The sequence below is a fragment of the Nonomuraea sp. NPDC003214 genome (assembly GCF_053590035.1).
Genome location: NZ_JBSFSX010000025.1, coordinates 1 through 53913 on the forward strand (window position 1 = coordinate 1; position 53913 = coordinate 53913).

61 protein-coding genes (1 of these 61 only partly in view) are annotated in these 53913 nt (G+C 71.3%); 41 read left to right on the forward strand and 20 right to left on the reverse strand.

The genetic code is table 11. The features are described 5' to 3' along the window. Nucleotides 1-141 precede the first annotated feature (141 nt). The 4 genes from ACWDXC_RS42120 to ACWDXC_RS42135 all read left to right on the forward strand — a co-directional run bounded on the left by ACWDXC_RS42120 (nt 142) and on the right by ACWDXC_RS42135 (nt 3855). Nucleotides 142-501 carry a hypothetical protein gene (locus tag ACWDXC_RS42120; protein WP_449992191.1) on the forward strand — a complete coding sequence of 120 codons (360 nt, stop codon included), beginning with the start codon at nt 142-144 and terminating at the stop codon, nt 499-501. An 857-nt stretch (nt 502-1358) separates the two neighbouring features. Continuing rightward, nucleotides 1359-3023, forward strand: a complete 1665-nt coding sequence (locus ACWDXC_RS42125; RefSeq protein WP_449992195.1) for a hypothetical protein — start codon at nt 1359-1361, stop codon at nt 3021-3023. Nucleotides 3024-3029: 6 nt separating this feature from the next. Beyond that, a complete protein-coding gene (locus ACWDXC_RS42130; protein ID WP_449992198.1) occupies nt 3030-3479 on the forward strand; it encodes an Imm8 family immunity protein in 450 nt (149 codons plus the stop codon). 238 nt (nt 3480-3717) lie between these two features. Then, nucleotides 3718-3855 carry a hypothetical protein gene (locus ACWDXC_RS42135; RefSeq protein WP_449992200.1) on the forward strand — a complete coding sequence of 46 codons (138 nt, stop codon included), beginning with the start codon at nt 3718-3720 and terminating at the stop codon, nt 3853-3855. 49 nt (nt 3856-3904) lie between these two features. On the opposite strand, the gene ACWDXC_RS42140 is transcribed toward ACWDXC_RS42135, so the two are convergent. Together ACWDXC_RS42140 and ACWDXC_RS42145 are read right to left on the reverse strand one after the other, a co-directional pair. Beyond that, nucleotides 3905-4348: a YxiG-like protein gene (locus ACWDXC_RS42140; protein ID WP_449992202.1), complete on the reverse strand. Its 444-nt coding sequence runs from the start codon at nt 4346-4348 to the stop codon at nt 3905-3907. Between the two features lie 2 nt (nt 4349-4350). Next, a complete protein-coding gene (locus ACWDXC_RS42145) occupies nt 4351-5049 on the reverse strand; it encodes a hypothetical protein (RefSeq protein WP_449992204.1) in 699 nt (232 codons plus the stop codon). Between the two features lie 107 nt (nt 5050-5156). Between ACWDXC_RS42145 and ACWDXC_RS42150 the strand changes: the two genes are divergently transcribed. Together ACWDXC_RS42150 and ACWDXC_RS42155 are read left to right on the forward strand one after the other, a co-directional pair. Next, the gene (locus ACWDXC_RS42150) at nt 5157-7307 is read left to right on the forward strand and encodes a P-loop NTPase fold protein (protein ID WP_449992207.1); all 2151 of its coding nucleotides are present in this window, start codon (nt 5157-5159) and stop codon (nt 7305-7307) included. A gap of 50 nt (nt 7308-7357) precedes the next feature. Further along, on the forward strand, nt 7358-7627 hold the full coding sequence (locus tag ACWDXC_RS42155) for a hypothetical protein (protein ID WP_219508839.1): 270 nt from the start codon (nt 7358-7360) through the stop codon (nt 7625-7627). A 49-nt stretch (nt 7628-7676) separates the two neighbouring features. Here ACWDXC_RS42155 and ACWDXC_RS42160 read toward each other — a convergent pair whose 3' ends face one another. Next, nucleotides 7677-8162 (reverse strand): flavodoxin family protein, encoded by a 486-nt coding sequence (locus ACWDXC_RS42160; RefSeq protein ID WP_449992210.1) that lies wholly within the window; start codon nt 8160-8162, stop codon nt 7677-7679. 59 nt (nt 8163-8221) lie between these two features. Here ACWDXC_RS42160 and ACWDXC_RS42165 point away from each other — a divergent pair, with 59 nt between their 5' ends. The 8 genes from ACWDXC_RS42165 to ACWDXC_RS42200 all read left to right on the forward strand — a co-directional run bounded on the left by ACWDXC_RS42165 (nt 8222) and on the right by ACWDXC_RS42200 (nt 13899). Continuing rightward, the gene (locus ACWDXC_RS42165; protein ID WP_364182836.1) at nt 8222-8899 is read left to right on the forward strand and encodes a hypothetical protein; all 678 of its coding nucleotides are present in this window, start codon (nt 8222-8224) and stop codon (nt 8897-8899) included. 134 nt (nt 8900-9033) lie between these two features. Then, nucleotides 9034-9912 carry a class A beta-lactamase gene (bla, locus tag ACWDXC_RS42170; protein WP_449992214.1) on the forward strand — a complete coding sequence of 293 codons (879 nt, stop codon included), beginning with the start codon at nt 9034-9036 and terminating at the stop codon, nt 9910-9912. A 47-nt stretch (nt 9913-9959) separates the two neighbouring features. Next, nucleotides 9960-11066 (forward strand): sensor histidine kinase, encoded by a 1107-nt coding sequence (locus tag ACWDXC_RS42175; protein WP_449992217.1) that lies wholly within the window; start codon nt 9960-9962, stop codon nt 11064-11066. Continuing rightward, nucleotides 11063-11722 (forward strand): response regulator, encoded by a 660-nt coding sequence (locus ACWDXC_RS42180; RefSeq protein ID WP_219508835.1) that lies wholly within the window; start codon nt 11063-11065, stop codon nt 11720-11722. Before ACWDXC_RS42175 ends, ACWDXC_RS42180 begins: the two co-directional genes overlap by 4 nt. Nucleotides 11723-11782: 60 nt before the next feature. Continuing rightward, a complete protein-coding gene (locus ACWDXC_RS42185) occupies nt 11783-12775 on the forward strand; it encodes an NAD(P)-dependent alcohol dehydrogenase (RefSeq protein WP_219508834.1) in 993 nt (330 codons plus the stop codon). Nucleotides 12776-12796: 21 nt separating this feature from the next. Continuing rightward, the gene (locus tag ACWDXC_RS42190; RefSeq protein ID WP_364182827.1) at nt 12797-13348 is read left to right on the forward strand and encodes a dienelactone hydrolase family protein; all 552 of its coding nucleotides are present in this window, start codon (nt 12797-12799) and stop codon (nt 13346-13348) included. A gap of 90 nt (nt 13349-13438) precedes the next feature. Beyond that, nucleotides 13439-13624, forward strand: a complete 186-nt coding sequence (locus ACWDXC_RS42195) for a DUF5708 family protein (protein WP_219508832.1) — start codon at nt 13439-13441, stop codon at nt 13622-13624. Nucleotides 13625-13728: 104 nt separating this feature from the next. Further along, a complete protein-coding gene (locus ACWDXC_RS42200) occupies nt 13729-13899 on the forward strand; it encodes a hypothetical protein (RefSeq protein ID WP_449992222.1) in 171 nt (56 codons plus the stop codon). Here ACWDXC_RS42200 and ACWDXC_RS42205 read toward each other — a convergent pair. From ACWDXC_RS42205 to ACWDXC_RS42215, 3 genes are all read right to left on the reverse strand, one after another. After that, a complete protein-coding gene (locus ACWDXC_RS42205) occupies nt 13896-14948 on the reverse strand; it encodes a serine/threonine-protein kinase (protein ID WP_449992225.1) in 1053 nt (350 codons plus the stop codon). The genes ACWDXC_RS42200 and ACWDXC_RS42205 overlap by 4 nt on opposite strands. 105 nt (nt 14949-15053) lie before the next feature. Then, nucleotides 15054-15266 carry a PLDc N-terminal domain-containing protein gene (locus tag ACWDXC_RS42210; protein WP_357592698.1) on the reverse strand — a complete coding sequence of 71 codons (213 nt, stop codon included), beginning with the start codon at nt 15264-15266 and terminating at the stop codon, nt 15054-15056. A 20-nt stretch (nt 15267-15286) separates the two neighbouring features. Beyond that, a complete protein-coding gene (locus ACWDXC_RS42215) occupies nt 15287-16039 on the reverse strand; it encodes a class I SAM-dependent methyltransferase (protein WP_357592696.1) in 753 nt (250 codons plus the stop codon). Nucleotides 16040-16112: 73 nt separating this feature from the next. Between ACWDXC_RS42215 and ACWDXC_RS42220 the strand changes: the two genes are divergently transcribed. Together ACWDXC_RS42220 and ACWDXC_RS42225 are read left to right on the forward strand one after the other, a co-directional pair. Continuing rightward, complete coding sequence (locus tag ACWDXC_RS42220) at nt 16113-16682, forward strand: CGNR zinc finger domain-containing protein (RefSeq protein WP_449992229.1); 570 nt, start codon at nt 16113-16115, stop codon at nt 16680-16682. Nucleotides 16683-16808: 126 nt separating this feature from the next. Continuing rightward, on the forward strand, nt 16809-16949 hold the full coding sequence (locus ACWDXC_RS42225; RefSeq protein WP_219508823.1) for a hypothetical protein: 141 nt from the start codon (nt 16809-16811) through the stop codon (nt 16947-16949). A 125-nt stretch (nt 16950-17074) separates the two neighbouring features. On the opposite strand, the gene ACWDXC_RS42230 is transcribed toward ACWDXC_RS42225, so the two are convergent. After that, on the reverse strand, nt 17075-17434 hold the full coding sequence (locus ACWDXC_RS42230; RefSeq protein ID WP_449992232.1) for a hypothetical protein: 360 nt from the start codon (nt 17432-17434) through the stop codon (nt 17075-17077). Between the two features lie 334 nt (nt 17435-17768). Between ACWDXC_RS42230 and ACWDXC_RS42235 the strand changes: the two genes are divergently transcribed. From ACWDXC_RS42235 to ACWDXC_RS42250, 4 genes are all read left to right on the forward strand, one after another. Further along, nucleotides 17769-19595: a glycosyltransferase family 2 protein gene (locus ACWDXC_RS42235; RefSeq protein ID WP_449992235.1), complete on the forward strand. Its 1827-nt coding sequence runs from the start codon at nt 17769-17771 to the stop codon at nt 19593-19595. Between the two features lie 73 nt (nt 19596-19668). Beyond that, nucleotides 19669-20685, forward strand: coding sequence for an energy-coupling factor ABC transporter permease (locus tag ACWDXC_RS42240; protein ID WP_449992238.1), 1017 nt, complete (start codon nt 19669-19671; stop codon nt 20683-20685). Between the two features lie 20 nt (nt 20686-20705). After that, on the forward strand, nt 20706-21461 hold the full coding sequence (gene cbiQ / locus ACWDXC_RS42245; protein WP_449992240.1) for a cobalt ECF transporter T component CbiQ: 756 nt from the start codon (nt 20706-20708) through the stop codon (nt 21459-21461). Further along, nucleotides 21458-22204, forward strand: coding sequence for an energy-coupling factor ABC transporter ATP-binding protein (locus ACWDXC_RS42250; RefSeq protein ID WP_449992242.1), 747 nt, complete (start codon nt 21458-21460; stop codon nt 22202-22204). Before cbiQ ends, ACWDXC_RS42250 begins: the two co-directional genes overlap by 4 nt. Here the strand turns inward: ACWDXC_RS42250 and ACWDXC_RS42255 are convergent. After that, complete coding sequence (locus tag ACWDXC_RS42255) at nt 22180-23214, reverse strand: potassium channel family protein (protein ID WP_219508816.1); 1035 nt, start codon at nt 23212-23214, stop codon at nt 22180-22182. The genes ACWDXC_RS42250 and ACWDXC_RS42255 overlap by 25 nt on opposite strands. Nucleotides 23215-23288: 74 nt before the next feature. Between ACWDXC_RS42255 and ACWDXC_RS42260 the strand changes: the two genes are divergently transcribed. From ACWDXC_RS42260 to ACWDXC_RS42275, 4 genes are all read left to right on the forward strand, one after another. Next, nucleotides 23289-23627: an STAS domain-containing protein gene (locus ACWDXC_RS42260; protein WP_049563214.1), complete on the forward strand. Its 339-nt coding sequence runs from the start codon at nt 23289-23291 to the stop codon at nt 23625-23627. 48 nt (nt 23628-23675) lie between these two features. Then, nucleotides 23676-24449, forward strand: coding sequence for an SDR family NAD(P)-dependent oxidoreductase (locus ACWDXC_RS42265; protein ID WP_364182799.1), 774 nt, complete (start codon nt 23676-23678; stop codon nt 24447-24449). 8 nt (nt 24450-24457) lie between these two features. Beyond that, nucleotides 24458-25222, forward strand: coding sequence for a crotonase/enoyl-CoA hydratase family protein (locus ACWDXC_RS42270; protein ID WP_219508813.1), 765 nt, complete (start codon nt 24458-24460; stop codon nt 25220-25222). Nucleotides 25223-25325: 103 nt separating this feature from the next. Then, complete coding sequence (locus ACWDXC_RS42275) at nt 25326-25943, forward strand: rhomboid family intramembrane serine protease (RefSeq protein ID WP_364182796.1); 618 nt, start codon at nt 25326-25328, stop codon at nt 25941-25943. Between the two features lie 9 nt (nt 25944-25952). On the opposite strand, the gene serC is transcribed toward ACWDXC_RS42275, so the two are convergent. Then, a complete protein-coding gene (gene serC / locus ACWDXC_RS42280; RefSeq protein ID WP_449992248.1) occupies nt 25953-27062 on the reverse strand; it encodes a phosphoserine transaminase in 1110 nt (369 codons plus the stop codon). Between the two features lie 133 nt (nt 27063-27195). On the opposite strand from serC, the gene ACWDXC_RS42285 reads away from it, so the two are divergent. Both ACWDXC_RS42285 and ACWDXC_RS42290 read left to right on the forward strand, forming a co-directional pair. After that, nucleotides 27196-29808: a hypothetical protein gene (locus ACWDXC_RS42285; RefSeq protein WP_449992251.1), complete on the forward strand. Its 2613-nt coding sequence runs from the start codon at nt 27196-27198 to the stop codon at nt 29806-29808. Nucleotides 29809-29871: 63 nt separating this feature from the next. Then, nucleotides 29872-32520, forward strand: coding sequence for a hypothetical protein (locus ACWDXC_RS42290; RefSeq protein WP_449992254.1), 2649 nt, complete (start codon nt 29872-29874; stop codon nt 32518-32520). On the opposite strand, the gene ACWDXC_RS42295 is transcribed toward ACWDXC_RS42290, so the two are convergent. Next, nucleotides 32451-33557: a citrate synthase 2 gene (locus ACWDXC_RS42295; protein ID WP_219508806.1), complete on the reverse strand. Its 1107-nt coding sequence runs from the start codon at nt 33555-33557 to the stop codon at nt 32451-32453. The two genes, ACWDXC_RS42290 and ACWDXC_RS42295, sit on opposite strands and share 70 nt — an antisense overlap. Nucleotides 33558-33733: 176 nt before the next feature. Between ACWDXC_RS42295 and pdxH the strand changes: the two genes are divergently transcribed. Both pdxH and ACWDXC_RS42305 read left to right on the forward strand, forming a co-directional pair. Next, nucleotides 33734-34387 carry a pyridoxamine 5'-phosphate oxidase gene (pdxH, locus tag ACWDXC_RS42300; protein WP_219508804.1) on the forward strand — a complete coding sequence of 218 codons (654 nt, stop codon included), beginning with the start codon at nt 33734-33736 and terminating at the stop codon, nt 34385-34387. A 10-nt stretch (nt 34388-34397) separates the two neighbouring features. Continuing rightward, nucleotides 34398-35633 (forward strand): MFS transporter, encoded by a 1236-nt coding sequence (locus ACWDXC_RS42305; protein ID WP_219508802.1) that lies wholly within the window; start codon nt 34398-34400, stop codon nt 35631-35633. Between the two features lie 38 nt (nt 35634-35671). Here ACWDXC_RS42305 and ACWDXC_RS42310 read toward each other — a convergent pair whose 3' ends face one another. Then, on the reverse strand, nt 35672-36295 hold the full coding sequence (locus ACWDXC_RS42310) for a UdgX family uracil-DNA binding protein (RefSeq protein ID WP_449992259.1): 624 nt from the start codon (nt 36293-36295) through the stop codon (nt 35672-35674). A gap of 104 nt (nt 36296-36399) precedes the next feature. On the opposite strand from ACWDXC_RS42310, the gene ACWDXC_RS42315 reads away from it, so the two are divergent. From ACWDXC_RS42315 to ACWDXC_RS42325, 3 genes are all read left to right on the forward strand, one after another. After that, nucleotides 36400-37104, forward strand: coding sequence for a metal-dependent transcriptional regulator (locus ACWDXC_RS42315; protein ID WP_281427172.1), 705 nt, complete (start codon nt 36400-36402; stop codon nt 37102-37104). A 123-nt stretch (nt 37105-37227) separates the two neighbouring features. Beyond that, nucleotides 37228-39444 carry an ATP-binding SpoIIE family protein phosphatase gene (locus ACWDXC_RS42320; protein WP_219508800.1) on the forward strand — a complete coding sequence of 739 codons (2217 nt, stop codon included), beginning with the start codon at nt 37228-37230 and terminating at the stop codon, nt 39442-39444. Between the two features lie 16 nt (nt 39445-39460). Beyond that, entirely contained in the window at nt 39461-40258 is a 798-nt protein-coding gene (locus tag ACWDXC_RS42325) for an alpha/beta fold hydrolase (RefSeq protein ID WP_449992262.1), read from the forward strand. On the opposite strand, the gene ACWDXC_RS42330 is transcribed toward ACWDXC_RS42325, so the two are convergent. Beyond that, nucleotides 40224-40385: a hypothetical protein gene (locus tag ACWDXC_RS42330; RefSeq protein WP_219508798.1), complete on the reverse strand. Its 162-nt coding sequence runs from the start codon at nt 40383-40385 to the stop codon at nt 40224-40226. The two genes, ACWDXC_RS42325 and ACWDXC_RS42330, sit on opposite strands and share 35 nt — an antisense overlap. Nucleotides 40386-40411: 26 nt before the next feature. After that, the gene (locus ACWDXC_RS42335) at nt 40412-41557 is read right to left on the reverse strand and encodes an acyl-CoA dehydrogenase family protein (protein WP_219508797.1); all 1146 of its coding nucleotides are present in this window, start codon (nt 41555-41557) and stop codon (nt 40412-40414) included. Nucleotides 41558-41747: 190 nt separating this feature from the next. Here ACWDXC_RS42335 and ACWDXC_RS42340 point away from each other — a divergent pair, with 190 nt between their 5' ends. The 6 genes from ACWDXC_RS42340 (at nt 41748) to ACWDXC_RS42365 (ending at nt 47961) form a co-directional block, all read left to right on the forward strand. Next, nucleotides 41748-43079 carry a hypothetical protein gene (locus ACWDXC_RS42340; RefSeq protein ID WP_449992266.1) on the forward strand — a complete coding sequence of 444 codons (1332 nt, stop codon included), beginning with the start codon at nt 41748-41750 and terminating at the stop codon, nt 43077-43079. Next, nucleotides 43079-43858 carry a class F sortase gene (locus ACWDXC_RS42345; protein ID WP_357592686.1) on the forward strand — a complete coding sequence of 260 codons (780 nt, stop codon included), beginning with the start codon at nt 43079-43081 and terminating at the stop codon, nt 43856-43858. Before ACWDXC_RS42340 ends, ACWDXC_RS42345 begins: the two co-directional genes overlap by 1 nt. Nucleotides 43859-43982: 124 nt before the next feature. After that, nucleotides 43983-45287: a hypothetical protein gene (locus tag ACWDXC_RS42350; protein ID WP_449992269.1), complete on the forward strand. Its 1305-nt coding sequence runs from the start codon at nt 43983-43985 to the stop codon at nt 45285-45287. Nucleotides 45288-45294: 7 nt separating this feature from the next. Then, nucleotides 45295-46056 (forward strand): class F sortase, encoded by a 762-nt coding sequence (locus ACWDXC_RS42355; protein ID WP_449992272.1) that lies wholly within the window; start codon nt 45295-45297, stop codon nt 46054-46056. 24 nt (nt 46057-46080) lie between these two features. Continuing rightward, entirely contained in the window at nt 46081-46758 is a 678-nt protein-coding gene (locus ACWDXC_RS42360; protein ID WP_219508790.1) for a hypothetical protein, read from the forward strand. Nucleotides 46759-46815: 57 nt separating this feature from the next. After that, nucleotides 46816-47961: an acetyl-CoA C-acetyltransferase gene (locus tag ACWDXC_RS42365; RefSeq protein ID WP_219508789.1), complete on the forward strand. Its 1146-nt coding sequence runs from the start codon at nt 46816-46818 to the stop codon at nt 47959-47961. Nucleotides 47962-47986: 25 nt separating this feature from the next. Here ACWDXC_RS42365 and ACWDXC_RS42370 read toward each other — a convergent pair whose 3' ends face one another. The 6 genes from ACWDXC_RS42370 to ACWDXC_RS42395 all read right to left on the reverse strand — a co-directional run bounded on the left by ACWDXC_RS42370 (nt 47987) and on the right by ACWDXC_RS42395 (nt 50420). Next, on the reverse strand, nt 47987-48199 hold the full coding sequence (locus ACWDXC_RS42370) for a hypothetical protein (RefSeq protein ID WP_449992274.1): 213 nt from the start codon (nt 48197-48199) through the stop codon (nt 47987-47989). 2 nt (nt 48200-48201) lie between these two features. After that, nucleotides 48202-49047 (reverse strand): hypothetical protein, encoded by an 846-nt coding sequence (locus tag ACWDXC_RS42375; protein ID WP_449992276.1) that lies wholly within the window; start codon nt 49045-49047, stop codon nt 48202-48204. Beyond that, complete coding sequence (locus ACWDXC_RS42380) at nt 49038-49331, reverse strand: hypothetical protein (protein WP_449992279.1); 294 nt, start codon at nt 49329-49331, stop codon at nt 49038-49040. The genes ACWDXC_RS42375 and ACWDXC_RS42380 overlap by 10 nt, the downstream gene beginning before the upstream one ends. A gap of 71 nt (nt 49332-49402) precedes the next feature. After that, nucleotides 49403-49789 (reverse strand): YbaB/EbfC family nucleoid-associated protein, encoded by a 387-nt coding sequence (locus tag ACWDXC_RS42385; protein WP_449992281.1) that lies wholly within the window; start codon nt 49787-49789, stop codon nt 49403-49405. Beyond that, nucleotides 49789-50184, reverse strand: a complete 396-nt coding sequence (locus tag ACWDXC_RS42390) for a YbaB/EbfC family nucleoid-associated protein (RefSeq protein WP_219508782.1) — start codon at nt 50182-50184, stop codon at nt 49789-49791. The genes ACWDXC_RS42385 and ACWDXC_RS42390 overlap by 1 nt, the downstream gene beginning before the upstream one ends. Before the next feature lie 101 nt (nt 50185-50285). Then, nucleotides 50286-50420, reverse strand: coding sequence for a hypothetical protein (locus ACWDXC_RS42395; RefSeq protein ID WP_281427171.1), 135 nt, complete (start codon nt 50418-50420; stop codon nt 50286-50288). Between the two features lie 219 nt (nt 50421-50639). Between ACWDXC_RS42395 and ACWDXC_RS42400 the strand changes: the two genes are divergently transcribed. After that, nucleotides 50640-51083 (forward strand): hypothetical protein, encoded by a 444-nt coding sequence (locus tag ACWDXC_RS42400; protein WP_449992285.1) that lies wholly within the window; start codon nt 50640-50642, stop codon nt 51081-51083. Continuing rightward, nucleotides 51064-51363: a transcriptional regulator gene (locus tag ACWDXC_RS42405; protein WP_449992288.1), complete on the forward strand. Its 300-nt coding sequence runs from the start codon at nt 51064-51066 to the stop codon at nt 51361-51363. Before ACWDXC_RS42400 ends, ACWDXC_RS42405 begins: the two co-directional genes overlap by 20 nt. Nucleotide 51364: 1 nt before the next feature. Here the strand turns inward: ACWDXC_RS42405 and ACWDXC_RS42410 are convergent, their stop codons facing one another. Continuing rightward, nucleotides 51365-51829 (reverse strand): Lrp/AsnC family transcriptional regulator, encoded by a 465-nt coding sequence (locus ACWDXC_RS42410; protein ID WP_219508779.1) that lies wholly within the window; start codon nt 51827-51829, stop codon nt 51365-51367. A gap of 80 nt (nt 51830-51909) precedes the next feature. On the opposite strand from ACWDXC_RS42410, the gene ACWDXC_RS42415 reads away from it, so the two are divergent. Both ACWDXC_RS42415 and ACWDXC_RS42420 read left to right on the forward strand, forming a co-directional pair. Beyond that, nucleotides 51910-53130: an APC family permease gene (locus ACWDXC_RS42415; protein WP_449992292.1), complete on the forward strand. Its 1221-nt coding sequence runs from the start codon at nt 51910-51912 to the stop codon at nt 53128-53130. 84 nt (nt 53131-53214) lie between these two features. Next, a protein-coding gene (locus tag ACWDXC_RS42420; protein ID WP_449992295.1) for an acyl-CoA dehydrogenase family protein crosses the window boundary here: on the forward strand, nt 53215-53913 show its start. It continues 1164 nt past the right edge of the window; the window shows 699 of its 1863 coding nt (coding positions 1-699); its start codon is at nt 53215-53217; its stop codon lies beyond the right edge, outside the window.

Here is a 53913-nt window from a genome sequence, read left to right on the forward strand (position 1 = left end):
CCGACGAGTTCGAGGCCATCTACTACGCTCACCACCATCCCCACGAAGCCCTAGCAATCAACCGCTGAGGTCTCCACCAAAGCCGGGGCGATTCAAAGCAACGGTACGGCACAGCCTCGATTAATGCGCTGGTTGGTACCCGTGTTCATCGTCGCGGGTGTCGCGGTTGCCTTGGTGACGGATGCCTCGTTATGGCCCCGGTTCACGATTTCGAAGCCGAGCTTGGAAGCGTACGCCAGAACGGCGACGGCCGAAACGTCACGCGATTCCACTTGCCAGTGGGTGGGGCTGTATCAGATCTGCGACGCCTTTCCCTACCTCAGGCTGGAGGATTCAAAATACGTCCCCGGCAGTGCCTGTCTCATCGGTGAGGCGTGGGCCATCGACAGCAACACCAACTTCGTCCTCCTGCCCGTGGGGGAGCCTGAGGAGACGGCCGACGACTCCTACCGGCATCTCATGGGGAACTGGTACGGCTGGCATGGGTGGGATCACTGGTGACCCGCCTGAAGCGCCGGCCAGTGACGGCGGAATCGGCACCCTCCACGTAGCCTCCCGGAGGGCGGTGCCCATGGGTCGTCCTTGAGTATGGTCCCGACGTGGAGAACCCTGAGCTGGCGGAACTGGTCTGGCTTTTCGAGGATGAGCCGCAGGGCGCGTACGAGGACGTCCAGTAGCCAGTCGGCATCCACTCCTTTCAACTCACCCGAGGCGCGATATCGGTGCTCTCCTCCATCGATCCCATGGCGGGTGAGGCGTACATCAGCCGGCTGCGGCCTCTCGGCGGCTGTCGGTTGAGTGCCTGCGGTCCGGCTACGAAGGGCTGAAGCTGTGGTCCGGGAGGATCGTAAGGAGCCGGTCGTGCTGCAGACCAAGCCTGCGATCCGGCTGCGACCCCTCGCGGCGAGTGGTAGCCGGGAGCGCCGCTGGACGATCGTGCTGACCGTTTGACGGCGGGCAGGGGCGTGGTCACCCGTGCGAGCGTGCTGTGACGTACGCCATTGCAGTTGGATACAAGAGGCTTTCAAGAATGCTCGTGTTGCATGAGCTCCATGAGAAAGTTCGTTGCTGTCGCACTGATGACTGTCACCACCGTCCTTACGATCGGAATGGCGAGCGCCCCCGCTCAGGCCATGCAGCATGACGGGTACTACCGCTGCTGGATCTCGGACCACGGCTGGATGTGGTGCCAGGACGCGTAGGGATGACCCCTGTGTTCCTGCCCTGACCTTCACCGATGCCCGCCTCTGGAAAAGAGGCGGGCATTGTGCTTTTCGAATGGGCCGTCAATGGCAGGATATTCGCCTGCGGGGGTCGGGCTTTCGGGCTGATGAAGTGCACTACGATCATCGTTTATTATGCGCTTATACCGCTGGGCAGCTTCTGTCTCCCTGGTCATCACGCTCGGTGCGATCGTCGTCAGTTTGGTGGTCGGCACTGCGACGCCGGCCTGGCTGGTCACCATGTGGTCTCCGCCCAGTTCGAGCGTCGGGGCGTCTCCTCTGGTGCCGGTGCTCGGCGGGCTGCTGCTGGTCGGGCTGGTGAACGCGTGGTTGTTCTGGCAGGTTCTGCGGGGGCCTGGGCCGGCGGGTGCGCCGTTGGGGCGGGCGGGTGTGTGGCTGCGGACGCTGCTGTACGCCAACGTCGCTTGGCTGATGATTCCCTCGTTTCTGCCTGACACGGTCGAGGTGATCATCGGGCTGGTGCTCTGGGTGCCGGCGCTCGTGCTGTTGGCGGTGGTGTTCGCCGGGTCGGGGCGGCTGTTTCGGCTGGCTCTGCTTGTGTTCGGGGTGGCGGAGTCGGTGTTGCCGCTGGTGGCCCGGCTGGCGGATGATTCGGTCCTACGGCGGTTCGTGAGCCCGGCCTACGGCGCGACTCTCTTGGTTGCGGGGGTGGCCGGGTTCGTCGTGATGGTGATGCTTCTGCTCGCTCAGAGGCGTGACGGGCGTTGGTCTCGGGCGACGCAGTACATCGGCTGGGGCACGTTCGGGAGTGCGTTCCTCGTCGTGCTGGTGGATTCCCTTACGCGCGGGAGCACGATCGAGTCGATCGCCGAGGCCATGAATGTGCTTTACGTCGTCTGGCTGGCGCGTACCGCACATGAATTGGACCGTGAGGTGGGGCGGGAGACGCCTTTCCGGGTGCCGACGGGGGTATGGGCTGCGGCCATGGTTCCCCTGCTGATGGTCGTCGGGTCCGAGACCGAGCCGCGGCTCACCTATTCCTGGCAGAGCATCGACTTCACGGAGTGCTTGGCGCGGCCGGGGCCGCCGCGAGTTGCGGACCTCCCTGTTCATGAGCGTGAACGGGCCTATCTGTGCAACGTGAGAAAGCCTGATCGGGATGTCTCGGACCAGGAACTGCTCAGCAGGGGCCGAGGGGCGTGCATCAGGTTCGCGGCTGGGGAGCCGGTCAGGGCACGGCCTGCGTTGCTCGCGCTGCTCTGTCCGGACGTCATCGGGCGAAAGCATCCGGAGTTGTTGCTGTCCACCGCTCAGATAAACCAGCAGGAGGCGGAGAAGGACCGGGCCGTACGCGACCAGTTGAAGCGCGAGGCGCGTAAAGAGGACGCCCTGTGCCGAGACCCTTGGCCCGCGCTGCGTACTCGATTCCAGGCGACCGCGTCCTACTACGACTGGGACGGCCAGCCCTACGGCATTTACGACGCGGAAGCGGACACCGGGAGCGATGCGGAGGTGATCTGGGAGGCGGACCCGCCCGGCGCCATGGAGGTCAGCGGGCAGCTGGCGCTGTTCTTCACGCCCAGCCAGGATTGGTCGGTCTGCGTCACGGCGAAGGCATTGCGTTCGGCCCCGCCGCCTCTTCGGCGCAAGGGCTGGGACAAGGTGGTCGAGGCGGAAATCGTCAGCGAATCGGGTCGCCTGGTGATGCAGAGGTTGTCGGCCAGCAACGTGCGATTTCCCAATCTCGCGCGTAATGGGGCGGGCCGCTATCAGTTGCGGTTGTATACGCGGCCGGGGGTGGATCTCATTCTTGTTTATCCGGTTAGGAGGGTGGGGTAGTGCGCGATGTCCTTCGTCGAGATGGAAGGCGGCGCGTACTTGGATCTGGAATGGTCCGCGTTCAGTCCCGTGGTGCCCGGACGACGGCTTGTCTTGAGGGATCATGGGGCTGTGAGAGCGCGAGTGGGAGAGTTTCGTTGGGTCGATCTCGGGGCGGGTGGCGATCCGGCTCACGGCTGCATGCTTCTGGAAATGTATGTCGGTCCTCAGGGAGAGCGAGGGGAGGAACGATTCCAGCTCACCGTCTGCACTCCGTCGGCCTTGGCTGAGCAGCTCAAGGATCATCCGTTTCTGATTGGCCGGCACTGGCTCTTCGTTGGCGAGCTTCATCCCGACAAGGTGACCGAGTGGCTGAGCGATCGGATTGCCGTGCTGGAGGCGCCTACGTGGAGTGAACTGGCCTTGAAGATCGGCCGGATCGGAGAGTGGGAGTTCGAGGATGATGCCGGGTGGTGAGGAGGCGTTACGTGGCGAGGGGGGTGCCTGGCGGCTATCGGATCTGGGACAACAAGGTGCGCCGGTGGTGGGGCGATCTCTATGAGCTGTGCCCTGATGACCTGCTCGACGAGCTGAACGGCGCCCGTGACCCTGACAGGGTGACGGCTCTGCTCAAGCGTTATAGGGCTGTGCGGCGGTAGATCCGGTTGCTGGTGTGGGCCGTGACACCGGGTCTCTCCTTCGATACCGTCGCCGGGTGGAAGACGATGACGCCTTCATCTCCTCGCCGATGGGCGACGGCGCCCTTGATCTCGCGGTGGGCGTCATGGTGGTGCTGCTTCTTCTGCCTACCGCTATTTGGCTGACCGTCGTGTTGCTGCGCAGCCGTAAATAGCGCGTCCAGCTCCTCGATCTGGCTGCGCGCGGGCGCCTGCCGCACGGCGTCAGTTGTCGTGGTGGGCGATGTGGCTGATCTGGAGGTCGGAGAAGATCAGGGTGAGGTCGTGCACGTTGGTCTCGATCCGTACCTCGTGGAAGTCGATGCCGACGGCTTCCGTCCAGTGTCGCGCGGCCGGTGAGTCGGTGATGAGGGTGGCGCCGGGATAGAGCATCTGCCAGTTCACGCCCCAGTAGTGTCCGTCGAGCTCGCCGGGCTCGTCCGTGGTGAGCCGGTCGTCGAGGGAGACTGCCCAGGTGTGGGGCGGCAGGGCGGTCACGCAGGTGGCCTGGACGCAGTGCCGGAACACGTAGCGCAGGTTGACGGTCTCGGCTCGGGGCGTCACCAGCGGCTGGATCACGAGCTGGTAGTCGCGGTTGTGGTGCATGAAGCCGTGGCAGAGCAGGGCGTGATCGAAGGTGTCGTCCAGGGCCTGTCTCAGCTCAGCCATGTTCACGGGTTCAGCGGCTTCGGCAGGTAGGGGGCGAAGTGGTCGGCCACCGTCCGGGCGGTGGTGGCGGCGTCGTGGGAGCCGTCGATTTCCAGTACGCGGATGCCCAGGTCGCGGGCGGTGCGTACGGCGTCCTCGGCGACGAGGCGGTCACGGGCGAGGCGGTTGGCCTGGGCGCGGGCCGGGTCGGTGACGAGGTGCCCGAGTGAGGCGGCTCGGGGGAGCGTCCGGGCCTGGTGCCGGCGGAACTCGGGGGTGGGCACCATGACGATCATCCGGCGCGGTGAGTCGACGATGGGGGCGACGAGTTCCGGGCGCAGGCCCCAGCCTTCGGCGATGATCGGGTGGCCGGAGACGAGGGCGCGCAGGTCGTCCAGGGCCCATGTGAAGCGGACGGGGAAGCCGGCCAGGGTCTCGGCGGCCATCTCCTCGGGGGTGGGGTGGACCCACGTCCGGTCCGGGTCGGGGGCGCGGCCGGGGTCGGGGTCGCCGTGGGCGACTCGGCGGGCGATCCGGCGGTCGTTGTGGGCGCGTGCGTCGTGGTAGTCGTAGTGGTAGGCGGTGACGCCGTGGCGCTCGGCCAGGAGGCGGGCCACCGTCGATTTTCCGGCCCACTGGCCGCCGCCGATCCACAGGGCGCGGCGCAGGGTGCCGAAGGGGTCGAGGAGTTCGCCGGCCGCTGGAGAGTGGGGGGTGGTCATCTGAAGGCTCCTCCTGGGGAACGGGCGAACGGGTGTCTCGTACGGAACACCGTAGACATGCGGTCGTATCCCTTCCCCGGAGTCCGCGTTCTGGGACGATTCTGAGCGTGAGCGCACCTGGAGAGGCCGGGATGGAGCGGGCTGTCGTGCGCGTCGCCAACGGCCGGAGCAGGGGCGCGGGCGTGCTGGTCGCATCCGACCTCGTGGTGACGTGCGCGCATCTGTTCGGGGGCTGGGACGAGGGGCCGCCGACGGCGGTGGAGGTGGACTTCCCGTTCCTGGGGAGCGGGCCGGTGGGCGCGGAGGTCGTGTTCTGGTCGTCGACCCAGGAGGGGGATCTCGCGGTCCTGCGGCTGGACGCGGCCGCCGCGGTGCCGGGGGCCAGGCCGGTGCCTCTCGCGTCGGGGGTGCTGCCGGACCAGCAGGTGGCGGTGTACGGGTTCCCCAGCGATCACGAGGCAGGCGTCTGGACGTTCGGGCAGGTCGTGGGGCCGCTGCCGAGCGGGTTCGTGCAGGTGCAGGCGTCCACCGGTTCGGGGTTCACGGCGGGATATTCCGGGGCGCCGGTCTGGAGCCACGAACGCCAGGCGGTGCTCGGCATCATGGTCGCGTCGGATGCCAAGCGCCAGATCGGCCTGATGCGCTCGGTCGACTCGCTCAGGAGCATGCTGCCGCCGGAGCTCGATCTGCTCATCAGCGCCCAGGAAGCCCCACCGGCCGGCGGCTCGCGGGGGGAGCCCGAGGACGAGGGCGTCCGGGGGCGGGAGCGTACGGAATGGGTGAACGACGCCCCGGCGGACCACGACCTGCTCAAACGGGCCGCCCTGGCCGGGGTGCTCGCCCGGCAGTTACGCCAGGCCAGGACCGACACCCCGGGCTCGTCGTTCCTCGTGCACGTGGACGGGTCCTGGGGCACGGGCAAGAGCACGCTGCTCAAGCTGCTCGCCGCCGATCTGCGGAGCGACTCGCTCGTGGTGTTCTTCGACACCTGGCGGCACGTGCGCATCGAGCCGCCGTGGTGGGCGCTGCTGACCGCGATACGGAAGGCGGTCGTCGCCGCCCGGCCGCGCCGGAGGCGTCCGGCGTTCCTCGTACGGGAGCTGGTCGCGCGGGTGCGGCGCGACGGCGCCCCGCAGGTGGTGTCCGGCCTGCTGCTGGTCGGCGCGGCGCTGCTTCTCGTGTCGCTGTTCGGGTCGGGCGCCGTGGGCGGGATCGAGCCCACGCTCAAGACCGCCACCACGCTGCTGGGCACCCTGGGCGGGCTGTGGACGGCCGGAGTGCTGGTCAGCAGGTACGCGATGTGGGCGTCGGCGCGACGCGCCCGTTCCTTCGAGGAGTCGCACCACGATCCCATGAACGACGTCGCCGAGCACCTCTCCTGGCTGGTCCGGCACGCCGGGCGGCCGATCGTCGTGCTCATCGAGGACCTCGACCGGTGCAACGCGGACTACGTGGTCAACTTCCTCGACTCCGTGCAGACGCTGCTGCGGGACGTGCCGGAACGCTGGAAGCACTCCAAGCACCACGCGCCCAGCTTCGTCGTCGCGATGGACGGCGCCTGGCTGCGCTGCGCCTACGAGAACGCGTACGAGACGTTCAAGCCCGCCGTGTCGGCGCCCGGGCGTCCGCTCGGCTACCTGTTCCTGGACAAGCTGTTCCAGCTCAGCGTCCCGATGCCGAGGCTGGGCGCGACCAGCCGCGACCAGTACTTCGGCCGGCTGCTCGGCACCGCCGCGGTGCCGTCGCCGGCCGGGGCCGCGCGGGTCAGGGCGGAGCTCGACCGGAGCGGCGACGAGACCCAGGTGCTGAAGGTGCTGGAGAAGGCCGACCCGGAGGTGCGGCAGGCGGTGGCGTCGCAGGCGGTCGAGCGCATCCTCGACGCCGACGTCCAGGACCTGGCGCATCACGCCCTGTCCAGGTTCGCCCGGTTGTTCCACAGCAATCCGAGGGCGATGAAGCGGTTCGTCAACACCTACACCGTGCTGCGGGCCGTACGCGTGCTGGAAGGCAGCGTGGTGCCGACGGACACCCTGGCCCTGTGGACCCTGCTCCGCATCCGCTGGCCGGAGCTGGCCGATCACCTCGAAGCGCACCCCGACGACATCACGCGGCTCATGGACCGGTCGGGCGGCGACGACCTCCCGGAGGCGCTGCGGGAGCTGGCCGCCTCGGCCGACCTGCACGACGTGCTGCACGCCGTGCCCGGCGCCGAGCTGACTCCCGAGCAGATCCGCGCATGTTCCGGAGCCGGCGACTGACCGCTGCGGGGCCGGGCGTTGTACGGTGCGGTGGAGGAGGGCGACGCTCCATGGCTGACGAGCAGATCACGACCATCGGCAGATGCCATATGTGCAAGCGCACCTTCGGCTACACGCCCGCGACCGTCATGACGGTCATGATGGACCCCGACACCAACCTTCCGCTGGGCATGACGATCTCCGGCGCCCTGCGCGAGCCGTCGCCGGAGGCCGCGGCCCGGGCGGTGGCGCGCCACGTCTGCCCCGCCTGCGTCGACAAGGTCAAGCAGCTCAAGACCTTCATGGACGCCCAATCCACCCCACCGTGGGGCGACTCCTGACGGCAGACCCGAGGAGACGGCTGGAGAGCTATGGGTGGCGGGTTGAGGGTTAGCTGATGGTGGCGGCGAGGGTTGCGCCGAGGGTCCAGCAGGCTTCGAGGTCGGCCTTGGCCGGGGCGCCGACGACGGTGACCGGGTGGTGGGCGCGTTCCCAGCCGAGCCCGGTGGCGATCGACTCCACCGCGCGGACCGCGCCCGTCGGGTCGTTGTTGCCATGCACGTACAGGCCGTACGGCAGGCGGCGGGTCTCCTCCAGACACGGGTAGTAGACGGTGTCGAAGAAGTGCTTGAGCGCTCCGCTCATGTAGCCGATGTTGACCGGGGTGCCGAGCAGGATCCCGTCGGCCTGGAGCACGTCGACGGCGGTGGCGTGCAGGGCGGCGCGGGTGACGACCTCGACGCCGTCGATCTCGTCGGTGGTGGCGCCGCGCCGCACGGCCTCGAAGAGCTCGTGCAGCGCGGGCGAGGCGGTGTGGTGGACGATCAGCAGCCGGCGGGCTTCTTGCGACACGCTGCCGATACTTTCACGCCGCATGCCGTGGTCAGCGGGAGGCCGGGGGGTTCCGGAGGGGAGTGCGGGGTAGCAGGGGGTGCATGGTGACATCGCTCGTGCGGTCAGGGTTCGGCGCCGCGGCGCGCCTGCGACGGGGACGTCCGCTGCATCCGGCCGGGCTCGTCCTCGACGCGCGGCTGCGCGTGCACGGGACGGGCCGGGTGTGGGGGGCGGAGTTCCTCGACCGGCGGATGGATCTGGAGGGGATCGCCCGGTTCTCCCGGTCCACGGGGGTGCCGCCGCCGCTGCCCGACATCCTGGGGATCGCGTTGCGCTGGGAGCAGTCCGACCTGCTGCTGGCCAGCACCGGTCACACCGTGCTCGGGCGGCGCCTGCTCAGGCCGGCCCGGGCGTGGGCGCCCGGCCTCTACAGCTCGCTGTTCTCGTACGAGGTGGGCGGGCGGCGGGTGCTGATCGGCGCGCTGCCGAGAGCGGGACGGCGGCTGCCGGCCAGGTTCGACGCGCTCGCCCGGGCGGTGGCGGACGGGCCGCTGCTGCTGGATCTGCTGGTCGCGGCCCCGGCGGGGCCGTGGGAGGTGTTCGGGCAGGTGGAGGTGGCCGGTCCGGCGCGGACCGACGCCGAGCGGCCGACCCGCTTCGATCCCGTACGCCGTCCCGTGCCGGGGATGCGGCAGGCCGGATGGCTGAGCGAGGTGCGGGAGGCGGCGTACTCCGGCGCGCAGCAGGTGGCCGACCAGCCGCACGAGGAACGCGTCTGACCCCGCGTCCGACCTCCGCCTGGCCGCGCGTCCGGCCCCCCGTCCCACCCCGCCTGGCCTCCCGTGCAACCCGCGCCCGACCCCCGCGTTCGACCCGTCGTCCGGTCCTGCGCCGGGCGCGAGAGGATGAAGGCATGCGATATCTCCGGGCCGCGCTGGCGGTTCTTCTGGTCAGCGGCGGCGTCACGGGCACGGCGTCGGCGGACACCGGTCAGGTCGCGAAGGAGTTGCGCAAGCTGGAGGCGTCGTTCCAAGGACGCATCGGCGCGTACGCGGTCGACACGGGCACCGGCCGGACCGTGGCGTACCGGGCGGACGAGCGGTTCGCGATGCTGTCGACGTTCAAGGCGCCGCTGTGCGCGGCCGTGCTGCAGAAGGCACGCACCCGCCAGCCGGGGCTGATGGGCCAGGTCGTCAAGTGGACGGCCGCCGACATGACGCCGAACTCGCCGGTCACCGAGAAGCATCTCAAGCACGGCCTGACCGTCTCCCGGCTCTGCGCGGCGGCGGTGACGCGCAGCGACGGCACCGCCTCCAACCTGCTGCTCAGGCAGATCGGCGGCCCCGCCGGGCTGACCCGCTACTTCCGCACGCTGCGGGACCCGGTCTCGCGGATGGACCGCACGCACCCCGGGCTGAACGACTGGACGCCCAAGGAGAAGCGCGACACCACGACGCCCGCGGCGATGGCGGGGGACCTGCGCCTGCTCGCGACGGGCAACGCGCTGCACGCCAAGGACCGCGAGCAGCTCATCGCCTGGCTGCTGGCCAGCAAGACCGGCGCCGAGCGCATCCGCGCCGGGCTGCCCCGGAGCTGGAAGGTCGGCGACAAGACCGGGACCAACTCCAGCGGGTTCGGCGGCGGCAACGACATCGCCGTCGTCTGGCCCGGCAAGGGGGCCGCGCCCATCATCATGGCGATCTACACGAACCGTACGCCGGGCCTGCCCACCGACAACCGGACCATCGCGAGGACGGCCACCGCCCTGGCCCGCGCCCTCGGCAAACTCTGACATATCCCGAGGTGCCGGAAACCGGCTGCCGTCCGTACGATGGCGGGGTGCGTCGTTCCATGTGGGACGAGCCGCGTCCGGTCGACCCGCCCCGGCGGGTGTGGCGGGACTGGGTGCTCGTGGGGGTGCTCGCGCCGGTCGCGCTGCTCGAAGGCTTGCTGCGGCCGGACCTGCCGTGGCGGGCCGCGTCGATCGTCGTGGCCGTCGGGCTGGTGCCGACGCTGCTGTGGCGGCGGACCCGGCCGCTGCTGATGCTGGTGATCGCGTTCGGCGTCACCGGGCTGGCGCCGCTGGTGGCCGGCGGCGACACGTCCACGTACACGATGGCCTATCTGCTGTTCCTGCCCTACGCGCTGGTGCGGTGGGGGTCGGGGCGGGAGGCGGTCGCGGGGCTGGTCGTCATGCTGGCGTCGATCGGCTATTCGACGGTGCCGGCGCGGACCCCGCTCGCCGACGCGGTGGGGGCGTTCTCGCTGATGGTGGCGGTGGTGGCGCTCGGCGTGGCGTTCCGCTACCGGGCCGGGGCGCGGGCGCGCGAGCTCGACCGGGTGAAGCTGCTCGAACGTGAGCGGCTGGCCCGCGACCTGCACGACACCGTCGCCCACCACGTCTCGGCCATGGCGATCAGGGCGCAGGCGGGGCTGGCGACCGGCACGCCCGACGCGGCGGCCGAGTCGCTGCGCGTGATCGAGGCGGAGGCGTCGCGCACGCTCAAGGAGATGCGGGCGATGGTCCGCGTCCTGCGCCGGAACGAACCCGGCGACCCCCCGCCCACCGGGCATCTCGCGGATCTCGAACAGCTCGCCGAAGCCCGGGGCGGACCGCGCGTCGAGGTGGAGCTGGCAGGCGACCTCGACGGCCTGGAGCCGGCCACGACCGCCGCGATCTACCGCATCGCCCAGGAATCGGTCACCAACGCCCGGCGTCACGCCCGCGACGCCACCCGGATCGCGATCCGGGTCACCGCCGACGACACGTCCGTCCGGCTGCGGGTCAGCGACGACGGCGAGCCGGGGCCCGCCGCCACCCCCGGGTACGGGCTGCTCGGCATGGCCGAACGCGCCGAGCTGCTCGGCGGCAGCTTCGAGGCCGGGCCCGGCGAAGGCGGCTGGACCGTGTCGGCGGTGCTGCCCCGGGCGGAGGCGGCCACGTGAGCATCCGCGTGCTGGTCGCCGACGACCAGGAGATCACCCGCACCGGGCTCCGGATGATCCTCGACGCCCAGCCCGGCATCGAGGTCGTCGGCGAGGCGGGCGACGGGCGGCGGGCCGTCGAGCTGGCGCGGCGGCTGCGGCCCGACGTGTGCCTGTTCGACATCCGGATGCCCTACCTGGACGGCATCCAGGCGACCCGCGCGCTCGCCGGGCCGGACGTCCCCGACCCGCTCGCCGTCGTCGTCATCACCACGTTCGACCTGGACGAGTACGTGCACGCCGCGCTGCGGGCCGGCGCGCGTGGCTTCCTGCTCAAGGACGCCGGGACCGAGCTGCTCACGCAGGCGGTCCGGGCCGCGGCGGGCGGCGACGCGCTCATCGCGCCGAGCGTCACCGTGCGGCTGCTGGCCGCCTTCGCCGGAGCCGCGCCGCCCGCGCCGCCCGTCGAGCCGCTGACCGACCGCGAGGAGCAGATCCTCGCGGCCGTGGCGCGCGGGCGCACCAACAGCGAGATCGCCGACGAGCTGCGCATCACGCTCAGCACGGTGAAGAGCCACGTCGCGAACCTGATGACCAAGCTCGGCGTCCGCAACCGCGTCGAGATCGCCATGTGGGCGTACGAGACGAACCGGGCGGGGAACCGGCCGATGGGCTGACGAGGCGCTGGTCCTTTCGGCCGTTACCCCCCTCAGGGGGCCGCGCCCACACTGTGGGACATGAAGGCATACGTCTTACGTTCGTACGGATCGCCCGACGTCCTGCAGCTCACCGAGCTGCCCACCCCGGTGCCGGGGCACGGAGAGGTGCTGGTCCGCGTGCGCGCCACGTCCGTCCAGCCCTACGACTGGCACCTCATGCGCGGGGAGCCGCGCGTGTCCCGGCTGATGCCCGGCCCGCTGGGGCTGCGCGGGCCGAAGATCACCGTGCTCGGCGCCGACGTCGCCGGGCAGGTCGAGGCCATCGGCCCCGGCGTCACCGGCTTCCGGCCCGGCGACGACGTGTTCGCCATGCCCCAGCAGGGCGGCTTCGGCGAGTACGTGTGCGTACCGGAGAAGGATCTCGCGCCGATGCCCGCGGGCCTGTCGTACGAGGAGGCGGCGGCGCTGCCGCTGGCCGCCGGGACCGCGCTGCTCGCGGTGCGCGACGTGGGCCGGGTGCGGCCGGGGCAGCGGGTGCTGGTCAACGGCGCGTCGGGCGGCGTCGGCACGTTCGCGGTGCAGCTCGCCAAGGCGTACGGGGCGCACGTCACCGGCGTGTGCGGCGAGCGGAACCTGGACCTGGTCCGGTCGCTCGGCGCCGACGAGGTCCTCGACCGGGCCAAGCAGGACTTCACCGGCCACGAGGGACGCTACGACGTGCTGGTGGACAACGCGGGCGGCCGTACGGGCGCCGAGTGCCGCAGGGCGCTCACCCGCAAGGGCGTCCACGTGCTCGTCGGCGGGCCGGGCGGGCGGTGGCTGCAGCCGGCCGGGCGCATGTTCGCGCTCCTGGCGGTGGCGCCGTTCGTGTCGCAGCGGGTGGCGCTGGTGGACGTGGTGGGCTGCAAGGAGATGGGCGCGAACCTGCGGACGTTGGCCGCGCTCGTCGAGGGCGGCGAGGTCAGGGTGGTGATCGACCGGCGCTTCCGGTTCGAGGAGATCCCCGAGGCGGTCCGCTACCAGGAGCAGGGGCGCGTCACGGGCAAGGTCGTCGTCAGCGGATTGTCGTAGCCGTAGGACATGCTGGGCCGCATGACTGACGTGCTGCTGTTCCACCACGCGCTCGGGCTGACCCCGGGGGTGCTGGCCTTCGCCGACGAGCTGCGCGGGGCCGGGCACACCGTGCACGTGCCCGACCTTTACGAGGGCCGCGTCTTCGACGACCTGGAGGCGGGGGCCGCGCACGCGCAGGAGATCGGCTTCGGCACGCTCGTCGAGCGCGGGCGGGCCGTCGCCGAAGGGCTGACCCCGGAGCTGGTCTACGCCGGGTTCTCGCTGGGCGTGGTCCCGGCGCAGACGCTGGCGCGCACCAGGGCCGGGGCGAAGGGGGCGCTGCTGCTGGAGGCGTGCCTGCCCGCCGACGACTGGCCCGCCGAGGTGCCGGTCCAGGTCCACGGGATGGACGCCGACCCGTTCTTCGCGGGCGAGGGCGACCTCGACGCCGCCAGGGCGCTCGGCGCGGAGCTGTTCCTCTATCCGGGCGGGCGTCACCTGTTCGCCGACAGCAGCCTGCCCTCCTACGACGCGGGCGCGGCCAAGCTGCTCACCGAGCGGGCGCTGGCGTTCCTGCATCGAAAGATGTAGGCCGATCTCGTCAGCGCGCAGGAAGCCCGCCCACCAGGGAGTCAATAGCGTAGGAGACCTCAGCAGGCATGATCGAAATGAGGCTCCGTCATGGCTCCCGGCCGCAAGAACCTGTTCACCGGCCTCGCCGTCTTCGTCGGCGGGCTGCTGCTGTGGCAGTTCGGGCTCGATGTCGAGATCGTGGTGTTCAATCCGTCGAAGATCGGCGTGGTGATGATGGTGATCGGCGCGCTGGAGGCGCTGTGGGGCCTCTACCGGATGCGCGCCGAGTCCTGAGCCGCCGGTCCTGCACCGCCGTGGTCAGGGCGAAGGCGACCAGCCCGTTGACGTAGGCGACCAGGCCCAGCGCGATCCCCCTGATCTCCAGCACGTCCCACCGGGTGACGACCAGCGCCACCAGGGCGAGGCCCAGCAAGGGTTGCAGCGGCAGCACCGCCACCGCCGTCAGGAGCCGGTTGCGGGCCAGGAAGTCACGCCCGCGCGCGAGGACGATCCAGGCCAGGACGCCGCACACGGCCAGGATCAGGACGAGCGTGGTCACCTCCATCTAGCCGCGCCTCCTCAGGAAGAGGACCGCCGCCACCCCGCCGGCGATCCAGACGAACATGATCGGCCAGAACGGCACCCCGCTCGCCACCCACGGGAACGGCGCCGGCGAGAAGCCGCCCCCGGGATCGGGCTCGTAGCCGTAGTCGGCGGCGAGCGCCACCACGAGCGTGACGACGACGGCGGCCATCTGCGTGACGAACGCCCACGTCACCGGACGGCCGGCGCGGCGGGCGGGCGCGGCCTCCTCGTCCTGGCCCAGGATGCGGCGCAGCAGCTCGCCGGCCGTCGGCCGGTCGGCCGGCGACTTGGCCAGGCAGTCGGCCAGCACGTCCCGTACGTCCTGGGGGACCCCGGTGAGGTCGGGCGGCTGGGTCAGGATGCGGTTGAACACCGCCGGGATGCTGTCCTGGCCGAACGCCGGCCGGCCCGTCGCCGCGAACACCATCGACACGGCCCAGGAGAACACGTCCGACTCCGGCCCCACCGGCTCGCCGCCGAGCTGCTCGGGCGACATGTACGGCGGGGTGCCGACGACGGAGCTGGTCTGGGTCGCCGTCGCCTCCAGCACGCGGGCGATGCCGAAGTCGACCACCCGGGGCCCGTCGGGGCCGAGCAGCACGTTGCCCGGCTTGAAGTCGCGGTGCACGATCCCGGCCTGGTGGATGGCCTGCAGCGCGGCGGCGGTGGCGAGCATGAGGCGGCGCAGCCCGCCCGCGTCGCGGGGGCCGTCGCGGCTGATGAGCTGCTGCAGCGACTCGCCGGGGATGTACTCGCTGACGATGTAGGGCCGGTCGCCGTCGACGTCGGCTTCGAGCACCCGTGCCGTGCCGAACGAGCCGACGCTGCGGGCGGCGTCGAGCTCGCGGACGAACTGGCGGCGGTGCTCGGCGACGAGCCGGGCGTGCAGCACCTTGATCGCCACCGGCCGGCCTGACGGGTCGCGGCCGAGGTAGACGGCGCCCTGGCCGCCCTCGCCGAGCAGGGCCTCCACCTGGTAGGCGCCCACGCGCGCCGGGTCGGACTGGCTCAGGGGCCGGGGGGCGGAGACCATCCAGCTCTTATATCAAGATCCCCCCGGCGTAGGCAGGGCAATCGGGGAAGGGAGGCGTAGGCGGGGCAATCGGGGAAGGGCTGCCCGCGGTGCGGCGGGCGGTGGTCAGCGCTTGCGGCCGAAGGCGAAGTAGGCGAGCGGGCCGGCGAAGTTGACGAAGACCGCCGCGCGCCAGGCCCGCTTGGAGCCCTTGATCTCGGCGGCGGGCCGGCGCTGGAGGTCGATCAGCGCCGCGCCCAGGAGGGCGAGCTGCGCGCCCGTGAGCGCGCCGATCGCCGTCCGCTGCCCTTTGCTCAGCTCACGCCACTGCTTCGCCATGAACGTGATGATAAATCACGCTATCGGATGGCGCAGAGCAGGCGGTTGTTGCCGCGCTGCCACAGCGTGCCGGTCTCGCTGAAGCCGGCCTCGCGCAGCGCCGTGACGTGGTGGGAGAGCAGGTTGGACTCCGAGCCGCGGTGGTCGGCGCCGGCGGTGGTCCGCTCGGCGTTGAGCGCGCTGAGGTCGGGGTCGGCGGCGACCGCGTCCCACCAGGCGCGCCAGTCCTCGGGGTGGTCGCCGGCGAAGACGCGCTCGGTCTGGGTGTCGTGGATGGCGCGTTCGAGGCGGGCCAGGCCGGGGGTGACGTCGTCGGAGTCGAGGTGGTCGCCGTTGAGCAGGAGACCGCCGGGCCGCAGCACGCTCGCGAGCTCGCCGTACATCGCGCGCAGGTCGGGCGGGGAGATCCAGTGCAGGGCGGTGGTGCTCACGGCGGCGTCGGCGGGGCGGTCGAGGCCGAGCGTGGCGGTCCAGCCGGGGGTGCGCAGGTCGGCGGCCACGAACGTCAGGTGCGGGTAGGCGGCGCGGCCGAGGCCCAGCAGCAGCGGGTCGGCGTCCACGGCGATCACCCGGGCCTTGGGCAGTCGCTCGACGAGGCGGGCGGACAGCGAGCCGGGGCCGCAGCCGAGGTCGATCACCAGGGGGTCGGGCCGGTCGAGCGCCTCCACGGCGTCGATCAGGGCGGTGAAGCGCTCCTCGCGGTCGGGAAGGTAGCCCGCCTGCTGGCGGTCCCAGCGCGCGAGCCAGGCGAGTGCGGCATCGTGGGTGAGCACAGTAGGTCTCCTCGTGACTGTCGTTTATGCTTTCAGCAGTCACAGACTAGAGCGCAAAGGTGTAACTGGTCAATTGAACTTCAACAGTCACACGGACGGAGTGGTCCGGGTCGCCGTCGGGCTGGTCAACTGCCTGACCCCGGGCGAGCGGCGTGGCCGGCCCGCGCCGCCGCCCGCCGACACCGTCGCGGCGGCCACCGAGGGGCTGCGCGTCGGCTATCCGGGCCACCGCCCGGCGACCGAGGCCGAGGCGGCCGAGCTGGTCGCCGTCGCGCTGCGGCTGCGGGAGGTCTTCGAGGCCGTGGCGGCGGACGACGTGGACACGGCGGCGCTGCGGGTCAACGCGCTGCTGGAGGAGTCGCGGGCCAGGCCGATGCTGCAGCGGCACGACGGCGAGCCGTGGCACCTGCACTTCCACGGCACCGGCGGCACGATGGCGGGCGACTGGGCGGCGAGCTGCGCCACCGGGCTGGCGCTGGTGCTGGGGAGCGAGTTTCACGACCGGCTCGGGGTGTGCACCGCGCCGCACTGCGATCGGGTCTACGTGGACGTCTCGCGTAACGGAACGCGCCGGTTCTGTTCAACTCCTTGCCAGAACCGGGTCAAGACCGCGGCATTCAGAGCGCGCAGCAAGACTGTCTAGCCCGACACATCCGGAAATATCATCCCGGCCTGGAGTGCCAGCCAGGAAAGAGGACGCGAATAAGGCTCGTGCGCCCTTCTGACGTGCCAGAATGGCGCCACTGTGACCCCCTCCCCACCATTCCCCGTGAACCTGGTCGGCATGTCGAACGGCGACGTGCTGATGCTGCCTGCCGTGTGGCCGGTGCGCCTCACTCCCGAGCAGCGGCGCCAGCTCGTGGAGCGGCTGCTCGACGCCGAGACCGAAGAGCTGGGTGTCGATCCGTGACGGATCCCCCTGCTCCAGCTCCCCGGGGGCGGCCCGGGGAGCTGGAGCCCGCTTTGTGATGTATTGACGTCCCCCACGTCACAAAGGTTCACGCAAGTCTATAAATGGCCATCTCCACTGAGAAATCAGGCGGCACCCGACAAGTCCGCATGCTTGTCGCGTTCTATCTGGGCCTGGAGGATCTCCTGCCGCTCGTCGCTGATCCTGCGCGTCAGGATCATGTACGCCTTCAGCACCTTGGCGTAGGACCGCCGTGCCTCGTCGAGCTGTTCGGCCAGCATGAGCGCCCGGTCGGCATCGCCCTCGCGCCGGGCCTCGGCCAGCATGGCCCCCGCGTCGTCGACGATCTGCTCGGCCCGTTGCCGGGTCCGGCGCAACACTTCGGAGCACTCGAAGAGCTCTCCCAGTCGCGCTGAGGAAACGATGAACTCTGCCGTGTGCACGGCCGACCCGTTGCCCGCCGTCCGCCGGAGATCTGTTTCCATACCCGCCACCTCCACCGTCAAAGGTTGCCTCACTGTAGACGCGCAATCGCGATCCGTGGATCACGCTCGGATTCTGGAGGTACGGGTCTGTGCCCCCGGAGGACTTCTCTTCTCCCGAGGGGGAAAACAGCGCCCCTGAAGCCGATTCGGTGGGGGTTAAATACGGCGCTTAGTCGTCTTACCTGGGTTTATCGAGTGAATGCGGCAATCGTCCGGCTGAGTAAATCCGGGGCACCAAGACTGGCGATCGCCCACGCCGCCGGGGCCGTCGGTCACATACTGATACGAGGCGGATGCGGATGGTGACGCTCCGGGGTGCGGGTTGGTGGTGGCCATGGTGAAGGACGACACGGTGGACGTGAGCATCGTCATCCCCGCCCGCAACTGCCGGCCGTACCTGGACCGGTGCCTCACCTCGGCGCTCGTGCAGCGGGTGGCCGCGGAGATCGTCGTGGTCGACGACGGCTCCACCGACGGCACCGCCGAGCTTCTCGGCCTCTACGCCGAATACCACCGCGACCGCTTCAAGGTGATCCGGCTCGAAGGCTCGGGCGGCGCGGGCCGTCCCCGCAACGTCGGGCTCGACCACGCGGCGGGTCGCTACGTGTTCTTCTGCGACGCCGACGACTACCTCGGCCCCGAGGCGCTGGAGCGCATGGTGGCCGTGGCCGACGCCAACGGCTCCGACATCGTGCTCGGCAAGATCGTCGGGCACGGGCGGCGGGCCCCGGCGTCGATGTTCCACCACAACGCCGACCGCGCCGAGCTGGGCGCCAGCGCCGTCTACAACAGCCTGAGCTGCTTCAAGCTGTTCCGCAGGGAGATGCTGGAGCGCCACCGGATCAGGTTCCGCGAGGGCCTGCTGGTCGGCGAGGACATCTACTTCACCGTGCACGCCTACTGCCATGCGGGCACGATCTCCGTGGTCGCCGACTACGACTGCTACCACCTGGTGGCCAGGGCCGACGGCAGCAGCATCATGCAGCAGCCCGACAGCCGCGACCCGCTGGCCTGGCTGCACATGATCCGCGGGCCGATCGGGCTCATGACCGACCACGTCCCGCCGGGGCCGCTGCGCGACCATCTGCTGCTGCGCCACTTCAGGCTCGACGTGTTCGCGCAGCTCGGCGCGCCCTTCCTGGAGGCGGGGGAGGTGCGGCGCAAGGAGATCGCGCAGGCCGTGGCCGGGCTGTGCGACCAGTGGCTCACGCCGGGCGTCTACCGGGGGCTGACCGGCACCGACCGGCAGCGGCTGGCGGCGCTCGGCGACGTGGACCGGCTGGCGCGGCTGGCCGACCTGGAGGGCGCCACCGTGCGCCGGAAGCTGACCGGGCTGTGCTGGGACGGCGACCGGCTGGCGGTCACGGTGGCGGTCGACCTGGAGGGCATCGGCGTGCCCGACGCGGTGTCGCTGGTGCTGCGCACCCGGGACGACCCCCGGCGCGAGCTGGTGGTGCGCGCCCGGCCGGGTGACCCGGGCGAGAGCGCCGAGCCCGGCCGCCGCTACACCGCCCGGGTCGACGCGCGGGCGCTCGGTTCCGGGATCTGGGACGTGCGGGTGTCGGCCGAGCGCGAGGGCGTGCTGCGCACCGGCAGGCTGGGCGCCGACCGCGACGGCGCCCTGGTGCTCCCGGCGCCCCGGCTGATCGGCCCGGCGGCGGTGCTGCCGTACTTCACGCGCGACAACGGCAACCTCAGCGTCGACGTCGGCGGCTACGTGGTGGGGGTGCCGGGGAGCGTGCGCATCACCAGGACCAGGTGGTCGCTCGGGCGGCGGCTGGTGATCGACGGCGAGATCACGGTCGCCGGCGGTGTGCCGCCGGAGGAGGCCGTGCGGCGGCTGGTGTGGCGCGAGCGCGGCAGCGGGCGCGAGCGCGCCGACGTGGTGGCGGCGCTGCCCGGCGGCGGGTTCGTGGCCCGGCCGGCGGTGGGCAGGCTGCCGCCCGGCACCTGGGACGCCTACCTGGAGCTGGACCTGGGCGGCCCGCCCGCGCGGTTCAGGGTCGAGACCGAGGCCGCGACGGTGGCCGCGCCGCGCCGCTGGCTGGGCGGGATCGCGCTGCTGAGCGTCCGCCCGTACGCGACGTCCGGCAAGGGCCGGTTGAGCGCGGTGGTGCGGCAGCTCAGCGCGCGGGCGGTGATCCGAAGAATCATGCGCTAATGCCACCCATATGCAGGTGCAAGCCGATGACCTAAAGTAGGTACGTTTGCTCACCTGCATCCGGAGGCTGGTCGTGCACGTCCCCGATGGCTTCTTCAACGCAGCAGTGTCCGTATCGGCCGGTTTGGTGGCCGCCGCGGGAGTCGCGGTGTGCCTGCGCGGCGCCCGGCGCGAGCTCGACGACCGCACCGCGCCCATGGCCGGGCTGGTGGCCGCCTTCATCTTCGCCGTCCAGATGCTCAACTTCCCCGTCGCGGCCGGGACCAGCGGCCACCTGCTCGGCGGGGCGCTGGCGGCGATACTCGTCGGACCCTACACAGGCGTGCTGTGCATGGCCGTGGTGCTGATCGTGCAGGGGCTGTTCTTCGCCGACGGCGGGCTCACCGCGCTGGGCGTCAACATCACGCTCATGGGTCTGGTGACCGTGCTCGTCGGCTGGGGCGTCTTCCGGGCGATCACCAGGGTCGCGCCGGGGCGGGGCGGGGTGACCGCCGCCGCGTTCGTCGCCTCGCTGCTGTCGGTGCCGGCTTCCGCGCTGGTGTTCACGGTGCTGTTCTGGATCGGCGGCACCGCGCCGATCGAGCTCGGCACGGTCGCGGCCGCGATGGGCGGCGTGCACGTGCTCATCGGCATCGGCGAGGGCCTGATCACCGCGCTCACCGTCGGCGCCGTCCTCGCGGTCCGGCCCGACCTGGTGTACGGCGCGCGGGGCCTGGCCAGGCCGCTGGAGCTGCGCGGCGCCGACGGCACGACCGTGGTGAGCCAGGAGCCCGACAGCGCCGGGCGGCCGGTGCCCGCCAGGGGCGGCAGGCCGTTCGTGCTCGGCGCGCTCGGCGTCACGCTGGTGCTGGCCGGGCTGGTGTCGTCCTACGCCTCCGCCGATCCCGACGGGCTGGAGTCGGTGGCCGAGGAGAAGGGCTTCCTGGGCCAGGCGGCCGACCACCTGTTCGGCAGCTGGGCGCTGGCCGACTACGGTGAGGTCGGCGGCATCCCCGTGGGCGTCGCGGGAGTCATCGGCGTCGGCATCACCCTGCTCGTCGCCGGGGTCGTGGCCTGGGCCGCGCGCGGGCGCGACCGCACACGGGTCTGAGTCGGGAGGCGGTGGAGCCGGTGGGATCGGGGCACGCGCACCGGCTCTACCTGCCGGGCGGCTCGCCGGTGCACCGGCTGCCCGCGCAGTGCAAGCTGCTCGCCGTCCTGGGCTTCGCGCTGGTGGTGGTGGCCACGCCGCGCGAGCGGTTCTGGGCCTTCGCCGCGTACGCGCTGCTGCTGGCCGGGGTGGCGGCCGTGGCCAGGCTCCCGGTCGCGTACGTGCCGAGGCGCATGGTGGTCGAGCTGCCGTTCGTGCTGTTCGCGTTCCTGATCCCGGTCATCGGGCTGGGGGAGCGGACCGTGGTGCTCGGGATGTCGCTGAGCGCGCCGGGGCTCTGGGCGGCCTGGAACATCCTGGCCAAGGCGACGCTCGGCGTGGTGGCCTCGATCCTGCTGGCGGCGACGACCGAGCCGAGGGCGCTGCTGCTCGGGGCGCAGCGGCTGCGGGTGCCGGGGCTGCTGGTGCAGATCGCCATGTTCATGCTGCGCTACCTGGACGTGATCATGGATGAGATGCGGCGGATGCGGGTCGCCCGTGAGTCACGCGGGTTCGAGGCGCGCAATCTGCGGCAGGCCCCGGTGATCGCGCGGTCGGCGGGGGCGCTGTTCATCCGGTCGTACGAGCGCGGCGAGCGGGTGCATCTGGCGATGCTCAGCCGCGGCTACAGCGGCCAGATGCCGATAATTGACGATATTTCGGCATCTGCCGTGCAGTGGGGGGCCGCGCTCGCCCTCCCCGCCGCGGCCCTGGCAGTTCTGGGGCTCTCCCTATGACGCGACCCACGCTCAACTCCCTCGAAGTCAGCCGCCTCGCCTACGCCTACCCCGACGGCACGCAGGCCCTCTACGGCGTGGACCTGACGATCCGGCGCGGCGAGCGGGTGGCGCTGCTCGGCCCCAACGGCGCCGGCAAGACCACGCTCGTCATGCACCTCAACGGCATCCTGACGGCCGGGCACGGCACGGTGACGGTCGCCGGCACGCCGGTGCGCCGCGACACGCTCAAGGAGATCAGGCAGCGCGTCGGCCTGGTCTTCCAGGACCCCGACGACCAGCTCTTCATGCCCACCGTGCGCGACGACGTGGCGTTCGGCCCGGCCAACTCGGGGCTGCGCGGCGAGGAGCTGGAGGCCGTGGTCAAGAGCGCGCTGGAGCGCGTCGGCATGCTGGAGGCCGCCGACCGGCCGCCGCACCACCTGTCGTTCGGCCAGCGGCGCCGGGTCGCGGTGGCGACCGTGCTGGCGATGGAGCCGGAGATCCTGGTGCTCGACGAGCCGTCGTCCAACCTCGACCCGGCGGCCCGCAGGGAGCTGGCCGAGATCCTGCGCTCGCTGGACGTGACCGTGCTCATGGTCACCCATGACCTGCCGTACGCGTTGGAGCTGTGCGAGCGCTCGCTCATCCTGTCGGACGGGGTGATCGCCGCCGACGGGCCCACCCGCGAGCTGCTGGCCGACGAGGAGCTGCTGTCCAGCCACCGGCTGGAGCTGCCCTACGGGTTCGCCATCCCGGGCTGAGGCGGCACGTGGATGAGCACCAGGCGGTCGCCCGCCCGCAGCTCGGCGGCCTCAGGATCGGTGTAGTTGAGCATCCGGCCGTCGCGCACCACGGCCACCGCGATCTCCTCGCCGCGGGCCGGCGGGCCGCCCACCTCGTCGGCGCGCACCGGCCGCTCGTACAGGTCCAGGCCCTTGCCGTACACGAGCAGGTCCTCGATCAGCGCGCTGACGGCGGGGCTCTGGGTGGCGACGCCGAGCATGCGGCCGGCCGCCTCCGAGGAGGTGATCACCACGTCGGCGCCGCTCTGCCGGACCAGCGGGTCGTTCTCGGCCTCGCGGACGGCGGCCACGATCGTCGCGCCCGGGTTGAGGCTGCGGGCGGTGAGCGTGACCAGCGCGGTCGTGTCGTCGCGCCGGGTGGCGATGATCACCTCGCGCGCCTGCCTGATCCCGGCCAGGTCGAGGATGTGGCTGCGGCTGCCGTCGCCGGTGATCCCGGCGAAGCCGTGGGCCGACGCCTCGGCCACGACGCCCGGATCGGGGTCGACCACGACGATCGACTCCTTGGGGCAGCCGTTCTCCAGCAGCGTGCGGCTCGCGGCGCGGCCCTTGGTGCCGTAGCCGACGATCACCGTGTGGTCGCGCAACCTGCCCCTCCAGCGTTCGATGAGTATGGCCTCGCGGGTGCGCCGGGTGAGCACCTCCAGCGTGGTGCCCACGAGCACGACCAGAAAGGCGATCCGCAGCGGCGTGACGGCGACGATGTTGACCACCCGGGCCGCCGTGCTGACCGGGGTGATGTCACCGTAGCCGGTCGTGGAGATCGACACGGTCACGTAGTAGAGGGCGTCGAGCAGGCTGACGTCGCCGTCGGCGCTGTCGCGGTAGCCGTCGAGATCCACCGCTACCAGCACGAACATGGCGAGCAGCATCGCCAGGGCGATCGCCATCCGGCGCAGCACGGCCCGCAGCGGGCTGAGACGGGCCTCGGGCAGGCGGACACCCCGTGCCGGCTCATCCTCATGCATACCGGTGATCGTAGTTTGTGCGTGCCCGGTATCAGGGCAAGGGGAAGTACAGTGGCTCATCGAGGAGGGGCCAAATGAAGCTGCGGCTTGCGCGACACGCCCTCGGTGACGCCGTGGTGGTGGCCGTTGCGGGGGAGCTCGATCTGTTCACCGCACCGTTCCTCCGTGACGAGGTGCGCGACGCGATCAAGCAGGACAGCGCCCGGCTCGTGCTCGACCTCCAGCAGCTGTCGTTCATGGACTCCAGCGGGCTCTCGGTGCTCATCGAGGCCTGGCGGCTGGCCACCGGCGAGGGCGGCGGGGTGTCGCTGGCGGCCCCTCAGGCGCCCGTGGCGCGCATCCTGCGCACGACCGGGCTCGACCGGCGGATCAAGGTCTATTCGGATGTGGACAGCGCCGTGGGGGGAATTTAACCGCCCCCGAGTAGAACTTCATTCGGTAGCCGGGTTAGGGTCCGTGCTATGGACGTGAACGGATCCGCAGCAATCATCTCCGGCGGTGCGAGCGGCCTCGGCGAGGCCACCGCCCGCGAGCTGGCCCGCGCCGGCGCCACCGTGGTCATCGCCGACCTCAACGAGGAGCGCGGCAAGGCCCTGGCCGACGAGCTCGGCGGGGTCTTCGTCAAGACCGACGTGTCGGACGACGAGCAGGTGCAGGCCGCCGTGGACGCGGCCGTCGCCACCGGCAAGCCGCTGCGCGTGCTGGTCAACAGCGCCGGCATCGGCTGGGCCGAGCGCACCGTCAACCGCAACGGCGAGCCGCACAACCCGGCGACCTACCGCAAGGTCATCGAGGTCAACCTGATCGGCACGTTCAACCTCATGCGCATCGGCGCGGCGGCCATCGCCAAGACCGAGCCGGTCGACGAGGACGGCCAGCGCGGCGTGGTGATCAACACCGCGTCCGTGGCCGCGCTGGAGGGACAGACCGGTCAGCTCGCCTACAGCGCCTCCAAGGGCGGCATCGTCGGCATGACCGTGCCCGCCGCCCGCGACCTGGCCGCCATCGGCGTCCGGGTGAACACGATCTGCCCCGGCATCATCGACACCCCCATCTACGGCTTCTCGGGCAACGCCGAGGAGTTCAAGGCCAAGCTGGTGGCGCCGGTCGTGTTCCCCAAGCGCATGGGCCGTGCCGGCGAGTTCGCCCACCTGGTGCGCTCCCTGGTGGAGAACGACTACATGAACGCCGAGGTCATCCGCTTCGACGGCGGCATCCGCTTCCAGCCCAAGTAGGAGGGCCCGTGTCCGACGAAGTGCTCGTCGAGGAGTCCGGCGGCGTCGCCGTGCTCACCATCAACCGCCCCAAGGCGCGCAACGCCGTCAACGGCGCGGTGGCCCGGGGCATCGCCGAGGCGCTGGACGCGCTCGACGCCCGCCCCGACGTCTCCGCGTACGTGCTGACCGGCGCGGGCGGCACCTTCTGCGCGGGCATGGACCTGAAGGGGTTCCTGACGGGCGACATGCCGGTCGTGGAGGGACGCGGCTTCGGCGGCCTGACCGAGTCGCCGCCGAAGAAGCCGATCGTCGCGGCCGTCGAGGGCTACGCGCTGGCGGGCGGCTTCGAGCTGGCCCTGTCGTGCGACGTGATCGTGGCCTCGTCGGAGTCCACGTTCGGCCTGCCGGAGCCCAAGCGCGGCCTGGTGGCCGGGGCGGGCGGCATCATGCGCCTGCCGAGGCGGATCGCGTACCACGTGGCGATGGAGATGGCGCTGACCGGCGACCACTACCCGGCCTCGCGGCTGTACGAGCTGGGCCTGGTCAACCGGATCACCGAGCCGGGACAGGCGCTGGAAGGCGCGCTGGAGCTGGCTCGCAAGATCGCCGCGAACGCGCCGCTGGCGCTCGCCGCGACCAAGAAGGTGATCATCGAGTCGCAGGACTGGCCGCTCGACGAGATGTTCAAGCGGCAGGGCGCGATCATCAACCCGGTGTTCGGCTCCAAGGACGCGATGGAGGGCGCGGCGGCCTTCGCCGAGAAGCGCGCTCCGCAGTGGAAGGGCGAATAGCCCGCGGACGACCCAGCCCCCTCCCGCCCGGGAGGGGGCTTTTCACGCACTCGGGCCGGTTCGTACGTACGGTAAAAAGGGAGTCGTCCACCTGGGAGAGCGCATGAGCGACTATTCGAGGTCCCCGTTCGAGTCGGCCAAGCGCGGCGCGGGGGCGCTGCTGTCGGGCGCGCTGGCCGCGTTTCTCCTGATGGTGGGCCTGCTCGCGGTCATGTGGGCGGTGGAGATCGTCGACTACTTCATGTTCGGCGCCCTGGACGGCTTCGGCATCGTCGGCTGGGAGCCGGCGGGGCTGTCGGGGATCTTCTTCGCGCCGTTCCTGCACATCGGCTTCGGGCACCTGATCGCCAACTCGCTGCCGCTGCTGGTCCTCGGATTTCTGGCCGCGCTGCGCGGCATCGGCAAGTTTCTGCTGGCCAGCCTGCTGATCATCGTCATCGGCGGCGTGGGCACCTGGTTCACCAGCCCCGACGTGGTCACCGTGGGCGCCAGCGGGCTGGTGTTCGGCTACTTCGGCTACATCCTGGCCCGGGGCCTGTTCGACCGGCTCCTGCTCGACATCGTCATCGCGGTCGGCGTCGGCATCGCCTACTGGTCGATCCTCGCGGGCGTGCTGCCCAACCAGCCGGGGATCTCCTGGCAGGGCCACCTGTTCGGGCTGGTCGGCGGTGTGGTGGCGGCCTGGGTGCTGCGCAGGCAGCAGCCCAGGCCACTCGTCTGACGTCGCGGGCTAGAGGCGCTCGACCACGTGGTCGATGCAGGCCGTCAGGGCCTCGACGTCGGCCGGGTCGATCGCCGGGAACATCGCCACCCGCAGCTGGTTGCGGCCCAGCTTGCGGTAGGGCTCGGTGTCGACGATGCCGTTGGCGCGCAGCACCTTGGCCACCTCGGCGGCGTCGACGGAGTCGGCGAAGTCGATGGTGCCGACCACCTGCGAGCGGAACTCGGGGGCCGCGAACGGCGTCGCGAAGGACGACTTGTCGGCCCAGGTATAGAGGCGCTGCGCCGAGTCGGCCGTGCGGGACGTGGTCCAGGCCAGGCCGCCGTTGCCGTTCATCCAGTCGAGCTGGTCGGCCAGCAGGAACAGCGTGGCCACGGCCGGGGTGTTGTAGGTCTGGTCCTTGGCCGAGTTGTCGATGGCGACCGGCAGGCTGAAGAACTCCGGCACGTAGCGGCCCGAGCCCGCGATCTCCTCGACCCTGGCCAGGGCGCGCGGCGACATGATCGCGATCCACAGGCCGCCGTCGGAGGCGAAGCTCTTCTGCGGGGCGAAGTAGTAGACGTCGGTCTCCGACACGTCGACGGGCAGGCCGCCGGCGCCGGAGGTGGCGTCGACCAGCACGAGCGCGTCGTCGCCGCCGACCCGCTGGATCGGCATGGCCACGCCGGTGGAGGTCTCGTTGTGGGTGAGGGCGTAGACGTCGACCCCGTCCTCGGCGACCGCCTCGGGGTGGGTGCCGACCTCGGACTTGATGATCGAGGGCTCGCCCAGCCACGGGGCCTTCTTGGCCACGGTCGCGAACTTCGAGGAGAACTCGCCGAACGACAGGTGCTGCGACCGGTCGCGGATCAGCCCGAAGGCGGCGATGTCCCAGAAGGCGGTGGTGCCGCCGTTGCCGAGCACGACCTGGTAGCCCTCGGGCAGCGAGAACAGGTCGGCCAGGCCGGAGCGCACGCGGCCGACGAGGTTCTTGACCGGCTTCTGGCGGTGTGAGGTGCCCATGAGGCTCGCCCCGGAGGCGGCGAGGGCGGCCAGTTGCTCGGTGCGCACCTTCGAGGGCCCGCAGCCGAAGCGGCCGTCGGCGGGCTTGATGTCAGCGGGAATCACGATGTCAGCCACCAGACAAGGGTATCCAGCCGCCGAGATTCCCTGGTCCCGGGTCCGGATGCTGAGAAAAGATGAAACGATCGCCCCCTTGGAGTACGTGACGAGGCTGTGACACAGCGTGAGGCGCGGCCGGAGGGGTGTCCAGGTGGCCGATGTACGAGGCGTTGTCGAGAAGCTGATCCGCCGTCCGGCGTTCTGGCGCGCGGATCCGCCGCTGCCCATCGTGATCGTGACCGGGCCGGAGGCGTCCGCCACGGTGGAGGCGCTGATCGCGCCGTTCCGCGACTGCGTGCCGTGCGCCACGGTGCCCGACGGCGCCCACGGCTCGGTGCTGGAGCTGGTGCGGGCGCTGGCGGGGGAGCAGGGCGACCTGGGCAGGCCGATCGGCGGGTCGCTGCTGCCGCCGCCGCGCTTCCCACTGGCGCAGTTCGTGGTGTGGGCGCGGGAGCAGCGCGAGCCGAAGCCGGAGGGCGTGCAGCAGTGGCCGCCCGATCCGCGCACGCACGGCGGCTACCAGGAGTTCAAGAAGCGGCTGAAGGACTGGCGCAGGGGCAGGCGGGGCGACGACCGGGGGGTGCGCACGTCGGCCGACTTCCTGGCGCGGGCCGCGACGACCTGGGTGCCCGTCGGCACGCTGGCCGTGTGGTGGGCGGGCGGCACCACCGACCTGGTCGGCGTGATCCCGTGGCTGCTGGGCGCCGTGGTGGCCCTGGCCGGCACGGCCGCCCAGGGGGCGCTGTCGATCCGGGGCTCGCTGTTCACGGGCTGGTTCGGCAAGCAGCCGTACGTGCGCAGGGGGCGGCTCGAACGCCTGCCGCAGTACGCGCTGCGCCTGGCCGACGCCGGGGACGAGGAGATCGAGAAGCTGCTGGTCCACGCGCTGGTGCGGGACCTGCGGGAGGCGTACAAGAAGTGGATCATCCCGTGGCCGAGCTGGGGGCGCGGCCGGTACGCGCTGCTGGCGCTGGAGGCCGCCGATCCGGCGGGCGTCAACGCGCGCTTCCTGGAGCTGCTGGAGCTGACCACGGAGAAGACCGGGCTGCTGGCGCCGATGGTGGTGCTGTCGGCGGCGCCCGCGGTCCCGGCCAGGCCGCCGGAGCGCGCCGAGACGCTCGACGGGCTGGCCGAGGCGGTCGGGCGGTGGCGGCGCCGGGCCCGGCTGCGGGTGCCGCGTCTGCGGCTGGTCGTCGACGCCGGGGCCGGGCCGCCGGAGGGCGAGTACCCGCAGGCGCAGCCGCGCCGGGGTCGGGCCCTGGGCTACTGGACGGCGATCGGGCTGCTCGTGGCCCTGCCGCTGGCCTGGGCGGTGTGGAGCCAGCTCGACAGGGACGCGCACTGCGGCGGGCTGCGCTGGGCCGAGCGGTCCGGCGGCGAGTGCGTCGGCATCGTCAACGCCGAAGGCCCCACGCCCGACGGGCTGTTCGAGGGCCGGGTGCGGGAGCTCGTCAGGAAGATCGACCAGAACAACGCGTACGCCGTCGCGTCCGGTCTCTTCGTGGACGTCGTGCTCTTCGGCGAGTTCTCGATCGACAAGACGTGGTCGGACGACACCCGGCTGTCGGCGGCGGTGTCGGAGCTCGCGGCGGTCGAGGAGTATCAGCGGACCGTGTCGAGCACGCCGAGGCTGCGTGTGCTGGTCGCGAACGCCGGCGACGGCTTCGCCCACGGCCGCCGGACGGCGCGGCTGGTCACCGAGCTGGCCGCCGAGGACCCGCACGTGATGGGCGTGATCGGCATGCCCCGCAGCGTGGCGGGCGTCAGCCAGGCCGTCGAGGAGCTGCACGCGGCCAAGATCCCGATCGTGGCGAGCACGGCGACCGCCGACGGGCTGGGTCGCGTCGGCGTGGGCGGGGACCCGTCGCCGTACTACTTCCACGTGAGCCCGACGAACTTCCGCGAGGCGGCGCTGGGCGCCCGGTTCGTCCGCAAGGAGCTGCTCGCCGGGGTGAAGAGTCCGTCGGCGGTCGTCGTCCAGGACGGCTCGCCCGCCGACCACTACACCAACAACCTGGCCGACGACTTCGCCGCGGCGCTGACCGGGCAGGGCGTCAAGGTCCTGGACCGGGTCGCCTACACCGTCCGCGACGGCGGCATCCCGTCGGCGGCGATCAAGGCGTGCAGGCTGAGGCCGGGCGTCCTGGTCTACGCCGGGCGGGCGGCGGAGTTCCGCGACTTCCTCAAGGACGTCGAGGGCAAGGCGTGCGGCGAGGTGAAGGTGCTGGCCGGCGACGACGTGGCCAAGGTGGTGGCCGACCACGGCGCCGAGATCGCCGGGATGCGGCAGGTCGAGGTGCACTACCTGACGCTGGCGGACCGGTCGCTGTGGGCGCACGCGGGCGCGAAGCCGACCGCGTTCGTCAGCAGGCTGGTCGGCGGCGCGCACCCGGACGCCTCCGACGACTACCTCATCCTCAGCTACGACGCGATCAGCGTGATCTACCAGGCGGCGGCGACGGCCTACCGGGCGGCCGGGACGGGCGGCGGGCTGCCCAGCCGGGGCGACATCCTCTACCGGCTCTCCCGCACGGCCGGTGAGGGCTCGTGGGAGGGCTCCGGCGGGGTGATCGACTTCGGCGTCACGGACCGCCACACGCCGATCGGCAAGGTGATCGCGATCATGAAGGTGCCGCACGGGAAGGGCCACAGCGTGCCCACCGTCATCTGCGGCACGCTGGACGCCGCCCGGGGGCCCGCCGAGGAGCCGCTGTGCCCGGGGCTGCCCGACGTGGGCGCGGCGGCTGGACACATCACTCCATGAGATTTACGGCAGTATGTCGACAAAGGAGTGGATCGTCGGGGGGCGACCGCCAGGGAGCGACGCATGGCCGATGTCCGCACGTTCCTCCGGCACCTGTTCGGCAGGCTCATCCGGCGACCCGCCCCCTGGCGGCGCGACCGGTCGCTGCCGCAGGTGTCGGTGTTCCTGACGGGCGAGGGCGACCTGGAGCCGCTCATCGTGCCCGACGGGCAGCCGGTGCCGTACTTCTCGCCGGCCGCCTATTCGGGCGTGCCCGACCTGGTGAAGCAGGCGGTGGCCAAGCTCGGCGAGCGCACCGGACCGCGCGGGCTGCCGAGGATCAGGTTCCAGCTCACCGGCTTCGTGCTGCTGGTGCTGCGCCGGCGCGAGCTCGGCGAGGTGGCCATCCCCGACATGGAGCGGGCGCTGGCCGAGGACCGGCCGGGCCGGGGCGGGCCCCCTGACGACCGCCCGAGGGTGGTCATGCTCGACTACCTGGGCAGGTCGCTGACCGGCTGGATCCCGGCGGCGTCGGTGATCGGCACCTGGCTCGGCCAGGCGACCACGCTGCTGGCGTGGGGGGTGAGCGTCGCGGCCGGCGTCGTGGTGGCCGTCGGGCACGCTGCCGTGCTGGCCCGCACCCACGTGCGCAGCTCGTGGTTCCGCAAGCAGGCGGCGCAGCAGCGCACGCCGTGGGAGCGGCTGCCCGCGTACGCGAGCAGGCTGGCCGCCAGGGCGTCGGACGAGGAGCTGGAGCGTCTGCTGGTCGGCGCCTTCCTGGAGGACCTCAGGCAGGCGTACAGGCGCCGCAGGCTGTTCCTGTGGCCCGCGTGGGCGCGTGCCTACCACTGCGTGCTCTACCTGAAGGGCGTCACGGCCGCCGACACGGCGGCGGCGGCGTTCCTCGGCCGCCTGCACGAGGTGCGCGAGCGCAACGCGCAGTGGGACCCGCTGCTCGTCGTCACCTCCGGCCCCGAGTCGCCCGGGCTGGTGCGCGACGTGCGCACGGTGCGCGTCACGGGCGCGGACGGCGACGAGGAGGCGCACCACGAGTGGCTGCGGCGGGTCAGCCACCGGCACGGGCCCGCGTACCTGGTGATCGAGGGCGTCGACCTCACGGCCGGGGACGACCGGCGCGCGGCCCCGCTCGCGCCGGTGGCGGGGCACAAGCGGGTGCGCGCCTACTGGACGATCATGGTGGCGCTGCTGGTCGTGCCGCTGATCGCCTCCGGCCTGTACGTGTGGAACTCCGCCATGACCTACTGCCAGGCCCCCGACGTGCTGCGGGACGAGCTCGGCGAGTGCGTCGGCATCAGCGACGGCGGCTACGTCTTCCACGACCGGCTGAAGACCCCCATCGCCCGCATCGCGGCCGAGAACGTCAAGGCCGTCGACAGCGGCCGCTACGTGGAGATCGTCTACATCGGCCCGATGACCGGCGCGCCGGACGCCCTGCTGGCGGGCTCCCACGGCGAGCTGTACGGGATCGCCGCCTACCAGCAGGACTACAACGCCCAGAGCGGCGACCGGCCCAAGATGCGCGTGCTGCTCGGCAACCCCGGCAAGGCGTTCAGGAAGTCCGTGACGCTCGCCCGGCAGGTCGTCGACCGGCTGGAGTCGGGCGCGCCGATCGTCGGCGTGATCGGCATGGCGCAGAGCCGCGCGGTCAACCAGGAGGCCATCGCGGTGCTCAACACCGCCGGGCTGCCCGTCATGGTCACCGTCGGCACCGCCGACGAGCTCGGCCACCACGAGCAGGTGCCGTCGCCGTACTTCTTCCGCATGGCCGCCAACAACGGCCGCGAGGCCAAGGCGTCGGCGGCGTGGGTCAAGGCGGGCACCGGCGGGCTGCCCGCCGCCAAGAAGGTGACGCTGCTGGAGGACGTCACCGAGGGCGACCTCTACAGCGCCGACCTGGCCGCCGGCTTCCGCGACGCCTTCGGCGAGGCCGGCGTCACCAGCCTGTCGTACACGGGCGGGCGCCGGCTCAAGGCCCAGGTGAAGAAGGCGTGCGCGGGCAAGCCCGACCTCATCTACTACACCGGCAGGGGCGACGACTTCGTCACCTTCGTCCAGGGCATCGACGAGGGGTGCAGCCAGTCCCGCATCCACCACGTGCTGGCCTCCGACGACGTCACCAAGTACGTCCAGGACAACCACCAGAGGCTCAAGGACCACCCCAACCTGCGCCTGCACTACGTCACGCTGGCGTGGGAGAAGGTCTGGGACCACGTCACGGGCGGCGAGGGCCAGGGAGGAAAAGCCCAGATCGGGCGCATCCAGCGGCTCATCGGCAAGGACGCGCAGCCGTCGCGGCTGCACGCGATGCTCGCCCACGACGCCGCGCTCGCCCTCGGGCTCGCGATCTCCGCCGCCCCCGGCCCGGTGCCGGACAAGGGCACGGTCCTGTTCGGGCTGAGCACGATGGGCACGCAGTACGGGACCACCGGGGTGATCGAGTTCACCGGCGGCAGGGAGCTGCACGAGTCGGCCGGCAAGCCGGTCATGCTCATCCAGGTGGGCCAGGAGCCGAAGCTCGTCGGCGTGTGCGGCAGGCTCACCGAGGTCGGGCCGAGCCTGGCCGACTGCCCCGACCGCGCGCTGCGCGGGGCGGACGACGCGAACGGCCCGCCGGTCGGACCGGCGGGCCGTCAGGGAGGGCGTCAGATGGTGCCGGCGACCTCGGCGGCGCCGGGCACGTCGCTGAGCGGACGCGACGCGGGGCCGATGTAGTTGGCGCTCGGGCGCACCAGCCTGCCCGTGAGCTTCTGCTCCAGGATGTGCGCGGCCCAGCCGGCCGTGCGGGCGCAGGTGAACATCGAGGTGAACATGTGCGAGGGCACCTCGGCGAAGTCCAGGACCACGGCGGCCCAGTATTCGACGTTGGTGGCCAGCACCCGGTCGGGCTTGCGGGCGTGCAGCTCCTCCAGGGCCGCCTGCTCAAGGGCCGCGGCGACCTCGTAGCGAGGCGCGTCGAGCTCCTTGGCGGTGCGGCGGAGAACGCGGGCCCGCGGGTCCTCGGCGCGGTAGACGCGGTGTCCGAAGCCCATGAGCCTGTTGCCCTTGTCGAGCTCGCTCTGCACGTACTTCTTGGCGTCGCCGAGCTGCTCGACGCCCTCGATCATGTGCAGCACGCGCGCCGGGGCGCCGCCGTGGAGCGGGCCCGACATGGCGCCGACCGCACCGGACAGCGCCGCGGCCACGTCCGCGCCGGTGGAGGCGATGACGCGGGCGGTGAAGGTGGAGGCGTTCATGCCGTGCTCGGCGGCGGAGGTCCAGTACGCGTCGATGGCCTTGACATGCTTGGGGTCAGGCTCACCGCGCCAGCGGACCATGAAACGCTCGACGATGGTCTTGGCCTCGTCGACCCGGCTCTGCGGCACCATCGGCAGGCCGAGGCCACGCGCCGACTGCGCCACGAAGGACAGGGCCATCACGGAGGCGCGGGCGAGCTGGTCGCGCGCCTCCTCGTCGCTGATGTCGAGCAGCGGCTTGAAGCCGTAGGCGGGGGCCAGCATGGCCAGCGCGCTCTGCACGTCGACTCGGATGTCACCGGAATGGACAGGGATGGGGTACGGCTCCGCCGGGGGCAGGCCCGGCTGGAACTTGTTGTCGACCAGCAGGCCCCACACATGCCCGAAGGGCACACGGCCGACCAGCTCCTCGATGTCGACGCCCCGGTATCGAAGGGCGCCCCCTTCTTTGTCCGGTTCCGCGATCTCGGTCTCGAAAGCTACGACGCCTTCGAGGCCGGGTTTGAAGTCGGACATTCTCGGCCGCCTCCCTTTCTTGCCATGTTCCGGCAATGCCTTGATGTCGAGATACCGGCCAGTCAATTTAACCCCCTCCCAGGTCGTGCTCGGTCTCGGGACCCGCCGGTAGGCCATAACCGCTGGTAGGGGGCGCTGTGTGGGATCTGCCACCAAGCACGCGAGAATACCGTCTCGTGGATGCCACCTCGCGCCCGCCCTCCTTGGCGGGGCTTCGCCGGACCTATGAGGGCGAACCGCTGCTCGAAGCCGCCGTCGCCGCCGATCCGATCGCGCAGTTCACCGTCTGGTTCCAGGACGCGCTCGACGCCGGTCTGCCCGAGCCCAACGCCATGGTGCTCGCCACCGCCTCCGCGGGGGGCCGGCCGAGCGCCAGGACCGTGCTGCTCAAGGGCTACGACGAGCGCGGTTTCGTCTTCTACACCAACTACGAGTCCCGCAAGGGCCGCGACCTGGCGGAGAACCCGAGGGCGTCGCTGCTGTTCCCGTGGCATCCGCTGCGCCGCCAGGTGCGGGTGGAGGGCTCGGTGAAGAGGTTGTCGGCCGAGGAGTCGGCCGCCTATTTCAACGCCAGGCCGTACGGCTCGCGCATCGGCGCGTGGGCGTCGCGCCAGTCGGCGGTGGTGCGGTCGCGGGAGGAGCTGGACGCCCGCTACGAGGAGCTGGCGGCGCGCTGGCCGGACGATCCGCCGGTGCCCGACTTCTGGGGCGGCTTCCGGGTGACGCCGGTGGAGGTGGAGTTCTGGCAGGGGCAGCTCGACCGGATGCACGACCGGCTGCGTTACCGGCGTACGCGGCCGGGGTGGGAGTTGGAGAGACTTGCCCCTTAATGTGCCTTAAGTGACATTCGGGGATTTCGTCAAGCGTCACCTGGTCGACACCCGGCCGCTGTCCGTGCCCGCCTACCGGCGCCTCTGGATCGGCCAGGCCGTCTCCCACGTCGGCCTCGGCGCCACCGTCGTGGCCGTCAGCCAGCAGGTCTACGACCTGACCGGGTCGTCGTTCTGGGTCGGCATGCTGGGCCTGGCCAACCTGATCCCCCTGGTGATCTTCGGGCTGTGGGGCGGGGCCGTCGCCGACGCCGTCGACCGGCGCAAGCTCCTCGTCGCCGGCTCCGCCGTCGCCTGGGTGAGCACGATGCTCATCCTGATCCAGGCGCTGGTCGGCGTCCCCAACGTGTACGTGCTGCTGGCGACCGTGGCCGTGGGCGCCGCCGGCTTCGCCGTCAGCTCCTCCACCCGGGGCGCCATCATCCCCAGGCTGCTCCCGGCCGAGCTGGTGCCCTCGGCCAACGCGCTCAACTCGCTCGTCTACAGCATCGGCGCCGTCGCCGGGCCGATGATCGGCGGCATCCTGCTCACCGAGGGCGGCTACGCGGCCGCCTACGCCGTGGACGCCCTGCTGTTCACCGCCAGCCTCTACGCCGCCTTCCGGCTGCCCGCGCTGGCACCCCAGGGCGAGGTGTCCCGGCCCGGCTGGCGGTCCGTGGCCGAGGGGCTCCGCTTCATCGCCACCAGCCCGGTGCTGCTCATGTCGTTCGTCGTCGACATCATCGCCATGGTGTTCGCGCTGCCCAGAGCCCTGTTCCCGGAGCTCGTCGACCTGCGCTTCGGCGGCGACCTGAACGTCCTCGGCTGGCTGGTGGCCTCCATGGCGGCCGGGTCGGTCATCGGCGGGCTGTTCTCCGGCTGGGTCACCCGGGTCACCCGCCAGGGCCTGGCGCTCACGGCCGTCATCGCCGTGTGGGGGCTCGCGGTCGCCGCCGCCGGGCTCGCCCAGCAGCTCTGGCTCGTGCTGCTGTTCATGGCCGTCGGGGGAGCCGCCGACGTGGTCTCCTCGGTGTGGCGGCAGTCCATACTCCAGCTGTACGCGCCGGACGAGATGCGGGGGCGGATGCAGGGAGTCTTCATGGTCGTCGTCGCGGGCGGGCCCCGGCTCGGCGACGTCCGGGCCGGAGCCACGGCCACCGCCTTCGGCCTCACCACCGCGTGGGTGGGCGGCGGCATCGCCTGCGCGCTGGCCGTACTCGTCGCCGGCCTGTCGGTGGCCGGCTTCAGGAACTACCGCGCCCGCTGACCGGCCGCGCGCCTTGAGGCACTACCGCTTTTGTGGCACTACCGCTCTCGCTGACCGGCGGCGACCTTGAGGTCGGCGAGGAAGCCCTCGTACGCCGCGTCCCGGTCGGGCGCGCGCAGGACCGCGGACGGGTGGATCGTGGCCACCGCCGTGGCCTCGCCCAGCGGCACCGGCGCCCCCCGCTGCCGCGTCACCCGGAACGCCCGCCCCAGCAGCGCCCGCGCGGCCGTCGCCCCCAGCACCACGACCACCTGCGGCTCCACCACGGCCAGCTCGGCGTTCAGCCACGGCTGGCAGGCCCCGATCTCGGCCGCCGTCGGCTTCTGGTGGATGCGCCGCTTGCCCTGCCGGGTGAACGAGAAGTGCTTGACCGCGTTCGTCAGGTAGACGTCCTCCCGCTCGATCCCGGCCTCGGCCAGCCCTCGGTCCAGCACCCGCCCGGCCGGTCCGACGAACGGGTGCCCCTGCAGGTCCTCCTGGTCGCCGGGCTGCTCCCCGACGAGCATGAACGCGGCCCCGGCGGGCCCCTCGCCGAACACCGTGCGCGTCGCCGCCCGGTAGAGGTCGCAGCCCTCGCAGCCGGCCGCCGCCTCCCGCAGCGACGTCAGGTCCAGGCGATCGGGAAGGAACTCGGCCGCTGAGTTGTTTCCGTCCTTTGACATCGTCGGTCGTTTCTCCCCCATAGGCTTTGCCTCTGACTCCTGTGCCCGAAGCGGACGGGCTCAGTCCCCGCCACGACCGGCGTAGCATGCAGTTGGGAGGAGCCTTGACCGCACACGGCCTGATCGACACGACGGAGATGTATCTCCGGACGATTTACGAGCTCGAGGAGGAGGGCATCGTCCCCCTCCGGGCGCGCATCGCCGAGCGCCTGCAGCAGAGCGGCCCCACGGTGAGCCAGACCGTCGCCCGCATGGAGCGCGACGGCCTCGTCCGCGTCGAGGGTGACCGCCACCTGTCCATGACCGAGCTCGGCCGCACCCTGGCGACCAGGGTCATGCGCAAGCACCGGCTCGCCGAATGCCTGCTGACCGACGTCATCGGGCTGCCCTGGGAGGAGGTGCACATCGAGGCCTGCCGCTGGGAGCACGTCATGTCGGAGTCGGTCGAGACCCGTCTGGTCAAGCTGCTCGACAACCCCACGGTGTGCCCGCACGGCAACCCCATCCCCGGCCTGGCCGAGCTCGGCGCGCAGGAGAGCGCCGAACCGTCCGGCAGCATGCTGCCGACCATGACGGAGGTCGCCGGGGCCCAAGGAGTGCCCGTGGTAGTGCGTCGAATTAGCGAACAAGTGCAAAGTGATCCCGCTCTGATGCTTAAACTCAAGCAAGTTGGGATACAACCCGGACGCGAGGTGACGCTCGCGGCGAGCGACGACGGTGTGCGGGTGACAGGTGACGGTGACGCGAACGACTCTCTCGCGGAGATCCCGCGTGACGTTGCCGCGCACGTTTTCGTCACCAGGCGCTGACGCACGCGCGGCTGCTTGGTTGAATCCCAACTGGGAGCCCCTCCACTCCCCCCCGGCCAAGACTGTTGCAGGAGCGCCCGTGGTTCGCTTTTCGCGCATGCGTCCCCTAGGAGTGGTCTCCGGATGAAGCGATGGGGGGACGTGTCACCCGACGCCGATCACCTGGCCGCGTCGTCGGTGCTCGACCATGCCGAGATGGCGGTGGTCGTCACCGACCGGTTCAGCAATCTCCTTTACTGGAACCCGTTCGCCGAGCGGCTGTTCGGGCGGCCACGGGCGTCGGGCCGCGACCCCTCGGCACAGTCCTTCGGGATCATGGACAAGGACCACCCGCAGGCCATCGAGCTGAGCAAGCACGTGCTCAAGGGCGGCGTCTGGGAGGGCACGTTCGACGTGCGGCGCGCCGACGGCTCCGTCCTGTACGTGCGCGCCCAGGCGGTGCCGTTGCGCCACACCTCCGGCTCGGTGACGGGCATCGTCATCACCGCCCGCGAGGCGCTGCGCAGCAACGAGCGCGAGAAGGACCGGTTCGGCCTGCTGGAGCGCATCGGCGAGCGGCTGGCCGGCTCGCTGTACGTCGAGGAGACGCTCAAGCGGGTCGCCGAGATGCTGGTCCCGCAGTTCGCCGACCACTGCTTCATCGAGCTGATGGAGGGCGACCGGCTGGTGCGCCGGATCTCCCAGCACGTACAGGGCTGGTCGCCGCCGCCCGGCACCTGGAAGCCCGTCGGCGCCGAGATCCGCTACCCGTCCGGCCACTACGCCGAGGCGGCCATGCGCCGCCAGGAGACGATCCTGGTCGACGACTTCGCCGGCAACAGCTTCCCGGCCCCGTCCGAGGGCAGCGCCCGGCTGTGCGGCGAGGTCGGCATGAACTCCGCGATCGTCGCCCCGCTGAGCGTGCGCGGTGAGACGCTGGGCCTGATGTACCTCGGGCTGTCCAACCTGACCGACCGCCGCAGCCCCCACTACGACGCCTTCGACCGTGACTTCGTCGGGGCCATCGCCACCCGGGTCGCGCTCGCCATCGACAACGCGCTGCTGTTCGAGGAGGAGCGGCACACCGCCGAGTCCTTCCAGAAGCACCTGCTGCCCCGGGCGCTGCCGCAGCTCGACGGCCTCCAGATCGCCGTCCGCTACTACCCGGCCGCCCCGCTCGTCTCCCACGGCCAGGGCATCCAGACCCAGGTCGGCGGCGACTGGTACGACGTGATCCCGCTGTCGGCCGGCCGGGTCGGCATCGTCATCGGCGACGTGGAAGGCCGGGGCGCCAAGGCCGCCGCCATCATGGGCCAGCTCCGGGCCGCGCTGCGCGCCTTCGCCCAGGACGACAAGTCGCCCGCCGACATCCTGGCCAGGCTCGACGAGTGGACCCGCATCATCGCCACCCCCGAGCGCGACGACAACGGCGCCGACGTCAGCATCCCGCCCATCGTCACCTGCCAGTACCTGGTCTACGACGCCTGGTCGCGCCAGCTGTCCTTCGCCAACGCCGGGCACGCCCCGCCGCTGCTGCTGCACGACGGCCAGTGCGTCGAGCTCGACATCGAGGAGGTCGGCCAGCCGCTCGGCGTGCGCGCCAAGGGGCTGCACGCCGACCTCGTCTACAAGGAGGAGACGCGCACGCTGCCGCCCGGCGCGGCGCTGCTCCTCTACACCGACGGCCTGGTCGACCGCCGCCCCGCCCGGCTCGGCGAGATGCCCACCGAGGCCGAGACGCTCGGGGTGCTCTGCGAAAAGCTCGCCAAGATGGCCGACGCCGAGGTCGAGCGCATCGCCGACGCCGCCACCGTCGCGGTGCCCGGCGAGATCGACGACGACATGGCGATCCTCGTGGTCCGCTCCAGCGACGCCGACCTCGACGTCGAGGAGCGTACGTTCCCGGCCCAGCCGATCATGGTGGGGGAGGCCCGCCGGATGGCGTCGGAGGCGTTCGAAGGCTGGAACGTGCCGGAAGAGCGCGCCGAGCTGGCCTGCCTGCTCGTCTCCGAGGTGGTCACCAACGTGGTGCTGCACGCCTCCACGGCCAGCGTGCCGCGCCGCGAGCTGATCGTCGACGGGCCGCCGCTGCCGTTCGAGGACTCCTGGGACATGCCGGGCTTCGAGGACGAGGTGGTCGGCGACAAGGAGTTCACGCTGCGGCTGCGGCGTGGCGGCGAGTCGGTCTGGGTCGAGGTGTTCGACCAGGACCTGCGGCTGCCGCGCATCCGCAGCGCCGGCGAGAACGACGAGGGCGGCCGCGGCCTCTACCTGGTCGACCAGCTCGCCAAGCGGTGGGGCTCGCGGCCCACCAGGGAAGGCAAAGCGGTCTGGTTCGAGATTCCCACGCGCAGCCGCTGATGGTTCACTTACGCGCATGGAGCTGGCCTTCGAACGCCGGGGCTCCGGCGAGCCGCTGATCCTGGTCCACGGCATCGGGCACCACTGGCAGGCCTGGTTGCCGGTCATGGACCGGCTGGCCGCCGCGCGCACCGTCATCGCCGTCGACCTGCCCGGGTTCGGGCGCTCGCGCGGGCTGCCCGACGGTGTCCCCTACACGGCCGAGTCGCTCGCCGACGCCGTCGAGTCCTTCTGCGCGCTGCTCGGCCTGCGCGAGCCGCACATCGCCGGCAACTCGCTGGGCGGCTACATCGCGCTGGAGCTGGCCTCGCGCGGCACCGTCCGCACCGCCACCGCGCTGTCGCCGGCCGGGTTCTGGTCACGCGCCGAGCTGCTCTACTGCCAGGCGGTGCTGCGCGCCGCCCGGGCGTCGGCCCGCGCGCTGCCGCCCGAGCCGGCGGGCCGGACCGCCGAGAGCGCGCTCGGCCGCACGCTGTCGGCCGGGCTCCTGGTGGCCCATCCGTCGAGGCTCACGCCCACCGCGCTCACCGCCGGGTCGCAGGCGCTCGCCGGCTCGGCCGGGTTCGACGAGACGCTCGCGTCGTTCTCCGGGCTGATGCCGCCCGCGCCGCCCAAGTCACCGATCACCATCGCCTGGGGCGAGCACGACCGGCTGCTGCCGCGCCGCCAGGCCGTGCGCGCCGCCCGCTGGTCGGGCCAGCGGGTCAAGCTGCTCAAGGGGTGCGGTCACGTACCCATGAGCGACGACCCGGCGCTGGTGGCGCGGGTGCTGCTGGAGGCTAGCGGAACGTCTGACCCCACAGCAGGAGCATGACGATCACGAAGACGATCATGATGCCGGCGTAGCCCACGGCGCCGAGCCTGAACGCCCGGCGCACCCGGTTGAGGCCCCAGGCGAACAGCAAAGCCAGGAAAACCAGGAGGATCAGGCCGCTGTCCATGGTCTCCAGTATGCGTCGCCGGACGGCTAAAAACCGAAGGAGCGGCCGATGATCTCCTTCATGATCTCCGTGGTGCCGCCGTAGATCGTCTGCACGCGGCTGTCGAGCCACGCCTTGGCCACCGGATACTCGTTCATGTAGCCGTAGCCGCCGTGCAGTTGCAGGCAGCGGTCGATGAGCTTGGTCTGCAGCTCGGTGGTCCACCACTTGGCCTTGGCGGCGTCGACCACCGTGAGCTCGCCGGCGTTCAGCGCCACGATGCACTTGTCCACGTAGTGGCGGGCGATCTCCGTCTCGGTGGCCAGCTCCGCCAGCACGAACCGGGTGTTCTGGAAGGAGCCGATGTTCCGGCCGAACGCCTGACGGCCCTTGCAGTACTCGATCGTCTGCTCCAGCACCGTCTCCGCCGCCGCCACGGCCGCCACCGCGATCGACAGGCGCTCCTGCGGCAGGTTGTCCATGAGCTGGAAGAAGCCCCGGCCGTCCTCCGGGCCGAGCCGGTTGGCGACCGGCACCCGGACGTTCTCGAAGAACAGCTCCGCCGTGTCCTGCGCCTTCATGCCGACCTTGTCCAGGTTGCGGCCGTGCCCGAACCCGTCCATGCCCCGCTCGACCACCAGCAGCGTCGTCCCCCTGGCCCCGGCGGCAGGATCGGTCTTGGCGACCACGATGACGAGATCGGCGTTGACGCCGTTCGTGATGAACGTCTTCTGCCCGTTCAGCACGTAGTGGTCGCCCTCGCGCACCGCCGTCGTCCTGATCCCCTGAAGGTCGCTGCCCGCGCCCGGCTCCGTCATCGCGATCGCCGTGATCAGCTCACCGCTCGCGAACCCCGGCAGCCACCGCCGCTTCTGCTCCTCGTCCGTCAGATCCACCAGGTACGGGGCCACGACGTCGTTGTGCAGCGAGAAGCCCAGGCCGGACGCGCCATTGCGGATGATCTCCTCGACGATCACCGCGTTGTAGCGGAAGTCCGTGATGCCCGCCCCGCCGTACTCCTCCGGCACCGAGAAGCCGAACATGCCGACCTCCCCGGCCTTCTTCCAGACCTCGCGGGGCACGATGCCGTCCTTCTCCCACCGGGCGTGATGGGGCACCACCTCACGGGCCATGAACTCCCGCACGGTCTCCCGGAAAAGCAGGTGCTCCTCGTCGAAGAGGTCTCGCCGCATGTCGCCTCCTAGCAGGGGGTGTGTGCGTTCCAGAATACGATTCTGGCGGGCGGACACGGGTTCATCACAAGTGGTGGAACATGGGCGTGTTGCGGGGCTTGACGGCTCTAAGATCTACCTTCGGTTTACTGTGCGATCGGAGTTAGCCGTGAGTCGGTGGCGCAATGCGTGGATCGCCGCATCGATCGGAATGGCGGCCTCAGCCGCGTTCGTCGCGATACCCGCGAAGGCGAGTACGTTCAACCTCGTCGTCGACTACACGTGTACGGGCGGTATCGCCGGCTCGTCCGAGGTCAAGCTGAAAGCCCGGGTCCAGATCCCGACGGCCGTCCAGGTCGGCAGCATGCTCAAGCTCGGCTGGTCGATCGAGCACGTCGGCGCGCCCCGCTTCAAGTCGCCCGACTACTACGCCGAAGGCGCCCGCGTCTCCCTCGTCGGCAACGTCAAGCTCGACGGCGCCTGGAACGGCACCCTCGAAGCCCACGGCAGCAAGGACCAGAGCGCGCTCAAGCCCAACCAGCCGCTCGTCGCCCCCGAGGGACTCTCCTCCGAGGCGCACATGACCGACGCCGGCGTCATCAAGCTCACCCCGCAGGCGATGACGGTCGACTTCGTGCCCCCGGCGGGCGAGGTCATCGTCAACGACGACGACCCCCGGATCATCTACAAGAAGGACTGGTCGCACGAGGGCTCGACCCCCTTCGAGTACGGCGACCACGGCCGGGACGTCCACGTGACCACCACCCGCGAGGGTGAGGCCGTCATCCGCTTCCGCGGCACCGGGTTCGAGTACCTCGGCCGCGAGATGCCGGGCGCCGGCCAGGTGCGGGTGGTCATCGACGACGACGAGTCCGCGATCGTCGACCCGACCAAGGACGGCAACGGCAACCCCACCAACGCCATCCGGGGCAACGTCTCGCTCTGGGAGCGCCTGGACCTCCCTTACGGCCAGCACACGCTCCGGGTCCGCAGCTACGAGCACGACAAGCCTGCCTACCTCGACGCGTTCAAGCTGCACACGCGCGAGCTGATCGACCCGCCGACCGAGCACAAGTCCACCTGCATGGTCACCAACAACCCGGGCACCGTCGAGATCACCGTGGGCGGCGCCTCCCAGTCCCCGACCTCGACCGTGAGCCCCACCGTCACGAGCACGAACGGGCCGACGAACGGTCCCACCAACGGACCGACCGGCGGCCCCACCGACGGGCCGACGCCCACGCCGCCGAACCGGCACGTCCCCTGGCCCAGCACCAGTCACGTGGTGGTCGTGGTCCCGGGCAGCAGCAAGACCCCCACGCCCACGGCCAAGACCACGCCGGGCCCCACCGCCACCAACTACAAGGCCGCCCAGGTCGACACCACCCCGCTGGGCGGCGTGGACACCGGTGAGGCGCCCGAGCAGGTCGCGGGCGGCTCGTACGCGCTGATCGCCGGCGGGTCGCTGCTGCTGATGGGCAGCGCAGCCGGTGGGCTCCTGGTGCGGCGCCGCCGCGCCGGACACGCCGGAGGGACTGACTGATGAGCGAGCTGAAGTCGACGATGTCCAAGGCCACCCCGGCGCTGCTGATCGCCGGGTCGCTGGCCGGCGTGGGCGCCATCATGGTCGGCCTGCTGTCGCTGGCGCCGCCGGTGGACGACGGCTCGGGCCCGGTCCCGATGGCGGCCCAGCAGGACCCGGCGACGCTGCAGTATCAGAACGCGGGCGCGTTCGAGCTGCCGCCCAGCGTCGGCCCCGGCGGAGAGAACGTCCCCCTGACGCCGGCCCGCCTCGACGCGCCCCCGCCGCTGCCCGCCGAGGTAGTGGTCCCGGCCATCAAGCCGGTCAAGTCGAAGACCACCAAGGTCAGGCCCACCCGTATCCGCATCCCGGACATCAAGGTCAACGCCCCGATCAACACGGTCGGCCTCACCAAGCAGGGCGCCCTCGCCACCCCGCCGCTCAGCAAGCCCAACCTGACCGGCTGGTACGGCAAGAGCCCGCTGCCGGGCGAGCTCGGCCCTTCGGTGATCAACGGCCACGTCGCCACGAAAAAAGGCGCCGCTGTTTTCAAGCGTCTGAGCGAGCTGTCCAAGGGTGACCACATCTACGTGTACCGCTCCGACGGCAAGGTGACGCGCTTCACGGTCAGCGGCATCGAGCAGGTCGGCAAGAAGACGTTCCCCACCAAGCGCGTGTACGGCGACACGAAGGAAGCCCAGCTCAGGCTCATCACGTGTGGCGGGATCTACAACAAGGCGGCCCACAGCTACACGGACAACATCATCGTCTACGCCACCCTGTCCAAGAAGAAGGGCTGATACCGTCTTTTTGGTCTTTTACAGGAGATTGACAGGATTAGTCCGTATGATCTCAACCCAACCGTAACCAACGGCTGGAATCGTGGTACGCCCTGTTGTGACTGTGCTGAAACGGAGAAGGACAGTGCTGACGTCCAAGGCGCGGCGCCGCCTCGCCCTCAAGACATCCGCTTCTGGGCTGTTGGGCACACTCGTCCTCTTCGTCGCCCCACTTCCTGCCGCCTCGGCCCAGGTCGAGACCGCGGCCATGGCAGTGACCAAGCAGTTCAGTTACACATGCCAGACGGGCGGGCCGATCAATCAGCCCACCGCGTTCAGCGTTGGGCTCAGTGCCCCGGACTCTGTTGCCGCGGGCTCGACTCTCGACCTGACGGTCTCCGTCCCTGCGTTGGCACTCACCACCCCTGCCACCACGGCCACCAAACTGGAGGTGGACCTGTCGCTCACCAATACGCCTACTACGGTCACGGTTAGCGACCCCGGTCCGAAGGAGGGGCCTGCCGTCTCGGCTCAAGCGCCGACCACCACGGCCGGTCAGGTGAGTTACAAGCTGTCAGTTCCCACCGGGACCACCGGCAAGGTGAGCATCAAGCCGGGCGCGCTCAAGCTGAATCTCGCGACTAGCGATCAAGCATTCAGCAACTGCTCCACTACGTCCACCGACGTGCTGGAGGTGCCCATCGGCACCGGTAACGGTGGCGGGACGTCGGACATCGTCGCTTACCAGTGCGCGGCAGTCACCAACGGCACGGCCGGTACTCCGGTCGAGGTTGACATCAAGGTCACGCCGACCATGCCGACCGGCGCCAAGGCCAACCAGGACGCCTCCATCACGTGGACAGGCGCTGTGCAGACCACCGGTGAAGAGCTGCCGGTGCCTTCGACCGGCTTCCCCACTGGCACCAAGATTTTCGCCTCGCTGAAGTCCAGCGGTGCGGGCACGCCCGCTTCGGCCACGGGTGAGGCCGCCATGACTGCCGGGCAGACCGTGACGACGCTGCCCACGGTGACCGTCAAGGTGAAGCCCACCACGGCCGGGACCGTCACGATCACCCCGGGTGACATCGCCTTCGGCACCACCGCGACGTCGCCCACGGTGAAGTGCACCGCGCCCGCGTCCGGGCTCAAGACGTACACCTTCACCGTCTCGGCCGCGACGGGCACGCCCACCTCGACGGGGACGCCGACGACGACCTCGACGCCCACCCCCACCAAGACCACCACGGTCTACGAGACCGTGACGCCCACCCCCAGCGAGACGACCACCCCCCCTCGTAGCTCGGAGACCCCCAAGGACGGGGCCGACACCGGGGCCGGGGGGACGATGGGGCCCGACGGGCGGATGTTCCTGGCGGCCGGGTCGGCGCTGATCCTGGCGGCCGGGGCCGGGGGGCTGCTGATGCGGCGTCGCGGCGTATCCAAGGGATGATGGACCCGTGGCGAACCAGTACCCCTATGGCGCCGGCCCGCAGCCTCCGCAGGACGATGGCGGCAGCCGGGTCCTGAGGACGACGTTGCTGCTCGCCGCGGTGGCGGGCGTGGTGACGGTGGTGGCGGGGATGCTGATCGTGCTGGGCTCGCCGGAGGAGTACGGCCTGGCGAGCCAGCGTGATTCGCTGGGCCTGACGGCGCTGCCGGACGGCCAGGCGTCGGGGCAGCCGGAGCAGGCGCTGTTCCAGGCGGGGCCGGACGCGCCGCCGCCGCTGCCGCAGATCAAGCCGGCTCCGGCGATGCTGCCGTCGACCCCGGTGCGCATCATCATCAAGAAGCTGGGCGTGAACGCGCCGATCAAGTCCGTGGGCCTGGCCAAGGACGGCACGATCCAGGTGCCGCCGGCCGACAATCCCAACCTGGCGGGCTGGTACCGCAACATGTCGACCCCCGGTGAGGCGGGTCCGGCGGTGCTGCTGGGGCACAAGGACACGCGGACGCGGGCGGCCGTCTTCAACCGGTTGCCGGAGCTGCTCAACGGCGACCAGATCGAGATCAAGCGCCAGGACGGCATCACGGCGGTGTTCACGGTCGGCGGCATCGAGCAGGCGAGCAAGAAGACGTTCCCCTCCGAGCGCGTGTACGGCCCGCAGGAGAACGCCCAGCTCCACCTCATCACGTGCGGCGGCGTCTACAACCGCAGCACGGGTCACTACACCGACAACGTCATCGTCTACGCGACGATGACGAGCTCCTATCGAAGCTGATCGCGGAGGCGCGCAATGGGCTGGATGGCGAAGCGGAGACTGCGAACTGGCCCCACGGCGGCTCTGCCCGCCAAGCCGGATCGCGCCGAGTTGCTGAGGCTGGTGCGGCTGGCCGATCCGGGGGCGCGCGAGGACGGCGACGACATCGTGGCGGTGGACGTACGGGTGCATGCCCCGGTGGAGGCGGAGCCGGAGCTGGTCGGCGGGGAGCTGGAGCGGGTCTGGGCGTGCCGGGTGGCGGCGGAGGGCCCGCTGCCGTTCGACTTCTTCGACCGTTTCCTGGCGGAGGGGCTGGCGTTCCGGCTGGGCGGGCTGGCCGTGTGCCGGGGCGAGGTGGACGATCCGGCCGATGAAGCGGCTCCGGGTGGTCCGGCGGTGATCCTGCCGGTGCGGCCGTCGGCGGAGGAGCTGATCGAGCTGCTGGAGGGCGAGGTCGAGCAGGAGGAGGAGTTCGTCTTCTCGGCGGGCGGGGTGCGGGCGCTGGTGGTGCCGCAGAAGGGGCAGCCGCCTGCGGTGAAGGAGCTGCTGCCGTTCGCCACGGAGCTGACGGCGATCGAGTTGCGCGGTGATGACCGGCTCAAGCTGGGCACGCTGGCGTTGTCGCTGTCGGAGGCGCTGAACGGCCTGGTCGTGGACCGGTGGCGGTTCCGGGTGGATCGGGCGGAGGAACTGCTTCCCCCGGCGAGGGCAGAAACCGAGTGACGTTCTGTTGTACCCTCTGCCTAAGAACCGAATATTGCTCGGTTTACAGGAGGCACTGTGGCAGAGGCGTACATCGTCGGGGCGGTCCGCACCCCGGTCGGCAAGAAGAAGGGCGGCCTGTCCACCGTCCACCCCACTGACCTGGCGGCGCACACGCTGAAGGCGCTGATCGACCGCACCGGCGTGGACCCCGCGGCGGTCGAGGACGTCATCATGGGGTGCGTCATGCAGTTCGGCCCCCAGAGCATGGACATCGCGCGCAACGCCTGGCTGTCGGCCGGGCTGCCGGAGACCACGGCCGGCGTCACGATCGACCGGCAGTGCGGCTCGTCCCAGCAGTCGATCCACTTCGCGGCCCAGGGCGTGCTGTCGGGCACCCAGGACCTCGTGGTGGCGGCCGGCGTCGAGTCGATGAGCATCGTGCCGATGGGCTCGTCGATCACGGCCGCGCTGGAGAAGGGCATGCCGTTCCCGTTCGGCGACAAGTGGGTCGAGCGTTACGGCAAGCAGGAGATCTCGCAGTTCCGCGGCGCGGAGCTGATGTGCGAGAAGTGGGGCCTCAAGCGCGACGAGCTGGAGCGGTTCGCGTTCGAGTCGCACCAGCGGGCGGCCAAGGCCATCGCCAACGGCTATTTCAAGGACCAGATCGAGCCGATCAACGGCGTCGAGGACGACGAGGGCCCGCGCCCCGACTCCACGCTGGAGAAGCTGGCCACCTTGAAGACCCTCAAGGAGGGCGGCCAGATCACCGCCGCCACGTCGTCGCAGATCTCCGACGGCTCCGGCGCGCTGCTGATCGCCTCCGAGCAGGCGGTCAAGGACCACGGGCTCACCCCGCGCGCCCGCATCCACCAGCTCGCGCTCATGGGCGACGACCCGGTCTACATGCTGACCGCGCCCATCCCTGCGACGCAGAAGGCGCTGGCCAAGTCGGGCCTGTCGATCGACGACATCGACGTGACGGAGATCAACGAGGCGTTCGCGCCGGTGCCGCTCGCGTGGATCAAGGAGCTGGGCGCCGACCCGGCCAAGGTCAACCCGAACGGCGGCGCCATCGCCCTGGGCCACCCGCTGGGCGGCACGGGCGCGATCCTGATGACCAAGCTGCTGCACGAGCTGGAGCGCACCGGCGGCCGGTACGGCCTCCAGACGATGTGCGAGGGCGGCGGCCAGGCCAACGTCACCATCATCGAGCGGCTCTGACGCGAACCCAGCCGCCCCGGCCAGGTCAGGCCGGGGCGGCCTCGTCGTAGTAGACGGTCACGAACGGCCACGATTCGCCGTCGTCGTCCATGTCGTTGTGGAAGACCACGTCGCGGATGTCGATCGGCCCCATCTCCTCCAGGGTGCCGGCCAGCCGGCGCAGCAGCATCGGCACGTCGCCCTGCTCCTCGCCCGCCGGGTTGTTCAGCGAGAAGTGCCGCGTCTGAAGCTCGGCCATCCCTACTTTCTCCCTCTCTTCTGCTTGTTGCGGTCCCCGGAGAACTTCTCGGCCTTGCGCTCCTTGGCCTTCGCGCTGTTGAACAGCTTGCTGTCGAACTTCTTGCCGGCGTTCTTGGCGTCGACGGCCGCCTGTTCCTCGGGGCTGAGGTTGGCCTGGCTCTCGGTACGGCCGCGCCCGCCCTTGCGTCCGCCGCGCTGGAGGATGCCGGGGGAGCGGTCCATCAGGTTGCCCTGCGGACGCAGCGGCATCCGGCCGGGTCCGGCGCCTGCCAGCGCCGGGCCGCCGGGACCGCCGGGGCGGCGCAGGTTGTCCAGGATGCGGCGCATCGGGTCGGTGACGCGGCGGGCCAGGCCGGGCGCCAGCACCCGGCCGGTGCCCTCGGCGGCCTCCCGGTAGATCTTCATGCCCGCCCTCCTGGTGGCGAGCAGTGACGCCGTCGCGGTGAGACTGGCGAACGGGCCGCCGCTCAGCAGGGCCATCGCCAGCCGTACGGTGCCGACCGCCGCGACCGTGCCCACGGCGATCTTGGTGGCGGTCACCACCGTGGCCATGCCGTCCAGCGCGACGGGCGCCATCCGGGTGGCCGCGGCGGCCTGGGCGAGATGGCCGTTGCTGTTGCCGGTCTCCTGCCAGAGACTCTGCAGCTCGGTGGCCGAGCCGCCCCGGTAGACGGTGGCCGAGCCGAGCACGGCGGCGTCCGCCTCGGCGCCTGACTGCGCGGCGTGTGCCTGCACCACGCGGGCCGCGTCGGCGTCGAGACGGACCTCGTCCTCGTCGATGTTGGGGAAGGGCAGCCCGGCCAGCTCCAGCACGCCGTGCAGCTCGGGCGGCAGGACTATGCCCATGGATCCAGCTCCGGCAGCGCGCTGGCCTGCTCGGCGGCCTCGACGTTGTCGGGCACCAGGGCCATGCCGGCACCCACGCCGCCGATCGTCCCCGACAGGGCCGGCACGGTGGTCAGCATGGTGTGGCGGCACTCCACCCAGGCCTTCTCGAACTCGCTGAACAGCCCGTTGTCGCCCCAGCCGCCCGTTCTGGCGCGCAGCCGCTCCACCGCGGCCTCGTACTCTTCCCCGTGGACGCGCACCCGGACCGCCTGCTGCCGCAGCGCGCCCTTCGCGACTTCCATCCCCGTAGTCATGAATCCGACATTAATGGGTCACCTGTGACCAGTGTGACCAGTGTGAGTAATGTCGCTTGTCAGTCGAGCAGGTTCACCAGTCGTTCACGTACGGCGACCGGGTCGACGGCCCGGCCGGGGAACGCCTGCTCGAACGCCGATCGCAGCAGGTCGTCGGCCTGCCGCTGGGCGTCCTGCTGGGCCTGGCGCACGGCCAGCAGGATCTCGTCGGCGAGCGCCTGGCTGCCCTCGCGCACCGCGCGCGCGTCGAGCGTGATCTTGAGCACGCGCCCGTCGGCCGCCGCTGTGGCGTGTACGTGGCTCCGGTCGCCGCCGCCCGTGCCGACGATCTCGCCGAGCCGCTCCTCGCCCTCGGCCAGCAGCTCCAGGACTCGGGCGTTCTGCTCGTCGGCGCGGTCCACGTCCTGGGGACGGATGTCGCCGGGGTCGAGGTCGAAGCCGAACATCACAGCCCTCCCGTGTACAGCTCACGGGCCGCGGACTCCACGCGGTCGCGCACGAACCGCTCGTCCAGCGGCTCGGGCAGCGTCCCGGCCCGGCCGGCGGCGTCCGCCACGATGTCGCCGGTGCGGCGCGCGGCCTCCTCCTGTGCGGCCTGGACCGCGGCGGTCACCTCGGCGCCCAGCCGCGCCACGTCGAGCCGCAGGGCGCGCGGGTCGATCTTGACGCCGGTCAGCGTGCCGCGCCCGTCGGCGACGGCCCTGATCATGCCCTGCGCGGCCTCGCCGGTCCCCTCGACGGCGGCGATCTGACGCTGGGCCTCGCGCAGGTGCCGCATCGCCGACCGCGTCTGGTCGACGACCTGGTCCAGGTAGAGGCGATCCTCCCGGGGGTCTGGCATGCGAAATCCCCTTTGTCTGGTCGAAAGTTGGCCCCACATCTTGACATGCGAATGCCCCGCCCCTCAGCCGGAGGGACGGGGCAGCCTGGGCGCTATGCGATCTAGCGGCCCTTGGGCGGGATGCGCCGCGGCGGCGCGATCGGCCGCTGCGGCAGCTTCGGCATGGGCCGGGGCTGCGGGTGGCCGGGGACGTTCTTCTTGCCCGAGGCCTGCTGACCCGAGGAACGAACACGCATGAAAGGGCTCCTTTACGTGAGGGCGACGCGGCCGTGGCCGGGTACGCGAGCTCAGCTAGCCGCGTCTGATGGGCGGATGGGCTGAGTGGCCGGGGCCGATCGGCCCGGGCGCTTCACAGGTAAAGGCGCATGTCCCCAAGGTAAGAGGCGCTACGGCGGCGCCGCAACCGATTATTTCCGGACTTTCCATGATGGAAAGAGTGTGCTTGACTTTCCATCATGGAAAGTGAATCTGCCCGCCTCGCCCTGGAAGGCGTCGCCGAGGTCCGCGCCCGCGTGGCCGACCGCCTCGTCAGCCCGTGGTGGTATCACTACGGGCTGGCCGCCGCGATCCTGCTCGCCTACGTCTCCATCAGCTTCAGATTCGCCTCGTACGGGGTCCCGTTCCTGGCCGTCGCCGCCGCCGGCCTCATGATGGCGCTGAAGCGCGTGACCGGGATCGCGCCGCGCGCCCCGCGCGCCACCCCGGCGGTCGTGACCTGGAGCCTGGCAGCGCTGGCGCTGACGGCCGGGGCGATGGCACTGGAGTGGGGCGGCGGCGTGAAGGGCGCGGTCGCGGTGGCGGGCGTGGCCGTGGCCGCGATCGCCGTGGTCGCCGGCCGCCGGTCCGACCGGGCGCTGCGCAGCGAGCTGCGGGACGGTCATGACCCAGCCGGCCTTTGACGAGACCATCCACGCGCCGATCCGGCTGCGGATCTGCGCGATGCTCGCCGCCGTGGAGTCGGCCGAGTTCTCCGTCGTCCGCGACAGCATCGGCATCAGCGACTCCGTGCTGAGCAAGCACGCCAAGGTGCTCCAGACGGCCGGCTACCTCGACCTGGCCAAGGCCCGCCGCACCACGTGGCTCTCCCTGACGGCCTCGGGCCGGGCCGCCCTGGCCGGTCACCTGGCCGAGCTGCGCCGCATCGCCGCCCTCGCGGAGCTGACCGGGCCTGAGAGCTGACTCACCCGGGCGCGGGCAGCCGTTCCGGCACCGCATTGTGCACCTGCTGGAAGATCACCGAGGTGCGGAACCCGGCGATCTCACGCCGCTTGCTGAGGCGGTCCAGCAGGAACGCGTGCAGGTGGTCGAGGTCCTGGACGGCCACGTGCAGCAGGAAGTCGTCACCGCCCGCCAGCACGAACACGCTCAGCACCTCCGGCAGCTCGCCGGCCGACCGCACGAAGGCGTCGATGACCGCCCGGCTGAGCGGCCGCACCTGGATCGACACCATGGCCTGCACCCCGCGGTTGAGCGCCACGGGGTCGATGTCGGCGTGGTAGCCCCGGATCACGCCGCGCCGGGTCAGCGCCCGTACCCGCTCCAGGCAGGTCGACGGGGCCACGCCGAGCTGACGGGCGAGCTCGCGGTTGGACTGCCGCGCATCCGTTTGGAGAAGGCGGACGATCGCCGAATCAAGTTCATCCATGCCGGCATTCTGCCGCTCAGATCGGCCATCCGTTCGGCTGGCGGGCATCAGCGCCGTCCGGATGGCTACTTTCTGGACCCATGACGGAGCAAACGGCAAGTCTGGGAGTGGGTCAGGGGACGGCGTTGCTCGTGGGGGCGGTGCTCGGGCCGGGGATGCTCGCGCTGCCGCACCTCGCGGCGGCGGCAGCGGGACCGGCGTCGGTGCTGGCGTGGGCGGCGCTGCTCGTGCTGAGCGTGCCGGTGGCGCTGACGTTCGCGGCGCTGGGCAGCCGCCATCCCGGCGGCGGGGGAGTGGCGGCGTTCACCGGGCTGGCGTTCGGCAGGCGGGCGGCGGCGGTGGCCGGCTGGTGGTTCTACGGGTCGGTCCCGCTCGGGATCGTCGCCGGTGCGCTGGTCGGCGGCCAGTACGTCGCCGCGTCGTCCGGCGTGCCCGCGCCGCTCGCCGCCGCGGTGCTGCTGTGCGGCGCGTTCCTGGTCAACGCCGCCGGGCTGCGGACCTCCGGGCGGGTGCAGGTGGTGCTCGTCGGCCTGCTCGTCGCGCTGCTGGCCGTCGCCGTGATCACCGCCGCGCCGCACGCCGAGGCCGCCGCCTTCACCCCTTTCGCCCCGTACGGCGCCGCGGGGGTGGTGAGCGCGGCCGGGGTGCTGCTGTTCGCGTTCGTCGGCTGGGAGGCGGCCAGCCATCTGTCGGCCGAGTTCGCTGCCAGAGGCGGGCTGCTCCGGGCCACGGTCGTCACGCTGGCCGTGATCAGCGTGCTCTACCTCGGCGTCTGCCTGACCACGATCGGCGTGCTCGGGCCGGCTGCGGCCACCACGCAGGCGCCGCTCGCCGCGCTGCTGGAGGCCGGCATCGGCCCGGCGGCCCGGCCGCTGACCGGCGTGCTCGCAGTCCTGCTCACCTTCGGCGCGATCAACGCCTACGTCGCCGGGGCCGCCCGCCTCGGCGTGGCCCTGGCCAGGGACGGCGCGCTGCCGGGCTGGTTCGCCGGGGGCGGCACGCCGCTGCGCAGCCTCGGGCTGCTGGCCGTGATCACCGTTCCGGTGCTGGTGTGGGTCGTGGACCTGGACCTGCTGATGCGGGCCACGTCCGCGTGCCTGGCCGCCGTCACGCTCGCCGGGGTGACGGCCGCCGTGCGGGTGCTGCCCGCCGGGAGGCACCGGGCGACCGCGCGGGCGGCGAGCGCGCTGTCGCTGGTCGCGCTCGCCGCCTGCGGCGCCTACCTGCTGGTGCCGGCCGTGCTCGCCGGGGTGGCCGTGATCGCGCTGAAGGCGGGGGAGCGGCGGCCACTGCCGCGGTGAAATCTCCCACCGGAGAGCGCAAAGCGCCCCCGCCGGGGCAGTACACACCAGCGCATGACAGGCGTAGCGTCGGCGGGAGGTGCCATGAGCGAGTACGCCAAGGCAAGGGAGCTGGGCGAGCAGGCCCGCGAGCGGGAATGGGCCCGGCCGAGCTTCGCCAAGCAGCTGTTCCTCGGAGATCTCCGGCTGGATCTGGTGCACCCGGTGCCGGCGCTGCCCGACGAGGACGCCAAGCGGGGCGAGGAGTTCGTCAGGCGGCTGCGCCGCTTCCTGGAGACGCACGTGGACCCGGCGCAGATCGAACGGACGGCGCTGGTGCCGGACGAGGTGGTCAAGGGGCTGGCCGGGCTCGGCGCGTTCGGGATCACGATCGGGGAGGACTACGGCGGGCTCGGCCTGCCGTACCTGTACTACTGCCGGGCGCTCATGCTCGTCGGGTCCTACAGCCCGGCGCTGGCCACGCTGCTGTCGGCGCACCAGTCGATCGGCGTGCCGCAGCCGCTCAAGCAGTTCGGCACCGAGGAGCAGAAGCGGGAGTTCCTGCCCAGGTGCGCGCGGGGCGAGATCTCGGCGTTCCTGCTGACCGAGCCCGACGTCGGCTCCGACCCCGCCCGCCTGTCGACCACCGCGGTCCGCGACGGCGACGACTACGTCATCGACGGCGTCAAGCTGTGGACCACCAACGGGGTGATCGCCGATCTGCTCGTCGTCATGGCCAGGACCGGCGAGAAGATCAGCGCGTTCGTCGTCGAGGGCGACTCGCCGGGCATCACGGTCAAGCGG

Excerpts from the sequence above, each read along its gene's own strand:
- ACWDXC_RS42235 (WP_449992235.1), top strand. The coding sequence starts at position 17,769 with ATGGTGAAGGACGACACGGTGGACGTGAGCATCGTCATCCCCGCCCGC.
- ACWDXC_RS42370 (WP_449992274.1), bottom strand. The coding sequence starts at position 48,199 with ATGGCCGAGCTTCAGACGCGGCACTTCTCGCTGAACAACCCGGCGGGC.
- ACWDXC_RS42375 (WP_449992276.1), bottom strand. The coding sequence starts at position 49,047 with ATGGGCATAGTCCTGCCGCCCGAGCTGCACGGCGTGCTGGAGCTGGCC.
- ACWDXC_RS42335 (WP_219508797.1), bottom strand. The coding sequence starts at position 41,557 with ATGCGGCGAGACCTCTTCGACGAGGAGCACCTGCTTTTCCGGGAGACC.
- ACWDXC_RS42330 (WP_219508798.1), bottom strand. The coding sequence starts at position 40,385 with ATGGACAGCGGCCTGATCCTCCTGGTTTTCCTGGCTTTGCTGTTCGCC.
- ACWDXC_RS42165 (WP_364182836.1), top strand. The coding sequence starts at position 8,222 with ATGGTGACATCGCTCGTGCGGTCAGGGTTCGGCGCCGCGGCGCGCCTG.
- ACWDXC_RS42290 (WP_449992254.1), top strand. The coding sequence starts at position 29,872 with ATGGCCGATGTCCGCACGTTCCTCCGGCACCTGTTCGGCAGGCTCATC.
- ACWDXC_RS42320 (WP_219508800.1), top strand. The coding sequence starts at position 37,228 with ATGAAGCGATGGGGGGACGTGTCACCCGACGCCGATCACCTGGCCGCG.
- ACWDXC_RS42265 (WP_364182799.1), top strand. The coding sequence starts at position 23,676 with ATGGACGTGAACGGATCCGCAGCAATCATCTCCGGCGGTGCGAGCGGC.
- ACWDXC_RS42185 (WP_219508834.1), top strand. The coding sequence starts at position 11,783 with ATGAAGGCATACGTCTTACGTTCGTACGGATCGCCCGACGTCCTGCAG.
- ACWDXC_RS42415 (WP_449992292.1), top strand. The coding sequence starts at position 51,910 with ATGACGGAGCAAACGGCAAGTCTGGGAGTGGGTCAGGGGACGGCGTTG.
- ACWDXC_RS42395 (WP_281427171.1), bottom strand. The coding sequence starts at position 50,420 with ATGCGTGTTCGTTCCTCGGGTCAGCAGGCCTCGGGCAAGAAGAACGTC.
- ACWDXC_RS42250 (WP_449992242.1), top strand. The coding sequence starts at position 21,458 with ATGACGCGACCCACGCTCAACTCCCTCGAAGTCAGCCGCCTCGCCTAC.
- ACWDXC_RS42130 (WP_449992198.1), top strand. The coding sequence starts at position 3,030 with ATGTCCTTCGTCGAGATGGAAGGCGGCGCGTACTTGGATCTGGAATGG.
- ACWDXC_RS42390 (WP_219508782.1), bottom strand. The coding sequence starts at position 50,184 with ATGCCAGACCCCCGGGAGGATCGCCTCTACCTGGACCAGGTCGTCGAC.
- ACWDXC_RS42210 (WP_357592698.1), bottom strand. The coding sequence starts at position 15,266 with ATGGCGAAGCAGTGGCGTGAGCTGAGCAAAGGGCAGCGGACGGCGATC.
- ACWDXC_RS42405 (WP_449992288.1), top strand. The coding sequence starts at position 51,064 with ATGACCCAGCCGGCCTTTGACGAGACCATCCACGCGCCGATCCGGCTG.
- ACWDXC_RS42400 (WP_449992285.1), top strand. The coding sequence starts at position 50,640 with ATGGAAAGTGAATCTGCCCGCCTCGCCCTGGAAGGCGTCGCCGAGGTC.
- ACWDXC_RS42340 (WP_449992266.1), top strand. The coding sequence starts at position 41,748 with ATGGCGGCCTCAGCCGCGTTCGTCGCGATACCCGCGAAGGCGAGTACG.
- ACWDXC_RS42275 (WP_364182796.1), top strand. The coding sequence starts at position 25,326 with ATGAGCGACTATTCGAGGTCCCCGTTCGAGTCGGCCAAGCGCGGCGCG.
- ACWDXC_RS42190 (WP_364182827.1), top strand. The coding sequence starts at position 12,797 with ATGACTGACGTGCTGCTGTTCCACCACGCGCTCGGGCTGACCCCGGGG.
- ACWDXC_RS42385 (WP_449992281.1), bottom strand. The coding sequence starts at position 49,789 with ATGTTCGGCTTCGACCTCGACCCCGGCGACATCCGTCCCCAGGACGTG.
- ACWDXC_RS42360 (WP_219508790.1), top strand. The coding sequence starts at position 46,081 with ATGGCGAAGCGGAGACTGCGAACTGGCCCCACGGCGGCTCTGCCCGCC.
- ACWDXC_RS42160 (WP_449992210.1), bottom strand. The coding sequence starts at position 8,162 with ATGCGGCGTGAAAGTATCGGCAGCGTGTCGCAAGAAGCCCGCCGGCTG.
- ACWDXC_RS42140 (WP_449992202.1), bottom strand. The coding sequence starts at position 4,348 with ATGGCTGAGCTGAGACAGGCCCTGGACGACACCTTCGATCACGCCCTG.
- ACWDXC_RS42310 (WP_449992259.1), bottom strand. The coding sequence starts at position 36,295 with ATGTCAAAGGACGGAAACAACTCAGCGGCCGAGTTCCTTCCCGATCGC.
- bla (WP_449992214.1), top strand. The coding sequence starts at position 9,034 with ATGCGATATCTCCGGGCCGCGCTGGCGGTTCTTCTGGTCAGCGGCGGC.
- ACWDXC_RS42345 (WP_357592686.1), top strand. The coding sequence starts at position 43,079 with ATGAGCGAGCTGAAGTCGACGATGTCCAAGGCCACCCCGGCGCTGCTG.
- ACWDXC_RS42295 (WP_219508806.1), bottom strand. The coding sequence starts at position 33,557 with ATGTCCGACTTCAAACCCGGCCTCGAAGGCGTCGTAGCTTTCGAGACC.
- ACWDXC_RS42255 (WP_219508816.1), bottom strand. The coding sequence starts at position 23,214 with ATGCATGAGGATGAGCCGGCACGGGGTGTCCGCCTGCCCGAGGCCCGT.
- ACWDXC_RS42145 (WP_449992204.1), bottom strand. The coding sequence starts at position 5,049 with ATGACCACCCCCCACTCTCCAGCGGCCGGCGAACTCCTCGACCCCTTC.
- ACWDXC_RS42205 (WP_449992225.1), bottom strand. The coding sequence starts at position 14,948 with ATGGTCTCCGCCCCCCGGCCCCTGAGCCAGTCCGACCCGGCGCGCGTG.
- ACWDXC_RS42260 (WP_049563214.1), top strand. The coding sequence starts at position 23,289 with ATGAAGCTGCGGCTTGCGCGACACGCCCTCGGTGACGCCGTGGTGGTG.
- ACWDXC_RS42380 (WP_449992279.1), bottom strand. The coding sequence starts at position 49,331 with ATGGAAGTCGCGAAGGGCGCGCTGCGGCAGCAGGCGGTCCGGGTGCGC.
- ACWDXC_RS42410 (WP_219508779.1), bottom strand. The coding sequence starts at position 51,829 with ATGGATGAACTTGATTCGGCGATCGTCCGCCTTCTCCAAACGGATGCG.
- ACWDXC_RS42155 (WP_219508839.1), top strand. The coding sequence starts at position 7,358 with ATGGCTGACGAGCAGATCACGACCATCGGCAGATGCCATATGTGCAAG.
- ACWDXC_RS42325 (WP_449992262.1), top strand. The coding sequence starts at position 39,461 with ATGGAGCTGGCCTTCGAACGCCGGGGCTCCGGCGAGCCGCTGATCCTG.
- ACWDXC_RS42230 (WP_449992232.1), bottom strand. The coding sequence starts at position 17,434 with ATGGAAACAGATCTCCGGCGGACGGCGGGCAACGGGTCGGCCGTGCAC.
- ACWDXC_RS42125 (WP_449992195.1), top strand. The coding sequence starts at position 1,359 with ATGCGCTTATACCGCTGGGCAGCTTCTGTCTCCCTGGTCATCACGCTC.
- ACWDXC_RS42195 (WP_219508832.1), top strand. The coding sequence starts at position 13,439 with ATGGCTCCCGGCCGCAAGAACCTGTTCACCGGCCTCGCCGTCTTCGTC.